Genomic DNA, 55,840 nt, shown 5'->3' with positions numbered 1-55,840 from the left:
ACCCTGATCGACGACACCGGCGACGACGTCTTCAAGAAGGTCAAGGACGGCGCGCGGGTGCGTCTGCACGAGGGCGGCGTCTACACCGGAGATCGCCGCCTCGTATTGGGTGTCGAGCGCACCGCTCACGAAATCCATGAGCTGATGCACGAGGCCAAGAGCGGGTTGGTGGCCCATCTCGAGGCGTTCGCGGGCAACACGATCGAGTTCATCCGCAGTGAGAGCCCGCTGCTGATCGACGGCATCGGCATCCCCGACATCGACGTCGACCTCGACCGCCGCCACGTCGTGATCGTCGCCGAGGACGTCGATGCCGCCATCGACCTCAAAGCACTCAAACCCTTCATCAAGGAGTACCAACCGGTGCTGGTGGGCGTCGGTACCGGTGCCGACGTGCTGCGCAAGGCGGGCTACCGGCCCCAACTCATCGTCGGTGACCCCGACAAGATGAGCGCTGAGGTGCTGCGGTCCGGGGCGCAGGTGGTGCTGCCCGCCGATGCCGACGGGCACGCCGCCGGTCTCGAACGAATCCAGGACCTCGGAGTCGGGGCGATGACGTTTCCAGCTGCGGGATCGGCCGCCGACCTGGCATTGCTGCTGTGCGACCATCACGGCGCGTCGCTGATCGTCACCGCCGGCCACACCGCCAGCATCGAGGAGTTCTTCGACCGCGCACGCCAGCAGAGCAATCCGTCGACGTTCCTGACCCGGCTCAAGGTGGGGGAGAAGCTCGTCGACGCCAAAGCCGTTGCCACGCTGTACCGCAGCCGGGTGTCGGGCGGAGCGATCGCGCTCTTGGTGCTCGCCGTGTTGATCGCGGTGATCGTCGCGCTGTGGGTGGCCCGTGTCGACGCCGCGCTGCTGGACTGGATCGTGGACTACTGGAACCGCTTCTCGCTGTGGGTCCAGGGCTGGGTCACCTAGGAGCGCCCGATGATATCGCTACGCACACACGCGATTTCGCTCGCGGCAGTGTTCCTGGCGCTGGCCATCGGTGTCGCACTCGGATCGGGGATGCTGTCCAACACCGTGCTCTCGGGGCTGCGCGATGACAAGAACGAGCTGCAAGAGCGGATCAACACCCTGACCGACGAGAGGAACGCGCTCAACGAAAAGCTCGGCGCGGCAGGAGAGTTCGATGCGCAGATGTCACCGCGCATTCTCCGCGAGACACTGCTCGACAAATCGGTGGTGCTGTTTCGCACCCCCGACGCCGCTGACGACGACGTCGACGCGATGACACGACTCGTCGGTCAGGCCGGCGGAACGGTCAGCGGAACCGTCGGGCTGACACCACAGTTCGTCGAGGCCAACGCCGCCGAGAAGCTGTTGTCGGTGGTCAACTCGCCGATCGTGCCGGCGGGCAAACAGCTCAGTACCACGTCGGTGGACCAAGGCTCCCAGGCCGGCGACCTGCTGGGCATCGCGCTGTTGATCGATCGCGATCCCAAGGTGCAGACCGTCGATGACACGCAACGCGAAACGGTGCTCGCCACGCTGCGCGACACCGGTTTCATCACCTACACCGACCGGGTGGGCGCGGCGAACACGGCGGTGATCGTGACCGGCGGACCGCTGGGCGATGACGCCGGCAACCGGGGCGCCACCGTGGCCCGATTCGCCGGCGGGCTGGCCCCGCACGGTTCGGGCACCGTCCTGGTCGGCCGCGACGGATCGGCATCGGGGACCGCGGCGATCGCCGTGACGCGCTCGGATCCCGCGCTGACCTCGGCGGTCAGCACGGTCGACGACGTCGGCACCGAATCCGGCCGCATCACCTCGGTGCTGGCGCTGGGCGATCTGGCCAATGGCGGCAAGCCCGGCCAGTACGGCATCGGCCAGGGTGCGACGTCGGTCACCGTGCCGCAGTAGCTCGTCGCACGCCAAGGCCCCCGACGCTCAGGTCCTCGGCGCGTCACCGACGCGGTGTCGCCCTCGGTGTTAAGGTGGGGTTCCGTGGGTCGGCAGGCCCCAAACTAGGAATCAGCCTAGAGACGTAAGCCCTGCCCGTCGTCACGGAGGTCGTTCTTGCCAGCGTTACGCAAACATCCGCAAACGGCCACCAAGCACCTCTTCGTCACCGGTGGCGTCGTCTCTTCACTCGGCAAGGGACTCACCGCTTCGAGCCTCGGGCAGCTGCTGACCGCGCGCGGCCTGCAGGTGACGATGCAGAAGCTCGACCCGTACCTCAACGTCGACCCCGGCACCATGAACCCGTTCCAGCACGGTGAGGTTTTCGTCACCGAGGACGGCGCCGAGACCGACCTCGATGTGGGCCACTACGAGCGCTTCCTCGACCGGAACCTGACGGGGTCGGCGAACGTGACCACCGGACAGGTGTATTCGACGGTCATCGCGAAGGAACGGCGCGGTGAGTACCTCGGCGACACCGTGCAGGTGATCCCGCACATCACCGACGAGATCAAGGCGCGAATCCTGGAGATGGCCGCACCGGACGTCGACGGCCGGCGTCCCGATGTGGTGATCACCGAAATCGGCGGCACGGTCGGCGACATCGAGTCGCTGCCGTTCCTGGAAGCAGCGCGCCAGGTACGCCACGAGGTGGGCCGGGAGAACTGCTTCTTCCTGCACTGCTCGCTGGTGCCCTACATGGCGCCGTCGGGGGAACTGAAGACCAAGCCGACTCAGCATTCGGTGGCCGCGTTGCGCAGCATCGGCATCACCCCGGACGCGTTGATCCTGCGCTGCGACAGGGATGTCCCGGAACCTCTGAAAAACAAGATCGCGTTGATGTGCGACGTCGACATCGACGGAGTCATCTCCACCCCGGACGCCCCGTCGATCTACGACATCCCGAAGGTGCTGCACCGCGAGGAGCTCGACGCCTACGTCGTGCGCAGGCTGAACCTGCCGTTCCGCGACGTCGACTGGACACAATGGAACGACCTGCTTCAGCGGGTGCACGAACCGCATGAGACGGTGCGAATCGCGTTGGTGGGCAAGTACATCGACTTGTCGGATGCGTACCTGTCGGTGGCCGAGGCGTTGCGAGCGGGCGGGTTCGCGCACCGGGCCAAGGTGGAGATGCGCTGGGTGGCCTCCGACGACTGCGAGGTCGACGGCGACGCGGCCGCGGCGCTGGCCGACGTGCACGCGGTGCTGATACCCGGTGGCTTCGGCATCCGCGGCATCGAGGGCAAGATCGGTGCGATCCAGTACGCCCGCAAGCGGGGTCTGCCCGTGTTGGGGCTGTGCCTGGGGCTGCAGTGCATCGTGATCGAGGCAGCCCGGTCGGTCGGCATCACCGAGGCCAACTCCGCGGAGTTCGACCCGACCACCCCGCACCCGGTGATCTCCACCATGGCCGATCAACGCGACGCCGTCGCAGGTGAGGCCGATCTCGGCGGCACCATGCGGCTGGGCGCGTATCCGGCTGTGTTGGAACCGGATTCGATCGTGGCGCGAGCCTACGACGCCACGGAGGTGTCGGAGCGGCACCGTCACCGCTACGAGGTCAACAACCAGTACCGCGACCGCATCGCCGAGAGCGGCCTGCGGTTCTCGGGAACCTCTCCGGACGGCCACCTCGTCGAGTTCGTCGAGTATCCGCGCGACACGCACCGCTTCATCGTCGGCACCCAGGCGCATCCCGAGCTCAAGAGCAGGCCCACCCGGCCGCACCCATTGTTCGTCGCGTTCGTGGGGGCGGCCCTGGACTACAAGGCCGAGGAGCGCTTGCCCGGTATGGACATCCCCGAGCAGCGGTCCAACGGCGTCGACCACGGCGACGAGGTCGGGGCCCTGCTGCAAGAGCCCGCGACTCGTGGCTGACCACGGCTTCGAGACGGTCTCTTCTAAAACTCTCTACGTCGGAAACATCTTCGCGTTGCGCGCCGACGAGGTGCGCATGCCCGGCGGCCATACCGCCCGCCGCGAGGTCGTCGAGCACTACGGTGCCGTCGCGGTGCTGGCGATGGACGAGGACCGCAACATCGCGATGGTCTACCAGTACCGGCATCCGCTGGGGCGTCGCCTGTGGGAGTTGCCCGCCGGGCTGCTCGACCTCGGAGGCGAACCGCCGCACGTCACCGCCGCGCGAGAACTCGAGGAGGAGGCCGGGCTATCGGCCACCGATTGGCGCGTGCTGGTCGACCTCGACTCCGCGCCGGGCTTCAGCGACGAGAGCGTGCGGGTCTATCTGGCCACCGGGCTCACCGACGTCGGACGCCCCGAAGCCCGCGACGAGGAAGCCGACCTGACGCTGCGGTGGTATCCGCTCGACGAGGCGGTGCGCATGGTGCTGGCCGGTGAGATCGTCAATTCCATTGCCGTCAGCGGCATTTTGGCGGCCAACACCGTCACCGACCCGGACGCGCTGAGAAGCGTCGACGCACCGTGGACCGATCGGCCCACCGCGTTCGGTCGCCGTCAGGGGCACCCGTGACGACATCGTCTCCTCTTCGCGCAAGCGACTCATCGGCCTTCACATCCGCGCTCGAAGGTCAGGTCCAGGACTATCTCGACCACCTGACCATCGAACGCGGTGCGGCCGCCAACACATTGAGCTCCTACCGCCGCGATCTGCGTCGCTACATCGACCACCTGACCGCGCGCGGTATCGACGACCTCACCAAGGTCACCCAGACCGATGTCAGCGAGTTCCTGGTCGCGTTGCGCCGCGGGGACGCCGAGGCCGGAACCGCCCCGCTGTCGGCGGTGTCGGCGGCGCGAGCGCTGATCGCGGTGCGAGGCCTACACCGCTTCGCGACGGCCGAGGGGTTGACCGAACTGGACGTCGCCTCGGACGTCAAGCCGCCGACCCCGAGCAGGCGGCTGCCCAAGAGTCTGTCGCTCGACGAGGTGTTGGCACTCCTCGAGGCAGCGGGCGGCGACAGCGACGCCGACAGCCCTCTTACGCTGCGTAACCGCGCTCTGCTGGAACTGCTGTACTCGACCGGGGCGCGCATCTCGGAGGCGGTGGGGCTCGACATCGACGACGTCGACACCCATGCTCGTTCGGTGCTGCTGCGCGGTAAGGGCGGCAAGCACCGGCTGGTGCCGATCGGCAGGCCGGCGGTGACCGCACTCGACGTCTATTTCGTACGAGGGCGTCCCGACTTGGCGCGCCGCGGCCGGGGCACACCCGCGATCTTCCTGAACGCCCGCGGCGGGCGGCTGTCGCGGCAGAGTGCGTGGCAGGTGTTGCAGGACTCCGCCGAGCGCGCTGGAATCACCTCCGCGGTGTCGCCGCACGTGCTGCGGCACTCGTTCGCCACGCATCTGCTCGACGGCGGCGCCGACGTCCGTGTCGTGCAGGAGTTGCTCGGCCACGCCTCGGTGACCACGACGCAGATCTACACCATGGTCACGGTCAACGCGCTGCGCGAGGTCTGGGCCGGCGCCCACCCGCGGGCACGGTAGCCGAAACCGCCCTAAACAGGTTGATCGCCCGCACCAGCTGCGTGGAAGCCACCCGTCAAGGCTGTTGTCCGCCCAGATACTCGGACTCGAGAACCAGGTCGGCGAACAGCGACTGGTACTCCGCGTGCGTCTTGTGTTCCACGGTGTCGAACAACGTGCCCTGCTGCCGGCGCATGTATTCGCGATACTTCGGCGCTCCCGGGAGTTTCACGTTGTCGGCGACGACGAGGGAGCCGCGGTGCAGCCAGCCGCGGTCGAGGATGCTCTGCAGATCGGCCAGGTAGGCGGCCTTGTCGTGGTCGATGAACACCAAGTCGAGCTGGCCCGGGCAGAACCCGTGCTCGGAGGCCAGCGCGTCGAGCGTGCGACCGCCGTCGCCGATCGTGCCGACCACGCACGTGATGCGGTCGGCGACGCCCGCGTGCGCCCAGACGTCCCGGGCGATTTCGGCGTTGGCCTCGGCGAGTTCCACCGAGTAGATCCGCGCCGACGGTGCCGCCCTGGCCGGCCGCAGGGCACCGTATCCGCAGTAGGTGCCGAGCTCGAGCATCAGGCGAGGGTCGGCGCGGCGCACCGCGGCGTCGAGGATCGCGCCTTTCTGGTCGCCGACATTGATCAGAAAGGACTTCTCGTAGGCGAACCGGTCGATCGTCGCGAGGACGTCGTCGATGTCACCCTGGCGCGCGTTGGCCACCACGTAGTCGCGAAGCGCGGCCTCGCGCCCGTCACCGACCTGACCGGTGGTGGAGATGTTGCGCACGCCGAGCGCCAACCGCAGGAATGACCACCTCAGCAGCGGGATCCGTTGCCTCAAGCCCATGGCGTCAGCCTAGGACGCGACGCGGCTCAATCGGCTCCCAACTTGCCTGCGGGTCTGGCTGACCTGGCACGTTCCTGCCGTTAAACTTGCCCGGATGTCCGCCATGCCCGTGAACTGCCTGACCAGCGACGGTCAGGTGTGAGCACCGAAGGCGCGCGCGAGTGAGGATCGCAGCGAGGTACGAGCGAGGACCGGAACGAGCGGAAGCCGAGGCATGAGCGACGACGCAGGAGGCGGCAGAACGCCGGAAACCCTGGGCCTGACCGGCCGTCCACCGCGGGACATCCCCGAACCTCAGCCGAAGACGACGCACGGTCCTGCCAAGGTCATCGCGATGTGTAACCAGAAGGGCGGGGTCGGCAAGACCACGTCGACGATCAACCTCGGCGCCAGCCTGGCCGAGTACGGCCGCCGGGTGCTGCTCGTCGATCTGGACCCGCAGGGCGCCCTGTCGGCGGGCCTGGGGGTGCCGCACTACGAACTCGAGCACACGGTGCACAACCTGCTGGTGGAACCGCGGGTGTCGATCGACGATGTGCTGATCCACACCCGGGTCAAGAACCTCGACCTCGTGCCCAGCAACATCGACTTGTCGGCGGCAGAGATCCAGCTGGTGAACGAGGTGGGCCGCGAGCAGTCGCTGGCGCGTGCGCTGTACCCGGTGCTGGACCGCTACGACTACGTCCTGATCGACTGTCAGCCGTCGCTCGGCTTGCTCACCGTGAACGGCTTGGCGTGCAGCGACGGTGTGATCATCCCCACCGAGTGTGAGTTCTTCTCGCTGCGCGGCCTGGCTCTGCTCACCGACACGGTCGACAAGGTCCACGACCGGCTGAACCCGAAGCTGTCGATCAGCGGCATCCTGATCACCCGTTATGACCCGCGCACCGTAAACTCACGCGAAGTCATGGCCCGGGTTGTGGAGCGTTTCGGTGACCTCGTGTTCGACACCGTCATCACCCGCACGGTGCGCTTCCCCGAAACCAGCGTCGCCGGCGAACCGATCACCACATGGGCGCCGAAATCCGGTGGGGCGCAATCGTATCGATCTTTGGCTCGCGAGGTCATCCACCGGTTCGGCGCGTGAATGACCCGGTGACGGAGACCGAAGCCGCGACGACCCCGGATTCGGATGACGCTCCCCAGTCGGGTTTCCAGGTTCGGCTCAGCAATTTCGAGGGCCCGTTCGATCTGCTCTTGCAGCTGATCTTCGCCCACCGCCTCGACGTCACGGAGGTGGCGTTGCACCAGGTGACCGACGAGTTCATCGCCTATACCAAGGCGATCGGCCCCCAGCTCGAACTCGACGAGACCACCGCGTTCCTGGTGATCGCCGCGACGCTGCTCGATCTGAAGGCAGCGCGGCTGCTGCCGGCCGGGGAGGTGCACGACGAAGAGGACCTCGCCCTGCTCGAGGTGCGTGACCTGCTGTTCGCCCGCCTCCTGCAGTACCGCGCGTTCAAGCACGTCGCCGAGATGTTCGCCGAACTGGAAGCCGCCGCGCTGCGCAGCTACCCCCGCGCGGTGGCGCTGGAGGAGCGCTACTCCGAGCTGCTGCCCGAAGTGATGATCGGTGTGGACGCCGAGGCCTTCGCCCAAATCGCCGCGGCGGCGTTCACGCCGCGGCCGGTTCCGACGGTGAGCACCGAGCATCTGCACCATGCGGCGGTGTCGGTGCCCGAGCAGATCGGTAACCTGATGGCACTGCTGGAGAGCCGCGGGATCGGGCAGTGGGCGTCTTTCCGGGACCTGGTCGCCGACTGTGAAGTGCCGATCGAGATCGTCGGGCGGTTCCTGGCGCTGCTCGAGCTGTACCGGGCTCGGGCGGTAGCATTCGAACAACCTGAAGCGCTTGGTGTGCTGCAGATTTCGTGGACCGGCGAGCGGCCGACACACCAACACCTGGCGGTGGAAGAAGATCAGTATGGATAGCGAAGACCACGACAGCCTCGACGAGGTCGCGACGGACCTCGACCACGAGGACGTCGCGGCCGACGCCACCGATCTCGGGATCGACGTCGCCGAACCGCCCGAACTGGAAGACGGTGAACTCGGCGCGGTGCTCGAAGCGCTGCTGCTGGTGGTCGACACCCCGGCCCCCGTGGAGCAACTCGCGCTGGCCATCGAACAGCCGCCGTACCGCGTCGCGGCCAAGCTGCAGGCGATGGCCCAGGAGTACACCGCCCGCGACAGCGGTATCGACCTGCGCGAGGCCGGCGGCGGCTGGCGGATGTACACGCGCTCTCGCTACGCCCCGTACGTGGAACGGCTGCTCCTCGACGGGGCGCGCTCCAAGCTGACGCGCGCGGCGCTGGAGACGCTCGCCGTGGTGGCCTACCGGCAGCCGGTGACTCGCGCCCGGGTCAGCGCGGTGCGCGGCGTCAACGTCGACGCGGTGATGCGCACGCTGGTCGCCCGCGGCCTGATCACCGAGGCGGGCACCGATCCCGACACCGGCGCGGTGACGTTCGCCACCACCGAACTGTTCTTGGAGCGGCTGGGGCTGACATCGCTGGCCGACCTGCCCGACATCGCGCCGCTGCTGCCCGACGTCGACGTGATCGACGACCTCAGCGAAACCCTCGACGAGGACCCGCGTTTCATGAAACTCAGCGGCGCTCCGGCGCCCGAGAAGCCGCTGCCCTTCGACGTGGACACTGATGCTCATGGCTGAGCCTGAAGGCGTGCGGCTACAGAAAGTGTTGTCGCAGGCCGGAATTGCGTCGCGCCGGGTCGCCGAGAAGATGATAAGGGACGGTCGCGTCGAGGTCGACGACCGTGTCGTCACCGAATTGGGCACCCGTGTCGACCCCGAGGCTTCGGTGATCAGGGTCGACGGGGCGCGGGTGACGCTCGACGACACCCTGGTACACCTGGCGATCAACAAACCAAGGGGCATGCATTCGACGATGTCCGACGACCGGGGACGCCCGTGCATCGGTGACCTCGTCGAGCACCGGGTTCGGGGTAACAAGAAGCTGTTTCACGTCGGCAGGCTCGACGCCGACACCGAGGGGCTGATGCTGCTGACCAACGACGGGGAACTGGCCCATCGGCTGATGCACCCCTCGTTCGAAGTGCCCAAGACCTACCTGGCCACCGTGCTGGGCGCCGTGCCACGCGGTGTGGGCCGCGAACTGCGCAACGGCGTCGAACTCGACGACGGACCGGCGCGGGTCGACGATTTCGCCGTCGTCGACAAGGTGCCCGGCAAGACACTGGTGCGGGTCACCCTGCACGAGGGCCGCAAGCGGATCGTGCGTCGGATGCTCGCGGCGGTCGGCCATCCGGTGCAGGAGCTGGTGCGAACCGACATCGGCACCGTCGCGCTCGGTGATCAGCGCCCTGGCAGCATCCGGGTCCTGACGCAGAAGGAGCTCGGCGAGTTGTACAAGGCGGTCGGCCTGTGACGTCGCTGGTCATCGCCGTCGATGGTCCTGCGGGAACTGGGAAGTCAACGGTATCAAAGGGTTTGGCGCGCGCACTGAACGCACGCTATCTGGATACCGGCGCGATGTACCGGATCGTCACGCTGGCCGTGCTGCGTGCCGGTGTCGACCTCACCAACACCGAAGCTGTTGCGGCGACGGCCGCGAACGCCGAACTGGCGGTCGGCTACGACCCCGACGAAGACCGTTCTTACCTTGACGGAGAAGATGTTTCGACCGAGATTCGCGGCGACGCGGTGACCAAGGCGGTGTCGGCGGTCTCGGCGGTGCCCGCCGTGCGCACCCGGCTCGTCGACCTGCAGCGCAAGCTGGCCTCCGGTCAGGACAGCGTCGTCGTGGAGGGCCGCGACATCGGCACAGTGGTGCTGCCCGACGCCCACCTCAAGATTTTCTTGACCGCGTCGGCCGAAGAGCGTGCCCGCCGCCGCAACGACCAGAACAAAACCAGCGGTCTGGACGACGACTACGAGGCCGTGCTGGCCGACGTCAAGCGGCGCGACCACCTCGACTCCACGCGGGCGGTGTCGCCGCTGCGGCCCGCCGATGACGCCGTCGTGGTCGACACCAGCGCGATGACGCAGCCCGAGGTGATCGAGCATCTGAGAAACCTCGTGCGGGAGCGAGCGGGAGCGCAGCGATGAGCGAGGACGGAACCTGGGTCGACGAAAGCGATTGGGAGATCGCAGAAGACTCGGCAAGAGATATAGCCGAAGCCATCGAGGAGGCCGCGACGGCACCGCCCGTCGTCGCCGTCGTCGGGCGACCGAACGTCGGTAAGTCGACGTTGGTGAACCGAATCCTGGGCCGGCGCGAAGCCGTCGTGCAGGACGTACCGGGGGTGACGCGCGACCGGGTGTCCTATGACGCGTTGTGGTTGGGCCGCAGGTTCATTCTGCAGGACACGGGCGGTTGGGAACCCGACGCCAAGGGTCTGCAACAGCTGGTTGCCGAGCAGGCGTCGGTGGCGATGCGGACAGCCGACGCGATCATCTTCGTCGTCGACGCGGTGGTCGGCGCCACCACTGCCGACGAGGCGGCAGCGAAACTGCTGCAACGCTCCGGTAAGCCGGTGTTCCTGGCGGCCAACAAGGTTGACAGCGAGCGCGGGGAAGCCGACGCCGCCATGCTGTGGTCGTTGGGTCTGGGGGAGCCGCACGCGATCAGCGCGATGCACGGCCGAGGCGTGGCCGACCTGCTCGACACCGTGATCGACGCCCTGCCCGCGGTTTCGGAGATGTCGGGCGGCGGGGGCGGGCCACGCCGGGTCGCATTGGTGGGCAAGCCGAACGTGGGCAAGAGCTCGCTGCTGAACCGGCTGGCCGGTGATCAGCGCTCCGTCGTCCACGACGTCGCGGGCACCACCGTCGATCCGGTCGACTCGCTGATCGAGATGGACGGCAAGCTGTGGCGGTTCGTCGACACCGCGGGTCTTCGCCGCAAGGTCGGGCAGGCGAGCGGGCACGAGTTCTACGCGTCGGTGCGCACGCACGGCGCCATCGACGCGGCCGAGGTGGCGATCGTGCTGATCGACGCCTCGCAACCGCTGACCGAGCAGGACCAACGCGTGCTGTCGATGGTGATCGAGGCGGGCCGGGCGCTGGTGCTGGCGTTCAACAAATGGGATCTGGTCGACGAGGACCGGCGCTACCTGCTGGACCGCGAGATCGACCGCGAGCTCGTGCAGTTGCAGTGGGCGCCGCGGGTGAACATCTCGGCCAAGACGGGCCGCGCGGTGCAGAAACTGGTACCGGCCCTGGAGAAGTCGCTCGAGTCGTGGGACACCCGCATCTCCACGGGGCGGTTGAACACGTTCCTCAAGGAAGTGGTGGCGGCCCATCCGCCGCCGGTGCGCGGCGGTAAGCAACCGCGGATCCTGTTCGCCACACAGGCGACGGCTCGCCCGCCGACGTTCGTGTTGTTCACCTCGGGGTTTCTGGAGGCGGGTTATCGGCGGTTCCTGGAGCGGCGACTGCGCGAGATGTTCGGCTTCGAGGGCAGCCCGATCCGGATCAACGTGCGGATGCGCGAGAAGCGGGGACCCGGCTCTCGGTGATTTGTGGACGTCCAGCGACGTTAGGCGCCGCTGCCCCTCCCCAAACAGACGATTAGCCTTTCCCAAGTGCCCGTCGTCGACATGGTCCTCATCGCGCTGGCGGGTCTGGGAGCGGGCGCGATCAACACGCTCGTCGGCTCCGGCACCCTGATCACGTTTCCCACCCTGGTGGCGTTGGGCTATCCGCCGGTGACGTCGACGATGTCGAACGCCATCGGTTTGGTGGCCGGCGGGGTGTCGGGCACCTGGGGATACCGCCGCGAACTGCGGGGCCAGTGGCACCGGCTGCGGTGGCAGATCCCGGCCTCGTTTGTGGGTGCGGCGCTGGGCGCGTGGCTGCTGCTCAATCTGCCGGAGACGGTGTTCGAGCAGGTCGTGCCCGTGTTGCTGATCGCGGCTCTGGTGCTCGTGGTCGTCGGCCCACGGATCCAGTCGTATGCGCGGGCGCGGGCCGAAGCGGCCGGGCAGTCCGCCGAGCACGTGTCGCGGTTGCAGTTGGCCAGCGTCGTCTTCGCGACGTTCGCGGTCGGGGTCTACGGGGGCTACTTCACCGCCGCTCAGGGGATTCTTCTCATCGCGGCGATGGGCGCGCTGCTCCCCGAGGACATGCAGCGCATGAACGCCGCCAAGAACCTGCTGTCTTTGGTGGTCAACATCGTTGCCGCGGTGGCGTACACCTTGGTGGCGTTCGACCGGATCAGCTGGGTAGCGGCGGGCCTGATCGCGGCCGGTTCGTTGGTCGGCGGCTTCCTCGGGGCCCGCTACGGTCGCCGACTTTCGCCCAACGCGCTGAGGGCGGTGATCGTGGTGGCGGGAATCATCGGGCTGTATCGATTGCTGACCCTCTAGAGCAGTTCTGTATGGTTAGTCGAAGTTGACTGACCAGGAAGGGGAGCCGGGTGGCCGAACGCCGATTCCGCACCGCGCCGTCTGCCCTCTGCGCTCTCGAGCCGTTCTGGCCGTCACGTCGGATCATCGCCTTCGACGAGTGGTGTCGCGCGCGCATCTGATTTCGCGCCCACTGTCCGTCTGGTCGGCCCGCCGCGCTGACCACTTCTGAAAGCAGTCGAACCTGTGCGTTCGCTTCTGATATTCACGCTCGTCGGTGTCGGAGCGCAGCTGGTGGACGGCGCGCTGGGCATGGCGTTCGGCGTGACCGCCTCGACACTGCTGGTGCTCAGTGGCCTCGGAGCTGCCCAGGCGAGCGCCGCGGTGCACCTGGCCGAGGTCGGCACGACGCTGGCCTCGGGTCTGTCGCACTGGCGGTTCAAGAACCTCGACTGGTCGATCGTGCTGAAGCTGGGCCTGCCCGGTGCGATCGGGGCATTCGTAGGTGCGACCGTGCTGTCGTCGCTGTCGACCGAGCATGCCGCCCCGCTGATGGCGGGGATCCTGGTCGCGATCGGAATCTACGTGCTGTTGCGGTTCTCGCTGCGCAACCCTCCGGTGATGCGGCACGGTGAGACACCGCATACGGCGAGGTTCCTCAGCCCGCTGGGGTTGTTCGGTGGGTTCATCGACGCGTCCGGTGGCGGCGGCTGGGGCCCGGTGACGACGAGCACGTTGCTGTCGCGCGGTAAGACGCCGCCGCGCACGGTGATTGGCTCAGTCAGTGCCTCGGAGTTCCTGGTGGCGGCGTCGGCCTCGGTCGGTTTCGGTATCGGGTTGCGCGAGGAGTTCGTCGAGAACCTGCCGGTGGTGCTCGGACTGGCCGTGGGCGGCGTGGTCGCCGCCCCGTTCGCCGCGTGGCTGGTGAGCCGGATCCGGCCCGCGCTGTTGGGCACGGCCGTGGGCGGCGTCATCGTGTTGACCAACAGCCAGAAGCTCGTGCACTACTTCGGAATCGAATGGCCGTGGTCCTCGGCGGTGTACACGCTGATCGTAATCGGCTGGGCTGCTGCGCTTTACGTGGCGTGGCGGTATCGGCGCATCGTGGAGCCGGCGGCCACCGCGGCGGAGGTCGATGCGGTGCCCAGCGCCACTCGTTAGGCGTTCGAGCCCCGAGGTTCACGCGCCAGGTGGCGGTTGGGATTGCAGGCGGGGCCTGCGGTAGCATTTCGACCTGCTGCCGGCGATCCCGGCGGCGTCGCGGGCTGTGGCGCAGCTTGGTAGCGCACTACACTGGGGGTGTAGGGGTCGCAGGTTCAAATCCTGTCAGCCCGACGCAGGTCAAAGGCACTTTCCGAGGTTTCGGGAGGTGTCTTTTTCGATTCGTGGGCAAACCCTGTACACGAACCAGGGCGTGGGCAAAAGGGGTAAGAACAACCTGGTGATCTCCGGCTGGACGCGTTGCCGATCGCCGGAAGCGAAGCGGTCCGCCACCTGATCGGCAGACAGATCACCAGCGAGCGGCCACCTCCTCGGCGATCTGTTTGGCGATGCGCTGGGCCGAGTCGCCCGGGTTGGCGCTGCACGTGTTCACGTCGATGATGACGTTGTTCTCCAGTGCGACGGCGTGCCCGCAGGCCCAACCCGGCGCAGCGGCGTTCTGCAGAGTCGCGACGGTGCTCAGCACGTCGTCGGCGTGGGTGATCGGCCCGACCGTCCATTTCGTCCCACTCTGCAGGTGGGTGTACTCGTGGCAGGCTGGCCATTCCTGTGCGGAAGCATCGAGAAAAGCACTGGCCTTCTTCACGAGCGGATACAACACGACGGCCTGCTTCACGTAGTGCGCGAACTTATCACCGTCGTTGAGGCTCTGATCCCGCGAGGCTTGGAACCCGCTGTCGGCGTACACCGGCGCCTCCGCCGCCCCGTCGATGCCCAGGCACTCCTGCGGCTCCATCGTGGCGCTGTTGTCCGACATCGAGCTCTGAGCGCTCGTGACCGCCATGTTCGTCGCGCCCATTGCGGCGTTCAGCTCATCCGCCGTCAACAGCAGCTCGTCCAGTTCACGCTCCACGAGTGGGCGCGGAATCAGCGTGCGCGTGGGCGTGGTCGTGACCGCATTGCCGACCGAGCTGGCACACCCGGCGACCAGAAGACAAACCATCGCAGCACCGAATGCTGTCACTGGTTGGCGCATGTGTTCCTCCCCATGGCAGCCGTCTCCAACCCATCAGCGCAGCAGTGTCCCCTGCATCGCGGCGCGTGGAGCAATCGTGCAACAGGGAAGCCGTCGACCGTACGAAGTACCGCGGTGTTTCTGATAACGATGGGCGCTGCTTCTGATAACGATTGATGCGTCGCGCAGCGCTGCGACCCAGCTGGAAACCGACAACGGGCGAGGCGGATGCGCCGGCAGCGTTGTGCGAGAGAGGGATTCAGTCGCCGCTGAGCAACCTCAGTCCGACTTCTTGTCGTCCTCGTCCTCGTCGTCGTCGTCCTCGTCCTCGTCGTCCTGGTCGTCGTCCTTGTCGTCCTCGTCGGAGTCGTCGTCGTCCTCGTCAGCGTCGTCCTCATCGCGGGACCGAGGGGAGTCGTCGAGCTTGTCTGCAAATTTCGTCAGCGCCCGTGCGAGCTGGCGCGCTTCATGCGGCTCAACTGAGTCCCCGAACAACAACTCGCCATCATCATTGGTGCGTTCGAGGTAAACCCTGTTCTCCTTAGCCGCGACGTTCCACTGGCCGGACTCGGGCTCTGCCATCGTTGTCGCCTTTCGCAGGTGGCTTTTGGCCTCGTATACCCACCCAGATTCGCTGTCACGCAACAAACGACGCGTCGTCACGCATTGCTTTCAAACGCAAGCTGTCGACCGTGGGCCCTTACCGCGCGGATAGAAAAACCTCCCCCCACGCGAACGGATTCTGGCTTCGCGGCGATTACGGAGCCCCTCGTCGACTCGCAATCATTTCTCCAACACCCCGCACCACCCCGAGAGGACAACGACATGACCACCACCCACGCTCGCCGGACCCGACTCCAGTACGCCGCCACGCTCATCGGCGCCCTGGCCGTCTTCGTCTTCGCCCCGGCGACCGCATATGCCGTCGACAACGAACCCACACCCGGCGGCGGTGGATGCACCTACACCGACGCGGACGGCTACGACATCCCGATCGACGACGGGCAGGACGTCTTCGTCGACGGCAAGCTCGTCTCCTGCCGCGGCGGCAAGATCGTCATCACCACTGCACCCCAGCGCAATCCGGCCAGCGTGCGCCCGGCGCTGCCGGCCGGCAAGCTCCCGGTGCTCACCCGGCTGCCCTGACCCCTCCCAACAATCGGCCCGTCACCTCACGGTGGCGGGCCGATTCAATGCGAGACGGGCGAGGACGCACCGTGTTCGACACGGCTGCGTCACGTAGTACTACTCAAGCGGCGCCGCGGCCCGCCGGGGCATGCTGAACTCGTGACGCTCACCAAGCCTCTGTCCGGCGCCGACGAACTGGCCGCCGACACCCCGCCGACCCGCGACCGCGCCGTCGACGTTGCCCGCCTAGCCGCGCTCATCGTGGTCATGTTCGGCCACTGCGCGCTGCTGCTGGCGACCATCGACTCCGGCGGCGTCCGCATCGGCAACATCCTCGGAGAGATTCCGGCACTCACCCCGGTGACGTGGATCGTGCAGGTCATGCCTCTGTTCTTCCTCGCCGGAGGCGCCGCGGGGGCATACGGCTGGCATGCAGGCAAGTGGTGGGGCACGTGGCTGGTCGCGCGTGCGCAGCGATTGTGCCGCCCTGTCTTCTGGTATCTCGCGGCCTGGACGGTCGGACTGCTCGCCGTGCGACTCACCCTCGGCCCGGATTCCGCCGCAGACCTCGGTCGCGAGTCCGTCGCGCTGCTGTGGTTCCTGGGCGTGTACCTGGTCGTGCTCGCCTTCGTCCCCGCTCTGACCCGACTGTCGACGGGCCGCCAGCTCGCGGTATTGCTGGCCGGTCTGCTGGCAGCGGCCACGGCCGTCGACAGCATCCGGCTCTCGGTCGGTGCTCCGATGGCCGGAGTCGCGAACTTCGTCATCGTCTGGCTCATCCCGGTCGCGCTGGGCGTCGGGTACGCGCGACGGTTGATCAACCCGCGCGTCGCGCTCGTCGTGGGCGCCGGTGCGCTCGTCGCGCAGACAGTGCTGGCGATGGTCGGGCCCTACGAGGTGTCGCTCGTCGTCACCGGAACCGAGCACCTGTCGAACGTCTCGCCGCCCACCCTGCTTCTCGCGTTGCACTGCACCTGGGTGTCCGCCGCGTTCATCGCCTGCGCAGGGGCGATCCAGCGGTGGGCTCAGCGCCCGCGGGTCTGGTACGTCGTCGCGGTCGGCAACGGGGGAGCGATGACGCTGTACCTGTGGCACATCGTGGCGATCGCCATCGCCGCATTCTCACTGCACGCAATCGGACTCGATGCCTATGACGTTGACGCACCGTACTTTTGGGCACTGCTCGCACTTCGCGCCGCCGTGTTCGCCGTCGTCATGTTCGCCCTGTTCCGACTGCTCTCGCCGCTCGAGCATCGCCGCCTGCCGTGGTGGGACGCACCAGTGGGCGCCACCGGGGCACGGTCAGTCGCGGCCGGTGTGCTGATCGTGCTCGCGGGCGTGGCGATGGTGCTGCTGGCCAAGAACGGGCTGACAGGAACCTTCGGCTGGACGATGCTGGGTTGCTTTACGGCGTCGGCTGTTTCGGCGCGGGCCATGGCACGGGCCTAGGCTTTGCCCTCACCCGCTGCGGCCACCAGAACCACCGGCCGAGCAGCGCAGCGATCGACGGCGTCATGAACGCGCGGATCACCAATGTGTCGAAGAGCAGACCCATGCCGATCGTGGTGCCCATCTGCGCCACCACTGTCAATTCGCTGACCACCATCGACATCATCGTGAACGCGAACACCAGGCCCGCCGCGGTCACCACCGATCCGCTGCCACCCATGGCCCGGATGATCGCGGTGTTGACCCCCGCCGGCAGTTCCTCCTTCAACCTGGCCACCAGAAGCAGGTTGTAGTCGGCGCCCACGGCCAACAGGATGATCACCGCCATCGCCATGACCATGAACTGCAGCTCGATGCCCAGAATGTGCTGCCACACCAGAATCGACAGACCGAAGGACGCCCCGAGCGACAACACGACCGTGCCCACGATCACCGCCGCGGCGATGACGCTGCGCGTGATGATCAACATGATGGTGAAGATCAGCGCCAGCGCAAGGATGCCCGCGATCATCAGGTCGTAGTTGTTGCCCTCCTGCATGTCCTTGAACGCTGCGGCAGTACCGCCGACGTAGATCTTGGCCCCTTCGAACGGCGTGCCCTTGATCGCCTCTTTCGCAGCCTGCTTGATCGCGTCGATGCGATCGATGCCGTCGGCGCTGAGCGGATCGCCCTCGTGCTGGACGATCATTCGCACGGCACGACCGTTGGGAGAGATGAAGTTCTCCATGCCGCGCCTGAATTCCTCGTTGTCGAAGATCTCGGGCGGCAGGTAGAACGTGTCGTCGTTCCACGAGTCGTTGAAGGCATCGCCCATCGCCGACTGGTTTTCGCTCATGGCGGCCTGCTGATCCTGCAGGCCTCCTTGAGAAGCGTGCATCGTCAGCATCATGGTCCGCATGGTGCGCATCGACTCGATCTGCTCGGGCATCAGCGCCAGCAGCTGCGGCATCAGCGCATCGAGTCGCTCCAGATCCGGAATCAGGTCCTGGACGTTGTCGGTCAGCTTGTTCGTGCCGTCGATGGTGTCGAAGATCGACCGTACCGTCCAGCAGACCGGGATGTTGAAACAGTGCGGTTCCCAGTAGAAGTAATTGCGGATCGGACGCATGAAGTCGTCGAGATTGGCGATGTGATCCCGCAATTCGGCGGTGTCGGCGACCATGGTCTTGGTCTTCTGCACCATGCTGTGCGTGGTCGCGTTCATCTCACCCATCAACGCCATCATCCGCGTCATGGTGTCGATGTTCTTCTGCATCTCGTCGGCCTGCACCAGCATGTCGGCCATCCGGTCCTGGGTGTACTTGCGGTTCAAGTCCTGGCCGACGCCGCCGAGGCTCATTTGCGCTGGGATGGTGCTGAATTCGATGGGTTTGCCGTTGGGGCGGGTGATGGTCTGGACCCGCGAGATGCCCGGCACCCGAAAGACCGCCTTGGCGATCTTGTCGATCACCAGGAAGTCCGCCGAGTTGCGTAGGTCATGATCGGTCTCGATCAGCAGCAACTCGGGGTTCATGGTGGCGGGGGAGAAGTGCCGTTCGGCAGCGGCGAAGCCCTGGTTTGCGGGCAGATCGGCGGGCAGATACAGACGGTCGTTGTAATTGGGCTGGTACCCGGGCAACGTCAACAAGCCGACCAACGACAACGCGACGGTCGCGAGCAACACCGGCCCGGGCCAGCGGACGATCGCGGCGCCGATCTTGCGCCAACCACGGATGCGCATGGCGCGCTTGGGTTCCAGCAGGCCGGAACGGGTCGCGATCGTGATTATCGCCGGGCCGAGCGTCAGCGCGACGAACACCGCCGTGGTCATACCCACCGCCAGCGGGACACCCAGCGACTGGAAGTACGGCAGCCGGGTGAACGACAGGCAGAAGGTGGCGCCGGCGATCGTCATACCCGAGCCCAACACCACATGGGCGGTGCCGCGGAACATGGTGTGGAACGCCGACTCTCGGTCCTGACCCAGCGTGCGAGCCTCCTGGTACCGCCCGATGAGGAAGATCGCGTAGTCGGTGGACGCCGCGATCGCGAGCGTCACAAGTAGGTTCGTCGCGAACGTCGACAGCCCGATCAGGTCGTGGTACCCGAGGAATGCCACCACTCCGCGCGTGGCCGCCAGCGCCAGGAAGACCATCACCAGTGTGATGAGCATGGTGCCGATCGACCGGTAGACCAGCAACAGCATCGTGATGATCACGGCGAACGTGGCGTACTCGATGATGCGAATGCTGCGGTCGCTGGCGATCTGCTGGTCGGCGACGAGGGCGGACCCGCCGGTGACGAAGACCTTCACCCCCGGTGGAGGCGGGATGCTGTCGACGATGCTCTTGACGGCTTCCACGGACTCGTTGGACAGCGCCTCGCCCATGTTGCCGGCCAGATAGGCCTGGACGTAGACGGCCTTGCCGTCGGCGCTCACGGCCGCGGCCTCTGTCAGCGGGTCGCCCCAGAAGTCCTGGATGTGCTCGACGTGCTTGTTGTCGGCTTCGAGCCTGTCGACGAGTTCGTCGTAGTAGCGCCGCGCGTCGTCGCCCAACGGCTGCTCGCCCTCGAGGACGATCATCGCCGAGCTGTCGGATTTGAATTCTTCGAAGACCTGGCCGACGCGCTGCATCGCGATCACCGACGGAGCCTCCGACGGGCTCATCGACACCGAGCGCATCTGGCCGACGACCTCGAGCTGCGGCACGGTCACGTTGAGCAATGCGATCAGCGCGATCCACCCGACGATGATGGGTAGGGCGAGCCGCCGGATCCACTTGGCCAGCGCAGACCGTTCGGAATGCGCGGCGTGTTCGGTTGAAGGCGCGGTGGGAGCGCTCACCAGGAATTCACCTCGGCGGAGCTCCTCCCTAGGGGTGTTAGGACCGCCTTAGTTCCTACCAGATGTGGGCCTTGAAACGGTAGTCAGATCCGCCCTGCAGCGAACTCTGCAGCTTGGTTAACCAATCCGGCCTGGACATAGGCGACGTGTGCGCCCATGTCGCGTCCGCCCTCGAAGCAGATCGGGTCGTTCGGGACACACAGGTCGATCGTCTTGGCCGCGTAGTCGGACCCCACCGACGGCAGCGGCCCGGGCGACAGCCGATCGGCAAAGCTGCTGCGCGGACCGCCGAACAGGGCGACCGCGGCGACGTGCGGAACGACCGTCGGCGCCATCTCGGCGGTGGCGACGTCCATCACCGCTGCACCCTGGGAGTAGCCACCGAGCACCATCCTGGTGGCGGGGCAGCCCGCGGCCATCGATTGCACGTGGGCACGGGTGTCCTCGGCGCCTGCACGGGTGCTCACCGCAAAGTCGCGACTGGCGGGATAGTCGACGGCGTAGACACCCACCGACCGGTCACCCAACCGCGACCGCACCGAGTCGACGAAGGCCTGTCCGATTCCGCCCACTCCCGGCGGCTCGGTGGTTCCGCGCGCGAAGACGATTTCGACCTCCGGGCACGGGGCCGCCTGGGCAGCGGGGACACCGATCAGTGCGGACAGTGTGATCGCGACGGGCAGGAGGACCGCGCGGCCGGCGAATGTGCTCATACGGGTATTTCGCCGCGCGGGACCAAGACGTGACATCACACCGCACGCCGTCAACGAGACGTCAACGGAGCGAACGACGAGCAAAACGGACCGATGACGGGTCGCTAGGCGCCCGCACAGCTTTCAAGATGCCGAGCACGGCGAAGCAAATTATGCTCGCTTCGCTGATCTTGACCGCGCAGTGCGTCGGCGGAATCCGGCCGGGAAGCGAGGCGACGTGGACACGGTGCTCGGCCTGTCGATGACATCGACCGGTATCGCGTGGGTGCTGCTCGAAGGCGAGGGCGCCGACGCGAAGACGGTGGATCACGACCACTTCACCGTCGTCGCCGACGTCTCCACCGACGGCGACATCTCCACCCACGAAGCAGCGGTGCGGGGCGCGCGGGCGATCGCGTCCGTGACCGGCCATCGGATCGACACGGTCTGCATGACGTGGAGCGCCGATGTCGACGCGAAGGCCGAACTGCTCCGGAACTCGCTGTCCGACATGGGGTTTGCGAAGGTGGCGACGGTACGGATGGCGGACGCCGCTCGAACGTGGGCCCGCATGCTCGAGTCCGGTGAATTCGACGACGTCCAGGTTGCGCTGGCCTGCGGCGCCGCACTGTCCAGACCGGTACTCAGTGCTGCCGCGCCGTCCACACCGGTAGGGAAGTCGACGCGGCTGCGCTCCCGGCGTCGGTTGAGTCCGCACGGCCGGGCCGCGCTGGTCCTCGCGGCGGGCGTGATCGGCCTGTTCGCCTTCGGTCCGGAACTCGCCCGCTGGGATTCGCCGGACGCCAGGGGCGACCGTTCGGCCGAGACCGCGCCGATGACTCCGGCGGCCGCGGTGTCGGGCGCCGGCCCGTCGATCAGCGTCCATGCCGTGCCGTCGGCGGCCGTCGTCCCGATCGTGGTGAAACAGGTGATTCCGCGACCGGTACCGGCACCGGCCACGGTCGCGTCACCTGAAGCGGTATCCGACGTCGCCACCGACACCGCCGTCGCTCCGGAGGCCGCCGCGCAACCGGCCACGGAAACGGCGGCGCCGGTGGCCGACCTACTTCAGGAATCGACCGCGATAGTCGTGGCGCAAACAGCTCCAGCGGCGACAAGCCCGGCGCCCACCGCGCAAACCGCTACGGCGCCGCCGGCGTTCGTGCCGCCGCCGGATCCGATTCAGGCGGCGTTGAGCCCGCTGTTCGGCGGGTTGCCCTGACCCGCGCTACGGCGCAGTGGTCCAGTTCCAGATCTCGGGCTGGCTCGGCGGGTAGTTCATGCACACGTCGGTCGCGTGCGCGACGACACCCTTGTTGTTGAAGAACAACTTGGCCCAGTTGCCCCACCGGGTGGCCATCTGCTCGTAGAACACGTTGGTGGCGGTGTTCTCCGCGTACTGCCGGCGACCCGCGTAGTCCAGCGAGAAGAACCAGTAGATCCGGTCGCGGGCGCCCTTCTGCACGTCCGCGGGCCGGTTCCGGTAGTCGATCATGTAGCGCTCGAAGTAGAACGGGTCCTCGTCGCGAACGGCGGCCATGTACTGGTCGACCGTGCAGGTGGTCCTCATGATCCGGTTCGGGATCGGGTAGTCGTCGGTGGCGTCGGCGGCTGCGGTGGCCGGGAAGATCATCGCCGCGCAGCCGAAGGATGCCAGCGCAATGGTGGCTTTACGAAACACTTTCGGACTCCTAGCTCTACCGGTTACGGGCTTGATCGAGGGTCGGAAGCAGGTCAGGGCAGTAGAAGCGCAGCGCTCCGGCGAGGAACTTCCACGACTGGTCGGTGCTGTTCTGCCCCCGCGCCAGCTGCTTTTGGACGAACTGTGCCGAGGCGAACGCATCGCGGTCGACACCTTTGCGTATCCGCTTGCAGGTGATCTTGCCGATCCAGGCGTTGTAGTCCTTCTGCCCGTAGATGCCGTACGTGTGCAGCTCGTTGCTGAAGTCGGTGTCGATGTCCTGCGCTTGGGCGGGTGCGGCCAGCACCAGCGCCGCCGCTGCGGCAGCAACCCCACTGATCAGTCGTTTCATGACTGTGCTCCTTCCCCCCCTGACGGCGTCAGTTCCCTCGGTTTCGGCCACGGTACAGGCACTGGACGTTCTCGCACCCGCTGTGGCCACCAGAACCACTTACCCATGAGCGCCGCGATGGACGGCGTCATGAATGCCCGGATGACAAGAGTATCGAACAACAGGCCGAGCCCGATGGTCGTTCCGACTTGTCCGATCACTGTCAATTCGCTGACGGCCATCGACATCATCGTGAACGCGAACACCAGACCTGCCGAGGTCACGACCGAACCACTGCCGCCCATCGCCCGGATGATCCCGGTCCTGATGCCGGCGTGCAGTTCTTCCTTGAGCCGCGACACCAAGAGCAGGTTGTAGTCCGCTCCGACGGCCAGCAGGATGATGATCGCCATCGCCATGACCATCCAGTGCAATTCGATGCCCAGGATGTGCTGCCAGATCAGGATCGACAAGCCGAACGACGCGCCGAGCGAGATCACCACGGTGCCAACGATTACCGCGGCGGCCACCACGGCGCGGGTCAGGATGAGCATGATCGTGAAGATCAGCGCCAGCGCGAGGATGGCCGCGATCATCAGGTCGTAGCTGTTGCCGTCCGACATGTCCTTGTAGACCGCGGCGGTGCCCGCCAGATAGATCGTGGAGCCCTCCAGCGGCGTGCCCTTGATGGCCTCCTTGGCGGCCTGCTTGATCGCATCGATGCGCGCGATGCCCTCGGGGGTCATCGGGTCACCGTCGTGGGCGATGATGAAGCGCACCGACTTACCGTCCGGAGAGATGAAGTTCTCCATGCCCTTCTTGAACTCTTCGTTGTCGAAGACCTCCGGCGGAAGGTAGAAGGAGTCGTCGTTCATCGACGCGTCGAAGGCATCACCCATGGCAGTCGAGTTCTCCTGCATGGCTGCCATCTGGTCCTGCAGACCCTTTTGCGACGAGTACATCGTCAGCATCATCGTCCGCATCGTCTTCATCGTTTCAATCATCGGCGGCATCAGCGTGACCATCTGCGGCATCAGCTGGTCCAGCCGCTCCATATCGGGCAGCAGGTCCTGGATGTCGTCGGTCATCGTGTTGATGCCGTCGAGGGTGTCGAAGACCGACCGGAACGCCCAACAGATCGGGATGTTGAAGCAGTGCGGTTCCCAGTAGAAGTAGTTGCGGATCGGCCGGAAGAAGTCGTCGAAGTTGGCGATGTTGTCGCGCAGCTCGGCCACGTCGACCGTCATGTCCTTCATCTTCGTGACCATGCTGTGCGTGGTCGCGGCCATCTCCTCGGTGAGCTTGGACATCCGCTCCATGTTCGCGATGGTCTTGGACATCTCGTCGGCCTGCACCAGCATGTCGGCCATCCGGTCCTGCAGGTACTTCTGGTTCATCTGCTGGGTGGTGCCCTGCATGCTGATCTGGAACGGAATCGACGTGTGCTCGATGGGTTTCCCGTCGGGCCGGGTGATGGCCTGCACGCGCGAGATTCCGGGCACGCGGAAGATCTGCTTGGCGATCTTGTCGATGACCAGGAAGTCGGCGGAGTTGCGGAGGTCGTGATCGCTCTCGATCATCAGCAGCTCGGGATTCATCCGCGCCGGCGAGAAGTGCCTGTCGGCCGCCGCGTATCCCTCGTTGGCCGGCAGATCGGCGGGCAGGTAGTTGCGGTCGTTGTAGTTGGTCCGGTACCCCGGCAGCGCGAGGAGGCCGACCAGCGACAGGGCCACCGTCGCGACCAGGATCGGTCCGGGCCACCGCACGACGGCGGCGCCGACCTTGCGCCAGCCGCGCACCCGCATCGCCCGTTTGGGTTCGAGCACCTTGCCGAACCGGCTGGCGACACTGATGATCGCCGGCCCCAACGTCAGCGACGCGATCACCGAGGTCACCATGCCGACAGCCAGCGGCACACCCATCGTCTGGAAGTACGGCAGCCGCGTGAAGCTGAGGCAGAACAGCGCGCCTGCGATCGTCAGACCGGACCCCAGCACCACGTGCGCCGTGCCGTGGAACATCGTGTAGTACGCGGTCTCTCGGTCTTCTCCGAGTCCGCGCGCCTCCTGATAGCGGCCGGTCAGGAAGATCGCGTAGTCGGTTCCCGCGGCGATCGCCAGCGTCACCAACAAGTTGGTCGCGAACGGAGAGAGCCCGATGATCTCGTGGTAACCGAGGAACGCCACCATGCCGCGGGCGGCGGCCAGCTGCAGGACGACCATCACCAACGTCAGGATCACGGTGATGATCGACCGGTACACCAGCAGCAGCATCGTGATGATGACCGTGAACGTGAGGGCCTCGATGACCCGCATGCTGCGGTCGCTGGCGATGTGTTGGTCGGCGGCCAGTGCGGCCGGACCGGTCACGAACACCTTCACGCCCGGCGGTGGCTGCATGCCGTCGACCAGGTCCTGGACCGCTTCGACCGATTCGTTGGCCAGCGCTTCGCCCTGGTTACCGGACAGGTACACCTGCACGTAGGCGGCTTTTCCGTCGCTGCTCTGCGCGCCGGAGGCGGTGAGCGGATCGCTCCAGAAGTCCTGGACGCTTTGGACGTGCTTCGTGTCGGCTTCGAGCTTGGCGACCATCTCGCCGTAGAAGGCGCGGGTGTCCTCACCGAGGGGTTGCTCGCCCTCGATGACGATCATCGCCGAGCTGTCGGAGTCGTACTCCTGGAAGACGTGGCCGACGCGCTTCATCGCGATCATCGACGGCGCGAAGTCCGGGCTCATCGAGACCGCGCGCTCCTGGCCGACCGTTTCCAGCTGCGGCACAGTCACATTGAGCACCGCGATGAGCGCGATCCAGCCCAGGATGATCGGGACCGCGAACGTGCGGATCGTCCGTGGGATGAAGGGCCGCTTCGCGCGGCGAACGGGAGGGAAGGCGTCCGTCGGGGCCTCGTTTGTCGGTGAGGTCATGCGGATTTCACAAAGCAGAAGGTTTGGGCGTTCACGCCAGTGGAGGTTCTTTCGTCCTTGATCTCGTCATCGACGGTGATTCGGCAGGTGATGGTCTGGCCGTCTCCCTGAGCGACGATGTTGGGCGCGGCCGACGGCGCCGTGGTCTGAAGGGTCAACGACCAGGGCAACGACGCGCCGTCGATGCGCTGCGGTCTGGCGTCGAGGTCCAGATAGTTGATGTCGGCATACGAGCCGGTACCGAAGATCTCGTATTTGATGACCTTCGGGTCGAAAGGTTCGGGGTCGTCAGCGAACACCCGAGGGGTGACGATGACGCCTTCGGCGCCGAAGAAGGTCCGGATGCGACTGACCGTGAAACCCGCGATGGTCACCACGACGATGATGACGATGGGCAGCCAGACCTTTCTCGCCTTCCGGAGCATTACTGCGTCCGCCCGATGCAACCCATATCCGCCCTCAAGTCGTATTCGTCGTTGTGCATGCGTCTGTACGTAACTTAGCCCGTATAAGTTCTCATTGAGCCCTAGGTTAACTCAAGTCAGAGTGCTGCTGGTCACCCGCGCGTCGACGGTGTGGGCCAGGTCACGACGACTTGATTTCGAAGCGGTTCAGGTAGCGCTCGATGAACGCTACCGCCTCGGCATGACCTCGGGTTATGCCGAGCCCCCGTTCGAGAAGGACGATGCGGGCCAAGCTGGTGACGATCATAGACATGACCACGGGCGGGAATGCCTCGACGTCGGCGCCGTGGGCCTTCATCGCCGCGGCGACCACGCTTTCTTCGACGCCTCCGAACCGCTCGGCGTACGCCGCGATCTCACTGCGGATGTCCTTGCGGTGATTGGCCAGTGCCATGAACTCCATGAAGAGCCGCGCACCGTGGGTGCTGTTGAGGCGCCACAGCGCGTGCAGGGGTTCGTCGGCATCGGCGGCTTCACGCTGACGGGACAGGTTGGCCTCGGCGCCTTCGCGCAGCACGGCAAGGAACAAATCGTCCATGCTCGGGAAGTAGTAGTGCACCAGCGCGGGCTTCACCCCGGCCCGGGCCGCCACCCTCCGAGACGTGGCTGCGGCGTAGCCCTCTTCGAGCATGACCTGGGCGGTCGCCTCGATCAGGGCCGAGCGAGCGGTCGACTCGCGTCCACCCCTTGACCGCTCGCCGACGGGGCTGCTAGACATGGCGCCAGCCTAGATGTTGGGCGATCGCCCAACAAGCGAGGGGAGCTGCGGCGATGGCGGGTCGGGTAGCAGGCAAGGTCGCGTTCGTCACCGGCGCGGCACGCGGTCAGGGCCGCAGCCACGCGGTGCGGCTGGCGCAGGAGGGCGCCGACGTCATCGCGGTCGACATCTGCCGAGGTTTCGAGGACTCGACCGCACCGGCGGCCACTCCCGAGGACCTCGCCGAGACCGCCGACATGGTCAAGAATTTCGACCGACGCATCGTCACGGCCGAAGTCGACGTCCGCGACTTCGACGCGCTGAAGTCCGCCGTGGATAGCGGCGTGGAACAACTCGGTGGCCTCGACATCGTCGTGGCCAACGCCGGCATCGGCACCACCGGCGTGAAGCTGCACAAGATGGCCGAGGACCGCTTCGACGAGACGATCGACGTCAACCTCAGCGGCGTGTGGAAGACCGTCAAAGCGGCGGTGCCACATCTTCTGGCCGGCGGCCGGGGCGGATCGATCATCCTCACCAGCTCGGTCGGCGGCACCAAGGCCTACCCGCAGGTGGGCCACTACATCGCCGCGAAGCATGGTGTCGTCGGGCTGATGCGCACCTTCGCCGTCGAACTCGGAGCGCACTCGATCCGGGTCAACAGCGTGCACCCGACTCATGTGTGCACCCCGCTGTTGATGAACGAGCCGACCTACCGGCTGTTTCGTCCGGACCTGGAGAACCCGGGACCTGACGATCTCGCGCCGATCTGCCAGTCGTTCCATTTCCTTCCGATCCCGTGGGTGGAGCCGGTCGACATCAGCAACGCGGTGCTGTTCCTCGCCTCCGACGAAGCCCGCTACATCACCGGCGTGACTCTGCCCGTCGACGCCGGCAGCCTCCTGAAGTAGGGGAGAACCGATGACAGCTGTTGACGAGAAGGCCCACGGCAGCGCCGTTTACTACGACCCGTACCGGGTGGACATCGTCGCCGACCCGTATCCGACGTATGTCCGCCTGCGGGAGGAAGCGCCGCTCTATTACAACGAGTCCTACGACTTCTGGGCGTTGTCGCGCCACGACGACGTCGAGCGGGCGCTGCTCGACTGGCAGACATTCTCCAACAGCCGCGGCGACATCCTCGAACTCATCCAGTCGGAGTTCGAGATGCCCAAAGGCGTGATGATGATGGAGGATCCGCCGGTACACACGAGGCTGCGCGGCCTGATGTCGCGGGTGTTCACCCCACGTCGGATGGCCGAGCTCGAGGACCAGATCCGCCAGTACTGCGTCAACTGCCTCAATCCGTTGGTCGGCGCCGAGCGGTTCGACATCATCGCCGAGCTCGCGTCGATGATGCCCATGCGCGTCATCGGGATGCTGCTCGGCATCCCCGAATCGGAGCAGGTGACGGTGCGCGACGCCAACGACGCGAGCCTGCGCACCAAACCCGGCTCACCCATGAAGGTGGTACGGGCGGACAAGATCGCCGACGGCAGCATCTACGCCGAATACGTCGACTGGCGCGCAAAGAACCCCTCGGACGACTTGATGACCGCCCTTCTCAACGTCGAGTTCGAGGACGAGAACGGCGTGACGCGCAAGCTCACCCGCAAAGAGGTCCTGCACTACACGCAGGTGGTCGCGGGCGCAGGCAACGAGACCACCGGCCGGCTCATCGGCTGGCTGGCCAAAGTGCTCGCCGAGCATCCTGATCAACGCCGCGAGGTCGTCGCGGACCGGTCGTTGTTGCAGCGCGTGGTCGACGAGACGTTGCGGTACGAGCCGACCGGTCACAACGTGGCGCGCTTGGTCACAAGGGATTTCGAGGCGCACGGGCGGACCGTGCCGGCCGGCAGCGCGATACTCCTGATGTTCGGGGCGGCCAACCGGGACCCGCGCCGCTACGACAATCCGGACACGTTCGACATCCACCGGGACAACATCAGCCACATCACGTTCGGCAAAGGGGTGCACTACTGTCTGGGCGCTAACCTCGCCCGGTTGGAGGGCCGCGTCGCCCTCGACGAGCTGCTCAACCGGTGGCCGGAGTGGGACATCGACACCGAGACCGCGCGGCTGGCGCCGACGTCGACGGTCCGCGGCTGGGAGCGGCTCGACGTCGTATTGCCCTGAGGCGAGCAGCTTTGGGGACTTAACGGGTTGATCGCACGTACCTGATGCGTGCGATCAACCCCTTAGGAGGGTTTCTCTGGAGCCGGCGGTTTGCGACGGCGTCGTTTGGGGCAAGCTCGTCGCATGAGCAAGATCATTTCTCGTGCAATGGTCCTCGCCGCAGCTGCCGGCCCGATCGCGGCATTCTCGATCGCAACCTCGGCAACCGGTGCGGCGCAACCCCTCGACTGCCCGAACGGGTGGTGGGATCCGGTCGCGAACGTGTGTCGCGGTCCGGTGGCGACCGCCCCGTTGGCATGCGCACCGGGCGAGTACTGGAATCCGATCTCCAACGTGTGTCGCCCACTGGGCCAGTACTAGTCGCGATCCGGCCAGACTGCCTGCGGTCTAGTCGAGCGCGAAATCGATGACACCTCGGATGATCTCGCCCTCTAACAGGTCTTCGTACGCGCTGTTGATGTCGTCGAGCCGATACCGGCGGGTGATCATCTCGTCGAGTTGGAGCAGGCCCGACTGGTAGAGGGTGGCCAGCCGGCCGATGTCGGATCGCGGGTTGCAGGAACCGAAGACGGTGCCGACGAGGTTCTTGTTCCACAGGATGAAGTCCTGCAGCGCGATCTTCGCCGATCGTGTCGTCTGGGCCGTCATCCCGGTCAGCACGCAGGTGCCGCCCTTGCGCGTCAGCTTCAGGTAGGCGTCGACGTCCTCGCCTGCGATCAGCGACGGCGCGGCAATCACGCTGTCCGCCATGACGCCGCTGGTGAGGTCGCGGACCAGATCGAGTGCTTCTGCAACGGTCGAGACACTGTGTGTGGCACCGAACTGCAGCGCTGCCTTCTGTTTGAACTCGACGGGATCGACAGCCACGATCTGCGCGGCGCCGTTGATTCGCGCGCCTTGGATCGCCGCGGTGCCGATGCCACCGGCCCCGATCACCACGACGGTGTCACCGCCGCGCACGTTCGCGCGGTTGGCCGCCGAGCCGTAGCCGGTCGGGACGGCACAGGACAGCAGCGCACTTGCGATGAGCGGCAGGTGCGGGTCGACCTTGACCAGCGAGTGCACCGAGACCACGGTATGTCTGGCGAAAGCACCTACCTTCGACAGATGCCCGAGCGGGCGACCGTCGAGCGTGTGATGGCGGAAGGTCTGGTCGGTCGGCATCCCCGGAGCCATGGTCCCGGCGCCCTCGTCACACAGGTACTCCATCCCCGACGCGCACCAGCGGCATCGCCCGCACACCGCGACGAACGACATCACGACGTGGTCGCCGACCTCGAATTCCGCTACGCCCTCGCCGATCTCGACCACCGTGCCGGAGCCCTCATGGCCGCCGATCATCGGGAACATCGGCGTCAGACCGTACTGGCGGGCGATCTCGTTCGAGACCGACATGTCGCCCTTGAGGATGTGATCGTCGGAGTGACACAATCCGGCCGCGGCCATCTCGACGAGCACCTCGCCGGCCCGCGGGGGGTCCAGTTCGAAGTCTTCCACCGACCACGGACCGCCGACGTCGTGCAGAATCGCCGCCCGGCTCCTCATCGTGTCGGGCGGAAGGTGACCGGCAGATGGATGGGCGAGCGGAACGGCAAACCGGCGAGCCGCGTGTCCTCATCGACCTGCAGTTCGAAATCCGTTGCGCGGTCGAACAAGCTGGTCAACATCACGCGGGTCTCCACTCGGGCCAGATGCATTCCCAGACAGCTGTGCAGCCCACCGGCGAACGAGGTGTGAGCACGCCGCGGGCGGTGGATGTCGAATACATTCGCGTTTTCCCAACGCTTTTCGTCGCGGTTTGCCGATCCGATACAGAGGTTGACCTGTGCGCCCTTCGGTATGGGGACGCCGTGGATTTCCACGTCGCACGTCGTGGACCTCGGAACCGTCACCAACGGCGTCTCGAAACGCAACCCCTCCTCGAACGCGGCTCCGATCAGCTCACGGTTACGTTGGACCGCCTCGAGTTGGTCAGGGTGCGTCAACAGCAGATACAGCAGGTTGCCCGACGACCGGTAGGTGGTCTCCAGCCCGGCGGGCAGCAACAGCCGCAGAAACGAGATGATCGCCTCGTCGGTCAGCCGCTCACCGTCGATCTCAGCACCGACCAAGTCGCCGATGACGTCGTCGGTCATCCGGCGGCGCCGCTGGTCCACCTGCTCCTGGAAGTACGCGCCGAGTTCGACCGAAGCGGTCAATCCTGCCTCGATGTCTTCGGTGATCGAGATCAGTTCGAGTGAGAGGCGGCGGAACATCTCCAGATCGTCTTGCGGGAGCCCCAACAGCTCTGCGGTGACGCGGGTCGGGAACTCGAAGGTCACCGCCTTGACCAGATCGACCTCGCCGTCGTCAATGAACTCGTCGACCAGCTTCTCGCAGATCGGGACAATCACCTCGGGTTCCCACTGAGCCAGCGCGGTCTGCCGGAACGCCTTGGCCACCAGGCTGCGGTGGTCGTGATGCTGCTTGCCGTGCATCCCGAGGATCGTCGGGCCGAACACCAACTCGATGGTGCGGTGGTACACCTCCGAGCCGTAGACGTCGCTGTCGCGGAAGGCGTTGTACACGCTGTCGTAGTCAAACAGCGTCCATTCCTCCGGTGGCAGCAACTCCGGCGGGATGTCGGTGGTGTCCATGATCGTGCCGCGCCACACCGGCTCCGTCGTGCGCATGCGCTCGAAGAAACCGTAGGGATCGCCGGCCACATCGGGAGCGGTCTGGTCATCCGAACGGGTGCTGATCGTCACCTTGCCTCCCGGCAGCGGGGTGGGCGCTCTACCCGCCCATCTTTACTATTTTAGGTAATCCAGGTCAAGGTAAGCGAAGGAACGGCGGAGTCATCGAAATCACGTGTTGGCGCGGCGTTGTGCCTCGAGGGGGACGACGGGCGGACGGGCCGACGGTCCGCGCGTGATCGCATGCAACCTGATCTCCGGCACGTCCACCGCCGGGTCGACGGTGTCGAGCCAGGCGACGGCGTCGGCCACATCCGCTGCCCGGATCGCGTACATCTCGAACGGCACGTCCTGAAGCATCTCGGTCTCGACAGGCCCGGGAGTGACGACGTGCACGTTGATCCCATCGCGGTCGACCTCCTGCGCCAGCGCGCCGGCGAACGCGTTCATGCCCGCCTTCGCCGCCGAGTAGGCGGTGCGGGCGCGCATCGGCTCATGCGCCGCCGACGACGAGATGAACACGAACCGCGAGCCGGCCCGCATCCGTGGCAGCGCGGCCGATGTCACCACGAAGCAGGAGTCCAGGTTCGCCGACATGGTCGCGCGCCACTGCTCGAAAGTCTGTTTGCGGGCGTAGGTTCCACCGAGGATCCCCGAGGCGTGCACAAGCAGGTCGATGGTGCCTGTCGCCTCGACGGCGGGGGCGAACCCCGACGGCAGGCTCGCGTCGGCGACGACGTAGCGTGCGCCCATCTCCTCGGCGGCGGTCCGCAGCGGCGCCTCCCGCCGTGCCGTCAACACCACGTCGTAACCGAGTTCGGCGAGCTTGCGGCCGCACGCCTTGCCAATACCACCGCTACCGCCGGTGATCAAAGCCGTTCGCACGCATTGCCTTTCAAGCCGTCTAACGCTTCCGCTGCGCGAGCGCCTGCGGTGACAGTGCGACGATCCGTTGCTCGGGATTTCCTGCCAACAGGTAGGTCTGAGTGTCGGCCACGTGCTTGGCGGCCAGCTTTCGGGCGCGTTCGCCGTCACCCGCCTCGATCGCGTCGGCGATCTTGGTGTGGACGGTCAACGCGATGCGGCGCTTGTTCATCGCCGGGTACTCGCCTTTGGCGGTGCTGTCTTCGGCCCACCAGTTCAGGTGCCCGGTCCACAGTGTCTCCAGGCTGCCGACGACCGCGATCATCGTGTGGTTACCGCAGCCGCGGACGATCTCGTCGTGGAACTGCCCGCCGATCTCGGTGAATCGCGCTCCGTCGTCGATGTGTTCGGCCATCGCCGCATTGAGGTCCCGGAGTTTGGGGATGAGCGTCTTACCGCGGTCGGGTCTGCGCGCGGCGAGCGCCGCACACATCGGATCGAGTTCCTGTAGCGCCGTGCCGAGGTCGGCGAGCGGCACGTAGTCACTCTGCAACAGCAGGCCAAGCATGTAGGCGGCGCTGGCTTTGGCGGGCGCGTGCACGACCGCTCCGCCACGGTTGCCTCGACGCACCGATACGAGGCCTTCAGTCTCCAGAATTCGCAAGGCTTCTCGTAACGACACCAGGCTGACGCTGAACTGCTCGACGAGCACTTCCTGACGCGGCAGCAGGTCACCGTCGTTGAGCTCACCCTCGATGATCTGGCGGCGCAGCTCGTCGGCGACGATCTCCGCTGTGCGGCGCGCCCCGAGGCGGCGACGTGCCTCGGGCCCGATTCCCAGTGTTGTCATATCTTAGCAATATTAACAGTGATAGCCCGACCACCTGCAGCGTTGCCGTGCCATGCGCCGATGGTCACTAAGATGACGGCGGACCGGGAGGTATGCGTGGGCGACGGTGTGAGTGGCACGGTAGCCACCCCGCTGCACGATGTGCGTGTCCTCGAGATCAGCGACCGCATCGCCGGGGCGTACTGCGGCAAGCTTCTTGCCGACGCGGGCGCCGATGTGGTCAAGGTCGAACCACCCGAAGGAGATCCGCTGCGCCGGGTCACGGTCAGCGACAGCACGCTACATGACGACGCCGACTCACCGCTGTTCTGCTATCTCAACGCCGGAAAGCGGAGCGTCACAGCCATTTCGAGTCATCTTCTGTCATGCGCCGACATCATCGTGGTGACCGCCGGACAGGCCACGGCCCGACGGTACGGTGTCGACCCCGACGCGCTGCTGGCGGCCTCGCCCGGATGCATAGTCGTCTCGATCTCGGACTTCGGCTGGACAGGGCCGTGGTCTGGGCGGCCCGCCACCGAATTCACGCTGCAGGCCGCGTCGGGGCTCACCGGGTTTCGTGGCGATCCGGCGGGTCCGCCGATCTCGATCGGCGGAGACCTGGGGGAGTACATGGGTGGAACGTGGGCCGCCTACGGTGCGCTGGCTCTGCGGCGGCGCGTACGTGACGGCGGAGCGGGTGGCCACCTCGACATGTCGATGCTCGAGGCCATCACGCTGATGCAGAGTGGGGAATGGCTGCATTCGGCGCTCCTGCAAGTCCCGCCCGTGCGGCGGTCGGTGGAGGTGCCGTCCATCGAACCCGCCAAGGACGGCTACGTCGGTATCAGCATGGTGACCGGCCAGCAGTGGCTGGACTTTGCCGCGATGGTCGACTGCCCGGAGTTTACGGAGATCGCCCAGTTGCAGTTCCAGATCGGCCGGTGGGACTACCGCGACTGGATCCGCGAACGCATCGACCCGTGGATGAGGGAACGCACGGTCGCCGAGATCGTCGAACTGGGACAGCTGTTCCGGTTGCCGTTGGCGCCGTTGGGCAACGGCGCGACCATTCCGTCTATGGATCACCTTCGCGAACGCGGGGTCTACATCGACAACCCGGCCGGGTTCCGCCAGCCGAGGCCCCCGTGGCTGATGTCGAGCGCGCGTCCCGCACCGGTGGCCACCTCACCCGCGGTCGGGGACGGTGACGATGAAAGGCTCTGGGAACCACGGGATCTGCGTGCCGAATCGGCGCCGACCGAGCGCATGCCGCTCGCGGGGGTGCGGGTCGTCGACTTCACCGCGTTCTGGGCCGGTCCGGCTGCCACCCATTCGTTGGCTGCGTTCGGCGCGGACGTCATCAAAGTCGAATCCATCCAGCGCCCGGACGGTATCCGCTATTCGGGCGGGATGCGCAAGGACGTCGACGACTGGTGGGAGTACGGCTGGGTCTTCCACGCGATGAACACCAACAAGCGGTCGGTCACCCTCGATCTGCAGTCCGAGGAGGGGCTTCGGCTGGTTCGGCGCCTGATCGGCGGGGCGGACGTCGTGGTGGAGAACTTCTCGCCGCGCGTGATGGAGCAATTCGGCCTCGACGCAGCGGAACTGCTCGCCCTCAATCCGCGCCTGGTCGTGGTGCGGATGCCCGCGTTCGGATTGACCGGACCCTGGCGCGACCGCGTCGGTTTCGCTCCGACGATGGAGCAGATCGCCGGCCTTGCCTGGGTCACTGGGATGCCCGACGGCCCACCGATCGCCCCGCGCGGAGCCTGTGATCCGCTCGCCGGTGCGCACGCCGCCTTCGCGACGCTCGCTGCGCTCGAGTTCGCCGACCGTACCGGTGAGGGTCAGCTCGTCGAGGTGCCGATGATCGAAGCGGTGCTCAACGTAACAGCCGTTCAGACGATCGAATACGAGGTGTTCGGGCGGGTGATGGAACGACGAGGCAACCGGGGGTACGGGGCGGCCATACAGGATGTCTATCGGTGCGCAGGCGACGACAGCTGGATCGCACTTGCCGCGCGCACCGAAGGCGAATGCGCCGCGCTGGCCGACCTCACCGGGGCAGCGGAGCTCGAAACCTGGCTTGGCGCACGCGACGCCGAAGCCGCCGCGGAGGAGTTGGTACGTGCGGGCGTGCCCGCCGCGGTCGTGGTGTCGCCATCACTCGTCACCGAGAACCCTCAACTGCGGCACCGCGGGTTCTTCGAACGCCTCGACCATTCCCGTACCGGGGAAAACCTCTACCCGTGCCCACCGTTCACGCCGCTGGCCGACAGCGAAAACTGGCTGCAGCGCCCACCGCCGACACTCGGTGAGCACAACGCCGAGGTCCTCACCACACTGTGCGGTCTGACCGCAAGCGACCTGGAGCGGCTCGAGGCCCAGGGTGTCATCGGTTCGCGCCCGAAGGGGTTGTGAATCAGCGTCGCCGCAACGAGATCGGCATCGAGTGGTAGATCGTCATGTTGTTGGTGAGGCTCGGATAGGTGACGTCGACCCGCCCGAGCGTGATGTCCTCGGCCCTGCACAACACCTCGTCGAGCACAGCGCGAATCTCCGCCCGGGCCAGCACCGCACCGAGGCAGTGGTGCGGTCCGCCGCCGCCGAAAGCCACGTGCGGGTTGTCCGCACGACCGATGTCGAATGCGAACGGATCGGCGAAGACGTCCACGTCGCGGTTGGCCGACCGCAACATCGACACCACGCGCTCGCCTCGGGGGATGGTGACGCCGTCGATCTCGACATCGACCTTGGTGACCCTGCTCCAGAACGTCACCGGCGTGGACCATCGCAGCACTTCTTCGACCGCCGACTGGCGCACCGATGGATCCGCGCGATAGCGCTCGATCTGGTCGGGATTGTCGAGAAATGCCCGGAGCCCGTAGGCCAATGCGTTCTTCGTGGTGTCACTGCCCGCGAACGCGATCACGAAGAAGAAGATGTCGAGCTCGGTAGCGGGAATCGACAGTTGCTCGCCGTTCTCGTCGGTCACCACCGCCGTGGCCAGGGTGCTCCAGATGTCGTCGGTGGGCCGCAGGCGCTTTGCGGCGGTCAGTTCCGAGGCGTAGGTGAAGATCTTGCCGAACAGTTCGAGATGCTGTTGTTCGGCCTCTCGTCCCGACGGAGCCGAATTGGCCTGCAGAATGAGGTCGAAAGTGTCGAAGATCTCCGGTCGATCCTCCTCGGGTATCCCGACGATGTCCCCGATCACCGACATCGGCAGGGCGTCGGCGACATCGGCGATCCAGTCGCCGCCGCCGCGCTCCAGTAAGTGGTCGATCAGGCCGGCGGCCCGCGTACGGATGTCCTGCTCGAGCTTCCCGATCGCCTTCGGGGTGAATGCGTGTGACATCACCCGGCGCCGCTTGAGCAGCTCGGGTGGATCCATGTTGATGATCGTCGGAAACGCGCCCACGGCGCCTACGCCCTGAATCAACGGCCCCTCGGCGGCAGTGAACGATTCGGTGTCGCGGTGAATGCGGTGCGCGTGGTGCACCTTGGTGGTCATCCAGAAGTCGCGTTTCAGCGTCGCCGCCACCCGGTCGGTGAGCTCGTGCCGGAAGATCGGTCGCTCGCGCCGCAGCTCTGTGAACAGCGCGTCGGGAAAACCGTTCTGCCACAACGCCGGATCGGACAGATCGACCGGAGTGGTCGTGACCATGCGTCGTTCCCTTCGCCGTCCTTGACCTAGAATGCCTAAAATAGTAAAAATAGGCAACGGACAGCGCCGCTGACCTCGGCTGGTGCGTGCGCGGACGGAGTTGCGATGACGGACACGGTCGACGATCCCACCCTCGACCCGTCGGAGCGCGAATTCGGGCCCAGCGGTATCAGCCTGTCGACCTATCGGTTCCCGACCGGGTGGTTCATCGTCGGATTCTCCTCGGACCTGCCCGAGGGTCAGGTCAAACGCGCCCATTACTTCGGCGAGGAGCTGGTGATCTTCCGGACGCAGTCCGGTCGGGTCCACGTGCTCGACGCCTACTGTCAGCACCTGGGCGCGAACATGGGCGTCGGCGGCACCGTCGAGGGCGAGAACATCGTCTGCCCGTGGCACGGCTGGCAGTGGACCGGCGAGGGCACCAACGCGCTGATCCCGTACAGCAAGATCGGCTGCAAACAGAACGTGCGGATCAAGCGCTACCCGTGCACCGAGTGGTACGGCTTCATCCTCGTCTGGCACGAACGCCACGGCCGCGCGCCGTACTGGCAGCCACCGGTGTTACCCGAACTCGAGACCGACGAGTACTACCCGCTGCACCCCCACACCCGGATGGTCAACCGGGTCAAGGTGCACGCGCAGATGATCATCGAGAACGCGGCCGACCCCTACCACGTCCAGTACGTGCACAAGGCGGCCAATCCCGCCAACACCGCGTCGTTCGAAGTGTCCGGCTACCACCTGCACGCGACGGTGAACGCGAATTTCGGTGGGGGACGGGCCAAGACGTGGCTCACCCCGAACGGGCCCGTGGACGCGAAGATCATCTACGACAACTATTCGCTGGGTCTCGGCGTCGTGCGCTTCCCGTCGGAGCTGGTCGCCACCGTCCAGGTGACCGGCCAGACGCCGGTCGACGAGGACTACACCGACTACTTCTACACCCAGGCATCCATCCGGGAAGCCGGCGATCGCGGCGACAAGCCCACCGGCCGGGCGGCGAAATTCTTGCAGCTGCAGCAGGAAGTCATCAAACAGGACTTCTTCACCTGGGAGAACATGAAGTACCTGGAGAAACCGAACCTTGCGCCCGAGGAGGCCCGCGACTACGCCGCGCTGCGCCGCTGGGCGCACCGGTTCTACCCGGGAACCCAACCGTCGGCGACCGACTTCGGGTACACGGCGACCGGCGAACCCGACCCGTCTGCGGCGCAGGTTTGATGGCCGCGGACCGGACGTGGCGCGTGGAGCCCGCGGCTTTCGGCGTCGAACGGTTCACGGTCGCTTCGGTTCTCGACCGCCGTGCCGACCAGTTCGGCGACCAGGTGATGATGTCGATCGACGGCACGCCCATCACGTTCGCCCAGATGCGCGACCGGTCCCGCGCCGCCGCGGCGATGCTGGCCGACCGCGGCCTGCGCCGCGGTGACACCGTCGCGCTGTTCGCCGGCACCTGTCCGGAGTGGGTGTACTTCTGGCTCGGCGCCGCCCGGTTGGGTGCGGTGAGTGCGGCGGTCAACGCCGCGAACAAGGGTGATTTCCTGTCGAACGCGCTGAACGTGTCGCAGGCCAGGCTGGTGGTGACCGACGAGGCCCGTCGCCCTCGACTCGCCGAGGTGGCCGATCAGCTCGACGCTCCGGCGGCGACCATGTCGATCGACGATTCGGTCGTCGCGCAGTTCAGCACATCGCACGGCGCCACCTGCCCGGCGGTGCACACCGACGCCGATGACGTGGGAACGCTGTTCTTCACCTCGGGAACCACCGGTCCGTCGAAGGCGGTTGCGACCACGTGGCACTACCTGTTCGTCGCGGCCGCCACTGTCGCCTCGGCGTGGGAGTACGGCCGGGGCGACGTGATCTGGACGGCGATGCCGCTGTTCCACCTCAGCGCCGCCCCGACGGTCCTGGCGCCGATGCTCATCGGTGCCACCAGCGTGTTGGCGAGCGCGTACCACCCCGCCGAGGTGTGCGACGAGCTGCGGGCCTGTGGCGCAGCGGGGTTCGCCGGGGCCGGTGCGATGGTGTCGATGCTGTGGGGTCTGCCACCCGACCCGCGCGACGCGCAGCTCGGAATCCGCTTCATCTCGGCCGCACCCATTTCGGCCGAGCTGTACCGTGCCATCGAGGACCGGTACCGGTGCCGCGTGGTGACGATGTACGGACTGACCGAGGCGTTTCCGATCGCGTACAAGGCGGTTTCGGACGACGGTGTCCCGGGTACGTCAGGACAAGTCAACCCGGCCTTCGAGGTACGCATCGTCGACGGGGACGGTCGTCCCGTCGCCGTCGGCGTGACGGGTGAGATCGCGTGCCGGCCGCGGACAGCGCATGTGATGAGCGAGGGGTATGTGTCGTCCGCGCCCGGGCACCGCGGCCTGCGGATCGAACCCCACCCGGAGTGGTTTCGGACCGGCGATCTGGGTTTCCTCGACGACAACCACAACCTGACGTTCGTCGACCGCGCCAAGGACTCGCTGCGCCGACGCGGGGAGAACGTGTCCTCGGTCGAACTCGAGCAGGTGGTGATGCGGCACTCGGCGGTCGCCGATGCCGCCGCGGTCGCCGTCCCGAGCGATTTGGGTGAGGACGACATCCTCGTCGTCGTGGCGGTTCGTCCCGGCGTGACGGTCGACCTTCCCGAGCTACTGGACTTCTGCGCGGCGCGCATGCCGTACTTCTGCGTGCCCCGGTATCTCGAAGTGCTGGACGAGATTCCGAAGAACGTCATTGGCCGGGTGCGAAAGGATCTTCTGCGGCAACGCGGCCTGAGCTCGACGGTGTGGGACCGAGAAGCGCACGGCTACCTGGTGAGTCGGTGAAGGAGTCAGACGATGGCATTGAGCTACCAACAGCAGTACGTGCTCGACGGGCTGGCGGGGCGGGCAGGAATCCTCAACCTCGACGCCAGGCACAATCGGTTGTTCTCCAGCGGTGACCTGGCCGGCTGGCTTGCCACCTTCCGGCATTCCGGTGCGACCTACACCAGGGGCGAGCAGTCGTTCGCCACCCTTGCCGACGCTTTCGACGGCGGAAACGGACGGCGGCTGGTCACCGTCGACCACGACATCACCGTCGACGGCGTCGAAGCGACTCAACAGTGCGTCGCAGTGCTGTTCTGCGACAACGAACTCCAGGCCACCGGCAGTTACACCGACCGTCTCGTCTACGAGCGCGGCGGGTGGTACTTCGCCTCGCGCCGACTGGCCTGGGATGCGATTCCGCGTGAGAGCGCGCTGCCGGGGTGACCGAGACTGTCCGCTACGAGCTGGCGTTCGGCACGTATGACGACGCGTTGCAGATGGTCGGCACGCGCACGGAGCCGCGGTACGCAGGGACCGCGGTGAGCGCGGCCCGCATCCAGCACTTCGCGGCCATGGTCCGCGACTCCAATCCGGGGTACTGGGACGAGGATTTCGCCCGCCGCCAGTGGGGCGGGTTGCTGGCCCCACCCGGGCTGCTGATGGGATGGCTGATCCCGCCGCCGTGGCTGCCGAACGGCCGACCGCCGGTCGCCGCGATTGCGATTCGCGTGCCGCTGCCCGGGACCACGTTCATCAACGCCGCCAACGACGCCGAGTTCCCCTGCGCCATCGTGGAAGGGGATCGCTTGCACCTGATCGAGGAGGTCGTGTCGGTCTCGCCTTCAAAGCGCACCCGCCTCGGGATCGGCCACTTCGTGCAGACGTGCGACGAGTTCCGCCGCGACGACGGCACCTTGGTCGCCGTCAATCGCAACACCTTGTTCCGGTTCACACCCGAGGCGCAAGCGTGATGGGAGAGGACGGCGTGCAATGGGAGCGGGTCACGGTCCCCACGGACCTGCCGGAACTCGTGGACCACATCGACTACCAGCGCGTCGTGATGAACCCCGGTGCGACGTGGGATTACTTTCCGGGACACTACGATCCGCGCTACGCCCAACAACAGGGGTATCCGACGATCTTCGTCAACACGATGCACGTCGCCGGATTCGTCGACCGCATCGCCACCGACTGGGCCGGCCCCTACAGCCGGGTGCTGCGCCGCAAGATCACCCTGCTGGGCTCCATCTACGCCGGCGACTCGATGGTGGGTCGCGGGCGCGTCGTGGCCAAGCGGGACAGCGGCCTTCTCGATCTGCAGATCACCGTGACCAACCAACGCGGAGAGCTGTGCTGCCCGGCGGAGCTGACGCTCGAGCTGTCACGTTAGGTCGGGCATCTTGTCCGCGCTGATGGTCGTCTGCAACTCGACGTACTCCGACAGTCCCTCCGCGCCGAACTCGCGTCCGATTCCGGACTGCTTGAACCCGCCGAACGGCATGGTCGTATCGAGCGTGTACATGTTGATCCCGTAGGTACCGGTCCGAATCTGCGCGGCGATCTCCAGCCCGTGCGCGATGTCGGCCGTCCAGACCGAGCCTGCCAGTCCGTAGTCGCTGTCGTTGGCGATCCGGATCGCGTCGCGTTCGTCGGAGTACGTCAGCACGGTCAGCACCGGCCCGAAGATCTCCTCGCGGGCGATACGCATCTCGTTGGTCGCGTCGGTGAACAGCGTGGGCTGGACGTACCATCCGCGCTCACGCGGTGAGTCGGTGCCGCCCAACACCATTCGCGCCCCCTCGGTGAGCCCCGCGTCGATGTAACCCTGCACCCTCTGCTGTTGACGTTGCGCCACCAGCGGGCCGATGTCGGTGGCATCGTCGGCGGGATCACCCACCTGAAGCCCCGACATCATCGCGCTCAGCGCGTCCACCACATCGTCGTGTCGGCGTTCGCTCACCAGGATCCGCGTCTGCGCGACGCACGCCTGCCCGTTGTTCATCAGGCTGGCCGTCTTCAAATGCTCGACCGTGCGGTCGATGTCGGCGTCGTCGAGGATGATCGCCGCCGACTTGCCGCCCAACTCGAGGCTGACGCGTTTGAGTTGCTCCCCGCATACGGCGGCGATATGGCGTCCGGTGGCCGACGAACCGGTGAATGAGACCTTGTCCACCCCGGGGTGACGCACCAGGTGCTCACCGGTGTCGCGTCCGCCGGGAAGGACCGAGACGACGCCTTCGGGGAGGTCGACTTCCTCGAGCATCTCGGCCAGCCACAGCGCGTCGATGGGCGTCTCGGGAGCCGGTTTGACCACGACCGCGCAGCCCGCGATGAGCGCCGGAATCATCTTCGGCATGATGAGGAACTGCGGCACGTTCCACGGCACGATTGCACCGACCACGCCGACGGGTGCGCGCCGAATCTGGACGTCGCCGAACAACCCTCGGCGCCGCTCGATCCACGGGAACTCCTTCGCGGTGGCCAGGGTCAGATGCATCTGGGCCAGCGCACCGGTGGCCTGCCCCAGCCGGCTGAAGCTGCGCGGCGAGCCCATCTCCGCGGTGATGAGGTCGGCCATCTCGTCGGTGTGAGCCGCGTAGACCGTGGCGAGCTTCTCGACCTTCTCCATGCGTTCGTCGACGGTCATCCGCGGCCACGGGCCCGCGTCGAACGCCTTGCGCGCGGCCTGCACCGCGCGGTCGACATCGCCGGCGGTGGCCTCCGGTGTCTCGCCGATCCGCTCCTCGGTGTGCGGTGAGATGACCGCGATACGTTGCCCGGTGGCCGGCGCTTCCCATCGGCCGCCGATGAAAAGCCGTTCGTATGTCAGCGATCTCATGACGCGCCTCCTCGTCGACCCACGGGCGACTACCGCATCGAGCGCACCCTACGCCCGCCAAAGTCACTATTTATGCAAACTTAGCAAAATGGCGCGCCGAGACCGTGCGCCCACTCGGGCGCGAAACGGCATTCCGGCAGGCGTCCACTCGAACTTTCCCTGCCGGAATGCCATTTCGTGAAATAGGGGCGAGTGTTGCGAAAACCGCGGGTGATGGCTCTCGCGGGCGTATCGTCCGCTCAGGGTCGGCGATGATAGGGAGGTCATCGATGGCGCTCGTGAAGTGGCTGTCATTGCGCCGGGCTACCTGGGCTGCAGCGACGGTGGCCGCCGCGATGCTGCCGGCCCTCGCTGCCGGCGGTGCGAGCCCAACCGCACAGGCCTTTTCGAATCCGAACCTTCCGATCGAACACCTGGAAGTGCCGTCGGCGGCGATGAACCGCACCGTCCGCGTCGAGTTCCTCGGTGCCGGCGACGACTCACCGGCGTTGTATCTGCTCGACAGCATGGAGGCGGGCGACGACCTCAACGGCTGGGACATCAACACCCAGGCCTTCGACTGGTATGACGGCTCCGGCATCTCGGTGGTGATGCCCGTCGGCGGCAAGTCGAGCTTCTACTCCGACTGGTATGCGCCCGCGGTCGGCAACGGCACGACCTACACCTACAAGTGGGAGACCTTCCTCACCCAGGAACTTCCGGCGTGGCTGGCCTCCAACAAAGGGATCCGGCCGACCCGCAACGCCGTGGTCGGGTTCTCGATGGGCGGTTCGGCGGCGCTGATCCTGGCGGCCTACCACCCGCAACTGTTCAGTTACGCCGGATCGCTGTCGGGCTTTCTGAACCTGTCCGCGCCCAACGGCCCAGGTCAGGTCAGGGTCGCCCAGATGTGGAACGGCGGCTTCGATCCCGCCGCGATGTGGGGCCCACCCGGCGATCCGGCATGGGCCCGCAACGATCCCACGGTGCAGGCCGGTCGGCTCGCCGCCAACGGAACGCGCGTCTGGATCTACTGCGGCGACGGCACACTCACCGATCCCGCGCTGACCAACCCCGACGCACCGATCGCCGGACTCGGCTTCCTCGAGGGCTTCGCGATCGAGTCGAACCGGGCGTTCGTCGACGCATACATCGCCGCCGGCGGGAACAACGGCGTCTTCAACTTCCCCGCGGGCATCCACAGCTGGGGCTATGCAGGCCAGCAGTTACAGCAGATGAAACCCGATATCCAGCGAGTGCTCGAAGTCCAGCCGACATACCAACAGTGAAGCGGCGCACACGGTTTCGCGCTAGGCGTCGTCGTCGGGAGTGGAGTCGGGATCGGATGCGTCCAAGACGCTGACCGCGATGCCGTACGGCAGGAAGCGCACCTTGCGGGTGGGATCGGTGTTGTTCTTGTTGGCCCGCAGCGCATCCAACTCGGTGGGGTAGACCTGCTCGATGTGCGCACCGCCGTCGTCGTCCACGGTGTAGATCGCCCACACCCCGTCACCGGTCTCCCCGGTGGTCTCCGGCTCGCGTCGCGGCCGTGACGAGCGGGTGAACTCGTCGACCAGGTTGGCCCAGCCCGCGCGTTCTCCCGACGTGCTGAAGAACCTGCCGAAGCCGTCGAGCGCGTCACGCAGACCCTCACCGGCTTCGCGCACGACGCGGTCGAATTCCTCGGGGTCGAACCCGAACGGGCCGTTGCTGCTCATGGTGCCTCCTCCTGGGGCGCCCGCACCTGTGCGCGGTATCGCTTCCAGTGTGCCCGCATGCGGGGAAGTAGTCGACTGAAGCGATCCCGAAGTGGTAGGCAACCTCTATGGCCATCTCCCGGGCCGACGCCCTGGCCGCCGTCGAGCGATCCCCGGCCGCGGTCGCCGTTCACGACCGCGAGGCGTGGGTGGCCGCCTTCACCTTCGACGGGATCATCGAAGACCCGGTGGGTTCGCAACCGCACCGCGGGATGACGGCCATCGCCCGCTTCTATGACACCTTCGTCGGTCCGCGCGACATCACGTTCCATCGCGACGTCGACATCGTCGTCGGCTCGACCGTGATCCGCGATCTGGAGCTGGAGGTGCAGATGGCGGCCGGTTTGACGATGCGGATTCCCGCCTACCTGCGCTACCACGTCGAAGTCGACGCGGACGAGCTGAAAATCGCTGAGCTGTCAGCCTATTGGGAACTTCCGGCGATGGTCGGTCAGTTCCTCAGAGGTGGGATCCGATCGGTGCCCGCCGGGCTGCAACTGTCGCGGGGGCTACTGACGAACCAGGGCATCGTCGGGGCGCTCGGCTTTCTCGGCGGCTTCCGTGGGATCGGCCCCCAGGGCAAGCGACGGTTCGACGAGTTCCTGGCGGCCGCCCATGCCGGTGACGAGGTCGGACTGCGGCGCTGGTTGGGCGGCGGCGCACAGATCACCGCAGGTGAGCACACGCCGATGGGCAGCACCGAGCTGCTGTCCCGGCTGACCGGCGCCCGCTCGCGCAAACTGATCGGTTCGGGTCACAGCCTGGTGTGCGGCATCGAGGGGGCCGGGTCGCGCGATGTGCTCATTGCCGACGTGGCGGCGAAACCGTTCTCGATCAGGCGAATCCGCTACTACGCCGCACCGGTGGGCTGAACCACCCGACGTTTCGGCTCCTCGGGCCGGGGCAACCCGGCAACCATGCGACACACTGATTCACGCGAGATCGCCGTTGTGGGCGTTGTCCTGGCCGCGGTGCTGGCGTCGTGCCTGATCCTTCCGACAATCGGACGGCTCGCGACGCTCGACCAGATATGGGCGGCCGCCGCGATCCTGGGCATCCCGACCGTCGCGGTGCTCACTGTCACCGGTTACCGGTACTACGGGCCTGCCCGCAGCATGGCCGTCGCAGTGGTCGTGATGAGCGTCGCCCTGATCGCGAGCTGGGTGTTCTCGGTCTACGTGGTGGCCGCCGCGATGAGCGGTTCGACGACGACGCTGGCGATGGGGGTCCTGCTGTACGGGACACCGGCCCTCATCGTGGCGGTGCTGGGGCTTTTGGCGCTCAAGTTGGTGCCTCCCCGGTCTCCGTCGAGGGACCGTTTGACGACCTCCACGGCGGGTAATCCGGCCGCATGACTCCGCGCGAAGACGACGACACCAGCGAAGAGGGCGTCACCGAGGACGACCACGTGGCAACCTCGCGCGCCGGCAAGGACAGCGGCGACGACGACGGCACCTACGTCGGCCAGACGTTCTCCGACGACGCTATCGACGCGGAGGAGAGCGGGGCCGAGGCACGCAGCAACGACGGTCGTTGACGGCGGGCACACGGGTCGCAGAACGGTCGCGGGAACGTCGCGAGAGGCGTGTACGAGGTGTCTCGATTCGGTCGCGGCGGTCGCGTCGCGTGCAGCGCGAACTGGGCGCGTGAGACTGTATGAGCACCATGCCTGTCGACGATGAGCCCACCGAGATCACCTACGAGGAATTCGGCCGTAGATTCTTCGAGGTCGCCGTGACCGAGCAGCGCGTCGGCAGCGCCATCGCCGACATCGCCGGCGACGAGTTCGAGATGGGCCCGATCGCTCAGGGTCCGGGCAAGATCGCGAAGGTCACCGCCAAGGTGCGGATCCAGGAACCGCGACTCACCCGCCACGTGGGCCCGATGATCACGTTCGCCATCCGCATCCCTCTGGAGATCGACATGATGGTCGATCTGCGCATCGACAAGCCGAAGTTCATGGTTTTCGGCGAGATCGCGCTGAATGCGACCGCACGCGCCGCGGAACCGTTGCTGTTGATCCTCGACGTCGAGAAACCGCGGGCCTCCGACATCTCCATCCACGTCACGTCCAAGTCGCTGCGGGGCGAGCTGGTCCGCATTCTCGGTGGCATCGACGCCGAGATCCGGCGGTTCATCGCCGCCCACGTCGCCGGCGAGATCGACAGCCCGGCCTCCCAGAAGGCCAAGGTGATCGACGTGGGCTCAACCATCGACACCGCCTGGACGGGCGTCTGAGGGTTCCACAGCGTAGGCTTCCCGGGTGTTTAGCAAACCCGTGTCGGCGCTCGCGCTGACCTCCGGACTTCTCGCCGCAGCGGCCGTGGTGGCCGCGCCCGCGCAGGCCGACCCCGTCGACGACGCGTTCCTCAACGCGGTGTCCGAGGCAGGCGTCGTCATGAGCGATCCGAGCAGTGCCGTCGCCGTCGGCCAGCAGGTGTGTCCCATGCTGGCCGATCCGGGCCAGAACGCCGCCAACGTCGCGGCCAAGGTCGCCGAAATGGGCGGCATGTCGCTCGGTCCGGCGACCATGTTCACCGGCATCGCCATCTCGATGTTCTGCCCCGCAATGGTGTCGTCGATCGGCAGCGGTAACTCGCCGATTCCGCTGCCGTTCCTCGGGATCTAGACCCCGCCAAATCTGCTACGGACGCAGGGCCGCCGTCACCCGCTCGACGCCGGCACCGGCCGCGAGGTCACGGTGTCGTGCGGTCACCTCGGCGCCGCCAGTGCGCAGCACATCGACGACGTCGGCCACGACACCGGCCTTCTCGGCGCTTACCTCCGCCCCGAGAGCCCACCACGACATCAGCGCGTCGAGCCCGCGCCCGGGGTCGGCGCCGTGGTCCACGAGCGCCGCGACGGTCGCGGGCAGCGCGAGCCGCGCGGCCCTGTCGATGGGGTGAGTGCCGTCGGGCAGTGCTGCCTGAACCGGCGCGCCGGCATGCACCAGGGCGCGCACCACGTGCGGGTTGACGTTGTCGGCGTCGCTGCTGAGCACGTGCAGCGGTGTCGCGCCCTCGGAGTCGAGCACCGCCGGGCAGACGCCGTTGGCCAGGGCGTGGTTCAGCGCCACCGTACGACCGTTGCGCACGATCTCGTGCAGGATCGTGGTGTAGCGCTCACCGTGAGCCGACAACTCGATGCGGCGTCCCGCGTCGGCGCCGGCATCGATCAACGCCACCGCGATGCCCAACCCGGGGGAGCGCACCGCATACCAGAGCGGTGATGCACCACACGCATCCACCGGATCGGGATCGGCACCCATCGCGAGCAACTCGATCACCGCCGAGTCGCCGCGCTGCGCCCGGCGAAACAGGTCAAGGACATCCGGTGGTAGCGGCTGGGTCCAATCCGGTGGGTCGACGCCGAGCGCGGTCAGCGCCCTCAACGAAGCCTCGCGTTTGGGACCGAGGTCGTACCAGGGCCACGGACCTTCGCCTCGGGCGACGAAATCGGAGACCGGCATGCGGGTTTCGGTGGTATTCGGCCGTTCGCCGTCGGTGTAGTGGGTCTGGAAGACCACATCGGCGCCGTCTGACAGGATCACGACCCGTGCGGGCCCGTCCTGATACCGGGCGAGTTCGGCCACAGCCAGGATTGTGCCCAAACGCGAAGAGGGGCACCCTTGCGGGTGCCCCTCTCGTGCCCTCTTGCACGAACCGGCTACTTCACGTCTACGTAGACGAGACGGTCCTGATGCGTGATGAAGTTATGGCTGCTCCCGATCACGGGGCTGCCCGCATCGATCCGGGTGAAGGTGGGGCCCTCGCGGACCGCGACCACCTCGGCCTCGCTCAGCGGGGCGGTGCCCACCTGAGTGACGACGACCCGGTACCCCTCAGACTTGAGCTGGTTGATGGTGTCCTGTGCGTTCTGCGCCCCCGAAGGTGCGGCGGCCACCGGTGCGGCCAGCCCGATCAGGGCGGTTGCCAGTCCGCTAGCTACAGCTGCGATTCCAATCTTCTTCATATGCTGCCTCTTTTCATGTCTGCGAGCCACCGAAGCGGTCTTCCGCCAATTGATTTCGGGGTTGCACGCGTTCGATCGGCTCATAGGGGGCAACGAAGAAGGAGCCGGTTTAATTCCCTGGCAGGAAATGGTCGAAAGAATGGCAGATTTTAAGCGGCGCAACGTTGTTCGGTGTGCGCAATAACCTCAGAGCAGGCGGCCCAACCGGCTCAGTTGCAGCGGACGGCCGACGACGCTCAACTGTCCGAGAATGTCCTCGAGTCTGGTCAGCGGCAGGTCCATCCGCCACTCCGCCACCGACGCCGACAGCCGTACCACGCCCGGTGCGAAGCTGATTCCGGTCAGTCGGACACCGTGCGGCAGTTCGGGCAGCCGCACGGGATAGGCCGGGGTCCGCGCCGGCAGCGGACAGCGGGTCCGGCGAAAGGCGATGCAACGTGGTTTGAGCCACAGCGTCGAGCCGTCCAGATGGGCGTCGACCTCGAGGTGGCCGGCCCCCGGCCGTCGCGCAAGGCGCAGCCGGGCCACACCGTCGGCGCCGATCGCGCCCGCGAGCCTCGGCGCGGCCCAACGGAACACGTCGTCGAGAACCGGCGCCGGAATCTCCAGCGTCAGCTCGACGGGCGCCGCGACCAGGACCGGTGGTGCCGTCGGTCGTATGTGGACGTTGTGCAACACCGCGGTGGCATGGTCGAACCGGGCCTCGTTGCACCGGATGTCGCGCGCGGCCAGCCGGACGTCGTTGAGCTGGCCGACCGAGAGGCCGCGGGAGTCGAGGTGCGAGTCGAACTCGGTGACCGTCAGCGTCAGGTCCGCATCGTCGAGTTTGACGCTGAGCCGCCTGCCCACCACCAGCCGGCGCACGGTCATGAACAGCGTGCGGTACGCCGCGGCGGCGCCTGTGGTGACCGGCGTCACCGCGGCCGACGACCACAACGCGGTCAACATGTCGATGGGACGGAACGGATCGAATCGGCGCAGAGGTTCCGGGCGCGTCATGCCTCCAGCATTCCCCGACGGGACCGGTTCCGTACAGTCGGGCCCATGACCTCCGTGGTAATCGTCGGCAGCGGCTTCACCGGTTTCGAATGTGCGCGCACACTGGCCAAGAAATTGCGTAAAGAGCGCCCCGACGTCGAGATCTCACTCATCTCACCGGTCGACTACATGCTGTACACGCCACTGTTGCCGGACGTCGCGGGCGGGTTGGTCGATGCCCGCTTCGTCGCGATCCCGCTGGCCAACGCCTTACGCGGCGTGCAGGCGATCCGCGGCCGGGTCGACGAGGTCGACTTCAAAGGACGCACCGTCACGTTCACCGATCCCGAGGAACGGTCGCGCGCGCTGTCATGGGATCGGCTGGTGCTGACCCCCGGTTCGGTCACCAAGCTGTTCGACGTGCCCGGCCTCGCCGAGCACGCGCGTGGTCTCAAGTCGACCGCCGAGGCGCTGTATCTGCGCGATCACGTGATCCAGCAGCTCGAACTGGCCGACGTCGACGACGATCCGGGCCGCCGTCAGGCGCGGCGCACGATCGTCGTCGTCGGCGCGTCGTACTCGGGGACGGAACTCGCGGTGCAACTGCGGGCGCTGGCCGATTCGGCGGCAAACCAGATGGGCTTCGACCCGAGCGAGGTCAAGTTCCTGCTGCTCGACCTCGCCGAGCAGGTGATGCCGGAAGTCGGGGAGAAGTTGGGCGCTGCGGCGCAGCGTGTGCTCAAAGAGCGTGGCATCGATGTCCGGCTGGGCGTCACGCTCAAGGAAGTGCACGCCGAACACGTTGTGCTCAGCGATGATTCGCTGATCCGCACCCATACCGTGGCGTGGGTCACCGGTGTGACGGGTGCGCCGCTGATCGAAAAGCTCGGGCTGCCGACCGAGCGCGGTCGGCTGAAAGTGACCACGGAGCTCCAGGTTCCCAGCCATTCCGGGGTATTCGCCGCGGGCGATGCCGCCGCGGTGCCCGACGTCACCCAGCCGGGCAAGATCACGCCGCCGACCGCCCAGCACGCCACGCGGCAGGGAAAGGTGTTGGCGCGCAACGTCGCAGCCAGCCTCGGTGTGGGCAAGCCGAAGCGTTACAAGCACCGCAACATGGGGCTGGTCGTCGACCTGGGCCCGCGCTACGCCGTGGCCAATCCGCTCAACATCCAGTTGTCCGGCTTTCCCGCCAAGGTCGTGACCCGGGCCTACCACGTGTACGCCATTCCGCGGTTCGTCAACCGCTGGGCGGTCACACTGGCGTATCTGACCGATGCGTTCTTCGACCGGCCCGTCGTCTCGTTCGGGCTGTCCACGCAGGAGGACGCGGAGTTCTCGGCCAGCGAGGGTATTCCGACGCCCAAAGCCGGCTGATTCAAACCCGTTGAACCGGGGAACTGTGTCGGCATGGCTACTTATCGCGTGCTGAATCCCAAGGGCGAGGTTGTCGACACCAAGGACATCGAGAGCGCCGACGACGCCCACGCCTGGTTCGTCGACCAGAAGGCCGACCCCGAGCTCGGCTGGCGCATGGAGGTCAAGAACGACGATGGCGACTGGGACTTCTTCGACAGCAGCGAAGGCGACCGCAAGTACTAGCGCTGACAGGCTCGTGCCACTCGCCGTCCGCCACCGACCGCTTTTGTACGCCTGGGCGCGGTGTGTCGCGGTGCAGACACGGTCTCTCGCGGAGGGAAAAATGAGGGCGTGCCGAAGCTGAGTGCGGGACTGCTGCTCTACCGGGTGCGAGACGGCACAGTCGAGGTGCTCATCGGCCACCCGGGCGGACCGTTCTGGGCGCGCAAGGACGAAGGGGCCTGGTCGATCCCCAAGGGCGAATACGACGAGGGCGAGGACCCGTGGGCCGTCGCGCGCCGGGAATTCGAAGAGGAACTGGGCAAGCGCCCACCGGAAGGCCAGCGCATCGAGTTCGCACCCGTCAAACAGCCGAGCGGCAAGATTGTCACCGCATTCGCGGTGCGCGGCGACCTCGACCTAAAAGACACTTTCTCCAACACGTTCACCATAGAGTGGCCGAAAGGGTCGGGCACGATCAGGGAGTTTCCCGAAATCGACCGGGTGGGTTGGTTTTCCGTGGCGCAGGCTCGGTCCAAGCTGTTGAAGGGTCAGCGGGTCCTGCTGGACCATCTGCTGGCGGCAATCGCAGACGACGCACCGGTCGAGTCTCGATCGCATTGATCGTCAACGCGCGGCCGTGGATCCGCCATCCGGCCCGTGTGCGCAGATACTCGTCGTCATAGCGCAGATGCCACACCAGATCCGACGCCTGACCGTCGCTGACCGTCCAGTGGTGGGCGATGCAGGTGATGCGGCCGAGTGCGTAGTCGGGTTCGTCGGCCGCGGCGTACACCTCACCGACGATCGCGTGTTCGGTCCTGGGCACCGCGGCCAATGAGGCCATCGCCGCCCGCACCCCGTCGCGGCCTTGGAGGCGGCGCACCGGCTCCAGCGCCCGCGGCGGGTCCGGCAGCCGCAGCTCGGCGTTCTCGGTGAACAGCTCGGCGACATCGTCGAAGCGGCGGTCGTCGACGGCGGAGGCGTAGACGTGCACCAGGTCGGCCAGCGCCAGTCGGTCGGCGGTGCGCAGCCTCATGCGCCAAGCCCCAGCCGCTGCGCGCATGCGGACAATGCGTCGCGCGCTTCGTCGATATCGGCCGTCGGCGGCATGGCCAGGATCAAGCGGTCCGCACCGCGCGCCTCCAGTTTGGCCGCCCGCTCACTGTCGATCTTGGTGACGAGATGCCCGAGCGAAAGTTCCAGCGCATCGGGGTCACGCCCGCACCGTTCGGCCTCCTCGCGCATCAACGAGACGAGTTCGGCCAGTTCTGCGCCGCCGACACCGAGCGGTTGAAACCCGTCGCCGAGCCTACCCGCTCGCCTTGCCGCCGCCCTGCTGTGCCCTCCGATGTGAATCGGTATGTGCGACACGGGCTTCGGATAACTCATGGCGTTGTCGAAATCGAAGAACTCGCCGTGGAAGTCGGCTCCTTCGGGGCGGTCCTGCCAGAGCAGCCGCAGCACGGCGAGTTGCTCGTCGGCGCGCCGGCCCCGGCTGCCGAAGTCGGCCCCGCACGCCTCGATCTCCTCTTTGAGCCAACCCGTTCCCACGCACAACCGCAGTCGTCCGCCCGAGAGAACGTCGACGGTCGCCACCCGCTTGGCCAACACGACGGGGTGATGGTTGGGCAGCACGAGCACGCCGGTGGCGAGGCCCAGTCGCCGGGTGTGACCGGCCAGGAAGGCGAGCAGGTCGAGCGGATCGGGCACGTCGCAGTCGGCGGGTAGTTCGACCCGGCCGGACTCGTCGTAGGGATAGACGCTGGTGTACTCCGACATCAGCACGGTGTGCTCAACCACGACCAGTGATTCGAACCCGCAGGCCTCCATGTGCGCGGCGAACGCGGCCATGAAGGCGGGGTCTGCGGTGACGCCCGCCGCAACGGGCGCGACGACGGCGTATTTCATGGCAGCGGCGGCAAACCGTTGCTTTCGCGGATGTCCCTGCGACACTCGCGGCGGGTCTGGCCGGTCTGCTCCATGCACACTCGGACGGGCGATTCCTCGGCGACCGGCAGCGGTGGCTCGGTCACCTCGGTGGTGACCGTCGGGCTCGGGACGTCGCCCTCGGTCAGTGACCAGATCGTGGCGCCAGTGCTCTGCAGTGTCGAGCAGTAGGCGGTCGAACCGTCGGCGGTCTGGGCGGTCGCGCCCTCGGGGGAGCAGTTGGCCCCGATCACCGCGGCGGAGTCGTCGGCGGGCGTGGACGGCGCCGTTGTGGTGGCGGCGTCGTCCTCGGTTGCGGTGGTCGTGGGAGTGTCGCTGGTCGTCGGCGTCGCCGGCGGTGGCGGTGGCGGTGGCGGAGGAGGTGCGGCCGGCGGTGTCGACGACGCAGCCGTCGCCGACCTGCCCGGGGCGTTCGCGCGTTCCTCGCCGAACAGGAAGGCTGCCACCACGACCGCCGCGACCAGCAGCACCGCGAGTACCGCGGGCACCATGATCCCAGGCCGCAGCCACGACTTCTTCGGTTGAGCGGCGGCCACGGCGAGGCGGGTGCTGTCGGGGTCCGCCGAGTCGACACCGAGGTGGTGGCTGAGCGCCCTGGCGAAGTCCGCGCAACGCTCGAACCGTTCTTTGGGGTTCTTCGACAGCGCCTTGGCCAGCACGGGGTCCAGGTTCGCGAGGTCCGGTCGGTGGGAGCCGATCGCGGGCGGCGCCGCCGACAGGTGCTGGCTGATGACCACGGCCGGGTTCGAGTTACGGAACGGCGGCGACCCGGTCAGCAGATGAAATGCGGTGGCGGCCAACGCATATTGATCGGCGCGGCCGTCGAGCGTCTCGCCCATCAACTGCTCGGGTGCGGCGTAGGACACCGTGCCCACCGTCATGTTGGTCGCGGTCAGACCGCTGACATCGTCGGCCCAGCGGGCGATGCCGAAGTCGGCCAACAGGATTCGCCGATCGTCTGCCTCGGGCCTGGTGAGCAGGATGTTGGCGGGTTTGACATCGCGGTGCAGCAGGCCGCCCTGGTGGGCGTAGTCCAGGGCGTCGGCGATGGCGGCGACGATCGCGGCGACCTCCCTCGGAGGCATGCCGTTGGGATGGTGCTCCTTCAAAAGTTGCGCCGCGTCGGTGCCGTCGACATAGTCCATCGAGATCCAGATCTGGCCGTCGGCCTCGCCGCGATCGTGGATCCCGACGATGTGCGGGTGCCACAGCGTGGCCGCGATGTCGGCCTCACGCTGGAACCGTCTGCGGTACTCGTCGTCGGCCGACACCGACGCGGGAAGCACCTTGAGCGCGTCGCGTCGGGGCAGGCGCGGATGGTCGGCCAGATAGACCTCGCCCATTCCGCCGGAGCCGAGTAGTCGCACGATGGTGTATCCGGCGAAAGTCTCCCCCTCGGCCAACGGCATGGGCGAATAGTACGAGACGACTACAGCTCGAGTGTCAGATGGGAACCTTCGGCGGCGCGGGAGATGCAGATCAGCATCAGCCCGCCGTCGCGTTCGGTGTCGGTGAGCAGCGTGTCGCGGTGGTCGACGGCGCCGGCCAGCACGCGGGTGCGACACGTACCGCAGAAGCCCTGCTGACACGAATACGGCGCCTGAACGCCGGATCTGCGCAGCGCTGCGAGCAGCGTCTCCTCGGCGCCGACGTCGATGGTCTGGCCGTGTGCGGCCACCGTCACCGAGAAGTTCGTGCCGTCCTCGACGGGCGGGGCGGCGAACCGTTCGAAATGCAGTTCCACGTTGTCGCGCCCGACCAGCCGCTCGCGGATGACGGTCAGCATCGCCGCCGGACCGCACGCGTAGACCGCGGTGCCGTCGGGGCAGTCGCCGAGCAGGTCGTCGGCGGCAGGCAGTCCGTCGACGTCGTCAGTGCGAATCTGCACGCGAGAGCCGAACCGTGCGACTTCCTCGATGAACGGGAGGCTGTCGTGGCTGCGGCCGGTGTACACCATCGACCACTCCACACCGAGCGCTTGCGCCAACCGCAGCATCGGCAGGATCGGGGTGATGCCGATGCCGCCTGCGACGAACCGCAGGCGCCGGGTAGGGGAGCCGTAGCCGGGAACGGTCAACGGGAACGCGTTACGGGGCCCGTGTGAGGTCACGGTCGCGCCGGCGTGCAGCCCCTCGTGCACTTCGATCGAACCGCCGCCGCCGTCGGGGATGCGCCGCACGGCGATGCGGTAGCTGTCGGCGCGGGCGGGATCGCCGCACAGCGAGTACTGCCGCACCAGCCCGCTGGGCAGCGTGATGTCGATGTGCGAACCGGGATGCCACCGGGGCAGCGGTCCGCCGTCGGCGGCGACCAGCGTCAGCGCCACGACGTTCTCGTCGCGGGCCACCACCTCGCGCTCGGCGACCCGCAGGATCAGGGTGCGGTCGAGCTCGCGGGGAGGTGTGACCTTGCGGACGGCGCCGGCCAACGCTTCCATTGAGTTGATCACGACGTCGGCGATGCCGATCATCGCGTAGCGCCGTCCCGGCCGCAGCGGATGGGCAGGCAGTTGCCGGTAGCGCTCGCGCAGACCCATCAACGGTGCGCGGCGCGCGCGGCGGGTGAGGTGGCCAGGTAGGCCACGGCCTGGGCGGTCGACCCCATGTCCTCTGGCGAGTAGCCGGGGCGGAAGTAGGACAGCGTGTTCGCCCCGAACAGGGTCCGGAACTTCGGCAGCAGGCCAAGTTCGGAGTCGCGCATCCGCATGCGCTGCATCTGGAACCAGCCGATGTCGCTGCTGGGATCGGACTTCAGCAGGTACCAGGTGCCGCGTTGGAAGAAGGTGAATATCGCCGTCGCAGCGACCGTCATCGCCCGGATCCGGTCGGGATAGCTGTCGTGGAAGTAGACCGCCACGTCGTGGGCGACGCAACGGTGCTCGACCTCTTCGCTGCCGTGCCAGCGGAACAGG

General features: G+C 66.8%; 58 protein-coding genes, 1 tRNA gene and 1 pseudogene (2 of these 60 cut by a window edge). 35 read left to right on the top strand and 25 right to left on the bottom strand.

Features of this window, described 5'->3' with window-relative positions; translation table 11 throughout:
* From steA to xerD, 5 genes are all read left to right on the top strand, one after another.
* On the top strand, positions 1–924 hold the 3' portion of the coding sequence (steA, locus tag CEX87_RS19250; RefSeq protein ID WP_094288688.1) for a putative cytokinetic ring protein SteA. The gene continues 261 nt to the left of window position 1, outside the view; the window shows 924 of its 1,185 coding nt (coding positions 262–1,185); its start codon lies off the left edge, out of view; its stop codon occupies positions 922–924.
* A gap of 9 nt (positions 925–933) precedes the next feature.
* Entirely contained in the window at positions 934–1,872 is a 939-nt protein-coding gene (locus tag CEX87_RS19245) for a copper transporter (RefSeq protein WP_064396515.1), read from the top strand.
* Between the two features lie 156 nt (positions 1,873–2,028).
* The gene (locus CEX87_RS19240; RefSeq protein WP_064419188.1) at positions 2,029–3,792 is read left to right on the top strand and encodes a CTP synthase; all 1,764 of its coding nucleotides are present in this window, start codon (positions 2,029–2,031) and stop codon (positions 3,790–3,792) included.
* Entirely contained in the window at positions 3,785–4,405 is a 621-nt protein-coding gene (locus CEX87_RS19235) for an NUDIX domain-containing protein (protein ID WP_094288686.1), read from the top strand. The genes CEX87_RS19240 and CEX87_RS19235 overlap by 8 nt, the downstream gene beginning before the upstream one ends.
* Positions 4,402–5,382 (top strand): site-specific tyrosine recombinase XerD, encoded by a 981-nt coding sequence (gene xerD, locus CEX87_RS19230; RefSeq protein ID WP_094288684.1) that lies wholly within the window; start codon positions 4,402–4,404, stop codon positions 5,380–5,382. Before CEX87_RS19235 ends, xerD begins: the two co-directional genes overlap by 4 nt.
* 55 nt (positions 5,383–5,437) lie before the next feature.
* On the opposite strand, the gene CEX87_RS19225 is transcribed toward xerD, so the two are convergent.
* Positions 5,438–6,202 (bottom strand): O-methyltransferase, encoded by a 765-nt coding sequence (locus CEX87_RS19225; RefSeq protein WP_094288682.1) that lies wholly within the window; start codon positions 6,200–6,202, stop codon positions 5,438–5,440.
* 214 nt (positions 6,203–6,416) lie between these two features.
* Here CEX87_RS19225 and CEX87_RS19220 point away from each other — a divergent pair, with 214 nt between their 5' ends.
* The 9 genes from CEX87_RS19220 to CEX87_RS19175 all read left to right on the top strand — a co-directional run bounded on the left by CEX87_RS19220 (position 6,417) and on the right by CEX87_RS19175 (position 13,867).
* Positions 6,417–7,289: a ParA family protein gene (locus CEX87_RS19220; RefSeq protein WP_064396504.1), complete on the top strand. Its 873-nt coding sequence runs from the start codon at positions 6,417–6,419 to the stop codon at positions 7,287–7,289.
* Positions 7,286–8,134, top strand: a complete 849-nt coding sequence (locus CEX87_RS19215; RefSeq protein ID WP_416171920.1) for a segregation/condensation protein A — start codon at positions 7,286–7,288, stop codon at positions 8,132–8,134. The genes CEX87_RS19220 and CEX87_RS19215 overlap by 4 nt, the downstream gene beginning before the upstream one ends.
* Positions 8,127–8,876: an SMC-Scp complex subunit ScpB gene (scpB, locus tag CEX87_RS19210; protein ID WP_094288680.1), complete on the top strand. Its 750-nt coding sequence runs from the start codon at positions 8,127–8,129 to the stop codon at positions 8,874–8,876. The genes CEX87_RS19215 and scpB overlap by 8 nt, the downstream gene beginning before the upstream one ends.
* Positions 8,869–9,612 (top strand): pseudouridine synthase, encoded by a 744-nt coding sequence (locus CEX87_RS19205; RefSeq protein ID WP_064427453.1) that lies wholly within the window; start codon positions 8,869–8,871, stop codon positions 9,610–9,612. The genes scpB and CEX87_RS19205 overlap by 8 nt, the downstream gene beginning before the upstream one ends.
* A complete protein-coding gene (cmk, locus tag CEX87_RS19200) occupies positions 9,609–10,292 on the top strand; it encodes a (d)CMP kinase (protein WP_094288678.1) in 684 nt (227 codons plus the stop codon). Before CEX87_RS19205 ends, cmk begins: the two co-directional genes overlap by 4 nt.
* Complete coding sequence (gene der / locus CEX87_RS19195; RefSeq protein ID WP_094288676.1) at positions 10,289–11,704, top strand: ribosome biogenesis GTPase Der; 1,416 nt, start codon at positions 10,289–10,291, stop codon at positions 11,702–11,704. The genes cmk and der overlap by 4 nt, the downstream gene beginning before the upstream one ends.
* An 81-nt stretch (positions 11,705–11,785) precedes the next feature.
* Entirely contained in the window at positions 11,786–12,553 is a 768-nt protein-coding gene (locus CEX87_RS19190; protein WP_094288710.1) for a sulfite exporter TauE/SafE family protein, read from the top strand.
* Positions 12,554–12,778: 225 nt separating this feature from the next.
* Positions 12,779–13,693 carry a sulfite exporter TauE/SafE family protein gene (locus CEX87_RS19180; protein WP_064419180.1) on the top strand — a complete coding sequence of 305 codons (915 nt, stop codon included), beginning with the start codon at positions 12,779–12,781 and terminating at the stop codon, positions 13,691–13,693.
* A gap of 100 nt (positions 13,694–13,793) precedes the next feature.
* Positions 13,794–13,867, top strand: a tRNA-Pro gene (locus CEX87_RS19175).
* Between the two features lie 175 nt (positions 13,868–14,042).
* On the opposite strand, the gene CEX87_RS19170 is transcribed toward CEX87_RS19175, so the two are convergent.
* Positions 14,043–14,729: a sensor domain-containing protein gene (locus tag CEX87_RS19170; RefSeq protein WP_064419179.1), complete on the bottom strand. Its 687-nt coding sequence runs from the start codon at positions 14,727–14,729 to the stop codon at positions 14,043–14,045.
* Positions 14,730–14,987: 258 nt separating this feature from the next.
* On the bottom strand, positions 14,988–15,290 hold the full coding sequence (locus tag CEX87_RS19165; RefSeq protein WP_094288708.1) for a hypothetical protein: 303 nt from the start codon (positions 15,288–15,290) through the stop codon (positions 14,988–14,990).
* A gap of 243 nt (positions 15,291–15,533) precedes the next feature.
* Between CEX87_RS19165 and CEX87_RS19160 the strand changes: the two genes are divergently transcribed.
* Both CEX87_RS19160 and CEX87_RS19155 read left to right on the top strand, forming a co-directional pair.
* A complete protein-coding gene (locus tag CEX87_RS19160; protein WP_064396488.1) occupies positions 15,534–15,854 on the top strand; it encodes a hypothetical protein in 321 nt (106 codons plus the stop codon).
* A gap of 141 nt (positions 15,855–15,995) precedes the next feature.
* Entirely contained in the window at positions 15,996–17,285 is a 1,290-nt protein-coding gene (locus CEX87_RS19155; protein ID WP_094288674.1) for an acyltransferase family protein, read from the top strand.
* Here the strand turns inward: CEX87_RS19155 and CEX87_RS19150 are convergent.
* Both CEX87_RS19150 and CEX87_RS19145 read right to left on the bottom strand, forming a co-directional pair.
* Complete coding sequence (locus CEX87_RS19150) at positions 17,242–20,109, bottom strand: MMPL/RND family transporter (protein WP_094288672.1); 2,868 nt, start codon at positions 20,107–20,109, stop codon at positions 17,242–17,244. The two genes, CEX87_RS19155 and CEX87_RS19150, sit on opposite strands and share 44 nt — an antisense overlap.
* Positions 20,110–20,192: 83 nt before the next feature.
* On the bottom strand, positions 20,193–20,822 hold the full coding sequence (locus CEX87_RS19145; RefSeq protein WP_064396482.1) for a cutinase family protein: 630 nt from the start codon (positions 20,820–20,822) through the stop codon (positions 20,193–20,195).
* 217 nt (positions 20,823–21,039) lie between these two features.
* Here CEX87_RS19145 and CEX87_RS19140 point away from each other — a divergent pair, with 217 nt between their 5' ends.
* Positions 21,040–22,023 carry a hypothetical protein gene (locus CEX87_RS19140; RefSeq protein WP_094288670.1) on the top strand — a complete coding sequence of 328 codons (984 nt, stop codon included), beginning with the start codon at positions 21,040–21,042 and terminating at the stop codon, positions 22,021–22,023.
* 6 nt (positions 22,024–22,029) lie between these two features.
* Here CEX87_RS19140 and CEX87_RS19135 read toward each other — a convergent pair whose 3' ends face one another.
* The 5 genes from CEX87_RS19135 to CEX87_RS19115 all read right to left on the bottom strand — a co-directional run bounded on the left by CEX87_RS19135 (position 22,030) and on the right by CEX87_RS19115 (position 26,832).
* Complete coding sequence (locus CEX87_RS19135; RefSeq protein ID WP_416171919.1) at positions 22,030–22,482, bottom strand: DUF5078 domain-containing protein; 453 nt, start codon at positions 22,480–22,482, stop codon at positions 22,030–22,032.
* Positions 22,483–22,498: 16 nt separating this feature from the next.
* Positions 22,499–22,834 carry a DUF732 domain-containing protein gene (locus tag CEX87_RS19130; protein ID WP_064396478.1) on the bottom strand — a complete coding sequence of 112 codons (336 nt, stop codon included), beginning with the start codon at positions 22,832–22,834 and terminating at the stop codon, positions 22,499–22,501.
* Entirely contained in the window at positions 22,831–25,737 is a 2,907-nt protein-coding gene (locus CEX87_RS19125; RefSeq protein ID WP_094288668.1) for an MMPL/RND family transporter, read from the bottom strand. Before CEX87_RS19125 ends, CEX87_RS19130 begins: the two co-directional genes overlap by 4 nt.
* Complete coding sequence (locus CEX87_RS19120) at positions 25,734–26,162, bottom strand: MmpS family transport accessory protein (protein WP_064396475.1); 429 nt, start codon at positions 26,160–26,162, stop codon at positions 25,734–25,736. The genes CEX87_RS19125 and CEX87_RS19120 overlap by 4 nt, the downstream gene beginning before the upstream one ends.
* Positions 26,163–26,322: 160 nt before the next feature.
* Positions 26,323–26,832 carry a TetR/AcrR family transcriptional regulator gene (locus CEX87_RS19115; protein ID WP_233151445.1) on the bottom strand — a complete coding sequence of 170 codons (510 nt, stop codon included), beginning with the start codon at positions 26,830–26,832 and terminating at the stop codon, positions 26,323–26,325.
* 140 nt (positions 26,833–26,972) lie between these two features.
* On the opposite strand from CEX87_RS19115, the gene CEX87_RS19110 reads away from it, so the two are divergent.
* The 3 genes from CEX87_RS19110 (at position 26,973) to CEX87_RS19100 (ending at position 29,394) form a co-directional block, all read left to right on the top strand.
* Positions 26,973–27,809 carry a mycofactocin-coupled SDR family oxidoreductase gene (locus CEX87_RS19110; RefSeq protein WP_064418542.1) on the top strand — a complete coding sequence of 279 codons (837 nt, stop codon included), beginning with the start codon at positions 26,973–26,975 and terminating at the stop codon, positions 27,807–27,809.
* A gap of 10 nt (positions 27,810–27,819) precedes the next feature.
* A complete protein-coding gene (locus CEX87_RS19105; protein WP_064396471.1) occupies positions 27,820–29,034 on the top strand; it encodes a cytochrome P450 in 1,215 nt (404 codons plus the stop codon).
* Positions 29,035–29,157: 123 nt separating this feature from the next.
* On the top strand, positions 29,158–29,394 hold the full coding sequence (locus CEX87_RS19100) for a hypothetical protein (protein ID WP_064396469.1): 237 nt from the start codon (positions 29,158–29,160) through the stop codon (positions 29,392–29,394).
* A 27-nt stretch (positions 29,395–29,421) separates the two neighbouring features.
* Here CEX87_RS19100 and CEX87_RS19095 read toward each other — a convergent pair whose 3' ends face one another.
* The 4 genes from CEX87_RS19095 to CEX87_RS19080 form a co-directional block, all read right to left on the bottom strand.
* Complete coding sequence (locus CEX87_RS19095; protein WP_094288664.1) at positions 29,422–30,579, bottom strand: Zn-dependent alcohol dehydrogenase; 1,158 nt, start codon at positions 30,577–30,579, stop codon at positions 29,422–29,424.
* Positions 30,576–31,781: a cytochrome P450 gene (locus tag CEX87_RS19090; RefSeq protein ID WP_064396465.1), complete on the bottom strand. Its 1,206-nt coding sequence runs from the start codon at positions 31,779–31,781 to the stop codon at positions 30,576–30,578. The genes CEX87_RS19095 and CEX87_RS19090 overlap by 4 nt, the downstream gene beginning before the upstream one ends.
* 99 nt (positions 31,782–31,880) lie before the next feature.
* Positions 31,881–32,594, bottom strand: a complete 714-nt coding sequence (locus CEX87_RS19085) for an SDR family NAD(P)-dependent oxidoreductase (RefSeq protein ID WP_064418541.1) — start codon at positions 32,592–32,594, stop codon at positions 31,881–31,883.
* A 19-nt stretch (positions 32,595–32,613) separates the two neighbouring features.
* On the bottom strand, positions 32,614–33,423 hold the full coding sequence (locus CEX87_RS19080) for a FadR/GntR family transcriptional regulator (RefSeq protein WP_064418540.1): 810 nt from the start codon (positions 33,421–33,423) through the stop codon (positions 32,614–32,616).
* A gap of 72 nt (positions 33,424–33,495) precedes the next feature.
* Here CEX87_RS19080 and CEX87_RS19075 point away from each other — a divergent pair, with 72 nt between their 5' ends.
* Positions 33,496–35,829 carry a CaiB/BaiF CoA transferase family protein gene (locus CEX87_RS19075; RefSeq protein WP_094288662.1) on the top strand — a complete coding sequence of 778 codons (2,334 nt, stop codon included), beginning with the start codon at positions 33,496–33,498 and terminating at the stop codon, positions 35,827–35,829.
* A gap of 1 nt (position 35,830) precedes the next feature.
* Here CEX87_RS19075 and CEX87_RS19070 read toward each other — a convergent pair whose 3' ends face one another.
* Positions 35,831–37,072: a cytochrome P450 gene (locus CEX87_RS19070; RefSeq protein WP_094288660.1), complete on the bottom strand. Its 1,242-nt coding sequence runs from the start codon at positions 37,070–37,072 to the stop codon at positions 35,831–35,833.
* A gap of 105 nt (positions 37,073–37,177) precedes the next feature.
* Between CEX87_RS19070 and CEX87_RS19065 the strand changes: the two genes are divergently transcribed.
* Genes CEX87_RS19065 through CEX87_RS19045 form a run of 5 tightly spaced genes read left to right on the top strand, consistent with a single transcriptional unit; the run spans position 37,178 to position 41,266 of the window.
* Entirely contained in the window at positions 37,178–38,293 is a 1,116-nt protein-coding gene (locus tag CEX87_RS19065; protein WP_094288658.1) for an aromatic ring-hydroxylating oxygenase subunit alpha, read from the top strand.
* The gene (locus CEX87_RS19060; protein WP_094288656.1) at positions 38,293–39,894 is read left to right on the top strand and encodes an AMP-binding protein; all 1,602 of its coding nucleotides are present in this window, start codon (positions 38,293–38,295) and stop codon (positions 39,892–39,894) included. Before CEX87_RS19065 ends, CEX87_RS19060 begins: the two co-directional genes overlap by 1 nt.
* Before the next feature lie 12 nt (positions 39,895–39,906).
* Entirely contained in the window at positions 39,907–40,320 is a 414-nt protein-coding gene (locus tag CEX87_RS19055) for a nuclear transport factor 2 family protein (protein ID WP_094288655.1), read from the top strand.
* Positions 40,321–40,373: 53 nt separating this feature from the next.
* Positions 40,374–40,847 carry a MaoC family dehydratase gene (locus CEX87_RS19050; protein WP_094288706.1) on the top strand — a complete coding sequence of 158 codons (474 nt, stop codon included), beginning with the start codon at positions 40,374–40,376 and terminating at the stop codon, positions 40,845–40,847.
* Complete coding sequence (locus tag CEX87_RS19045) at positions 40,847–41,266, top strand: MaoC family dehydratase (RefSeq protein WP_064427442.1); 420 nt, start codon at positions 40,847–40,849, stop codon at positions 41,264–41,266. Before CEX87_RS19050 ends, CEX87_RS19045 begins: the two co-directional genes overlap by 1 nt.
* On the opposite strand, the gene CEX87_RS19040 is transcribed toward CEX87_RS19045, so the two are convergent.
* Entirely contained in the window at positions 41,258–42,715 is a 1,458-nt protein-coding gene (locus CEX87_RS19040; protein ID WP_064396446.1) for an aldehyde dehydrogenase, read from the bottom strand. The genes CEX87_RS19045 and CEX87_RS19040 overlap by 9 nt on opposite strands.
* A gap of 269 nt (positions 42,716–42,984) precedes the next feature.
* Between CEX87_RS19040 and CEX87_RS19035 the strand changes: the two genes are divergently transcribed.
* On the top strand, positions 42,985–43,983 hold the full coding sequence (locus CEX87_RS19035) for an esterase family protein (RefSeq protein WP_094288653.1): 999 nt from the start codon (positions 42,985–42,987) through the stop codon (positions 43,981–43,983).
* A 21-nt stretch (positions 43,984–44,004) separates the two neighbouring features.
* Here CEX87_RS19035 and CEX87_RS19030 read toward each other — a convergent pair whose 3' ends face one another.
* On the bottom strand, positions 44,005–44,412 hold the full coding sequence (locus tag CEX87_RS19030) for a hypothetical protein (protein WP_064396443.1): 408 nt from the start codon (positions 44,410–44,412) through the stop codon (positions 44,005–44,007).
* Positions 44,413–44,519: 107 nt separating this feature from the next.
* Between CEX87_RS19030 and CEX87_RS19025 the strand changes: the two genes are divergently transcribed.
* From CEX87_RS19025 to CEX87_RS19005, 5 genes are all read left to right on the top strand, one after another.
* Positions 44,520–45,323 carry a nuclear transport factor 2 family protein gene (locus CEX87_RS19025; protein WP_094288651.1) on the top strand — a complete coding sequence of 268 codons (804 nt, stop codon included), beginning with the start codon at positions 44,520–44,522 and terminating at the stop codon, positions 45,321–45,323.
* A gap of 45 nt (positions 45,324–45,368) precedes the next feature.
* Entirely contained in the window at positions 45,369–45,806 is a 438-nt protein-coding gene (locus tag CEX87_RS19020) for a hypothetical protein (protein WP_094288649.1), read from the top strand.
* Positions 45,803–45,988 carry a hypothetical protein gene (locus CEX87_RS19015; RefSeq protein WP_064396437.1) on the top strand — a complete coding sequence of 62 codons (186 nt, stop codon included), beginning with the start codon at positions 45,803–45,805 and terminating at the stop codon, positions 45,986–45,988. The genes CEX87_RS19020 and CEX87_RS19015 overlap by 4 nt, the downstream gene beginning before the upstream one ends.
* Positions 45,989–46,107: 119 nt before the next feature.
* Positions 46,108–46,689: a hypothetical protein gene (locus tag CEX87_RS19010; RefSeq protein WP_174522722.1), complete on the top strand. Its 582-nt coding sequence runs from the start codon at positions 46,108–46,110 to the stop codon at positions 46,687–46,689.
* Positions 46,690–46,714: 25 nt separating this feature from the next.
* Positions 46,715–47,080: a DUF732 domain-containing protein gene (locus tag CEX87_RS19005; protein ID WP_064396435.1), complete on the top strand. Its 366-nt coding sequence runs from the start codon at positions 46,715–46,717 to the stop codon at positions 47,078–47,080.
* A 15-nt stretch (positions 47,081–47,095) separates the two neighbouring features.
* Here the strand turns inward: CEX87_RS19005 and CEX87_RS19000 are convergent, their stop codons facing one another.
* The 3 genes from CEX87_RS19000 to CEX87_RS18990 all read right to left on the bottom strand — a co-directional run bounded on the left by CEX87_RS19000 (position 47,096) and on the right by CEX87_RS18990 (position 49,422).
* The gene (locus CEX87_RS19000) at positions 47,096–48,043 is read right to left on the bottom strand and encodes an ankyrin repeat domain-containing protein (protein ID WP_094288648.1); all 948 of its coding nucleotides are present in this window, start codon (positions 48,041–48,043) and stop codon (positions 47,096–47,098) included.
* 74 nt (positions 48,044–48,117) lie between these two features.
* A complete protein-coding gene (locus tag CEX87_RS18995) occupies positions 48,118–48,423 on the bottom strand; it encodes a hypothetical protein (RefSeq protein WP_064396432.1) in 306 nt (101 codons plus the stop codon).
* Between the two features lie 186 nt (positions 48,424–48,609).
* Positions 48,610–49,422, bottom strand: coding sequence for a hypothetical protein (locus tag CEX87_RS18990; RefSeq protein ID WP_094288646.1), 813 nt, complete (start codon positions 49,420–49,422; stop codon positions 48,610–48,612).
* 45 nt (positions 49,423–49,467) lie between these two features.
* Between CEX87_RS18990 and CEX87_RS18985 the strand changes: the two genes are divergently transcribed.
* The 3 genes from CEX87_RS18985 (at position 49,468) to CEX87_RS18975 (ending at position 51,603) form a co-directional block, all read left to right on the top strand.
* On the top strand, positions 49,468–50,778 hold the full coding sequence (locus tag CEX87_RS18985) for an NAD(P)/FAD-dependent oxidoreductase (RefSeq protein ID WP_064418529.1): 1,311 nt from the start codon (positions 49,468–49,470) through the stop codon (positions 50,776–50,778).
* 33 nt (positions 50,779–50,811) lie between these two features.
* Positions 50,812–51,003 carry a hypothetical protein gene (locus CEX87_RS18980; protein ID WP_064348755.1) on the top strand — a complete coding sequence of 64 codons (192 nt, stop codon included), beginning with the start codon at positions 50,812–50,814 and terminating at the stop codon, positions 51,001–51,003.
* 108 nt (positions 51,004–51,111) lie between these two features.
* A complete protein-coding gene (locus CEX87_RS18975; protein WP_094288644.1) occupies positions 51,112–51,603 on the top strand; it encodes an NUDIX hydrolase in 492 nt (163 codons plus the stop codon).
* Positions 51,604–51,625: 22 nt separating this feature from the next.
* Here CEX87_RS18975 and CEX87_RS27680 read toward each other — a convergent pair.
* The 5 genes and pseudogenes from CEX87_RS27680 to CEX87_RS18950 all read right to left on the bottom strand — a co-directional run.
* Positions 51,626–52,018: pseudogene (locus CEX87_RS27680) on the bottom strand (nuclear transport factor 2 family protein); the annotation flags it as partial.
* A complete protein-coding gene (locus CEX87_RS18965) occupies positions 52,015–52,890 on the bottom strand; it encodes an LLM class F420-dependent oxidoreductase (protein WP_064418526.1) in 876 nt (291 codons plus the stop codon). The gene CEX87_RS18965 and the pseudogene CEX87_RS27680, both read right to left, overlap by 4 nt.
* A complete protein-coding gene (locus CEX87_RS18960) occupies positions 52,887–54,338 on the bottom strand; it encodes a serine/threonine-protein kinase (protein WP_064393677.1) in 1,452 nt (483 codons plus the stop codon). The genes CEX87_RS18965 and CEX87_RS18960 overlap by 4 nt, the downstream gene beginning before the upstream one ends.
* 20 nt (positions 54,339–54,358) lie before the next feature.
* A complete protein-coding gene (locus tag CEX87_RS18955) occupies positions 54,359–55,465 on the bottom strand; it encodes a PDR/VanB family oxidoreductase (protein ID WP_094288642.1) in 1,107 nt (368 codons plus the stop codon).
* Positions 55,465–55,840 carry the 3' portion of a metal-dependent hydrolase gene (locus CEX87_RS18950; RefSeq protein WP_064427457.1) on the bottom strand. Its footprint extends 578 nt past the window's final position, so the window shows 376 of its 954 coding nt (coding positions 579–954); its start codon lies beyond the right edge, outside the window — the gene reads right to left on this strand; the stop codon is at positions 55,465–55,467. Before CEX87_RS18950 ends, CEX87_RS18955 begins: the two co-directional genes overlap by 1 nt.

Origin of the sequence: Mycobacterium lehmannii, from assembly GCF_002245535.1 — a bacterium.
Lineage (GTDB): Bacteria > Actinomycetota > Actinomycetes > Mycobacteriales > Mycobacteriaceae > Mycobacterium > Mycobacterium lehmannii.
Note: the sequence above shows the minus strand (reverse complement) of the source record. Positions and strands in the feature narration are given on the sequence as shown.

Bases quoted from the DNA above. Each gene is read 5' to 3' on its own strand.
- CEX87_RS18980 (WP_064348755.1), top strand. From the start codon at position 50,812: ATGGCTACTTATCGCGTGCTGAATCCCAAGGGCGAGGTTGTCGACACC.
- CEX87_RS19050 (WP_094288706.1), top strand. From the start codon at position 40,374: ATGGTCGGCACGCGCACGGAGCCGCGGTACGCAGGGACCGCGGTGAGC.
- CEX87_RS18985 (WP_064418529.1), top strand. From the start codon at position 49,468: ATGACCTCCGTGGTAATCGTCGGCAGCGGCTTCACCGGTTTCGAATGT.
- CEX87_RS19095 (WP_094288664.1), bottom strand. From the start codon at position 30,579: ATGAGGAGCCGGGCGGCGATTCTGCACGACGTCGGCGGTCCGTGGTCG.
- CEX87_RS18990 (WP_094288646.1), bottom strand. From the start codon at position 49,422: ATGACGCGCCCGGAACCTCTGCGCCGATTCGATCCGTTCCGTCCCATC.
- CEX87_RS19165 (WP_094288708.1), bottom strand. From the start codon at position 15,290: ATGGCAGAGCCCGAGTCCGGCCAGTGGAACGTCGCGGCTAAGGAGAAC.
- CEX87_RS19105 (WP_064396471.1), top strand. From the start codon at position 27,820: ATGACAGCTGTTGACGAGAAGGCCCACGGCAGCGCCGTTTACTACGAC.
- CEX87_RS19120 (WP_064396475.1), bottom strand. From the start codon at position 26,162: ATGCTCCGGAAGGCGAGAAAGGTCTGGCTGCCCATCGTCATCATCGTC.
- CEX87_RS18995 (WP_064396432.1), bottom strand. From the start codon at position 48,423: ATGAAGAAGATTGGAATCGCAGCTGTAGCTAGCGGACTGGCAACCGCC.
- CEX87_RS19030 (WP_064396443.1), bottom strand. From the start codon at position 44,412: ATGAGCAGCAACGGCCCGTTCGGGTTCGACCCCGAGGAATTCGACCGC.
- CEX87_RS19025 (WP_094288651.1), top strand. From the start codon at position 44,520: ATGGCCATCTCCCGGGCCGACGCCCTGGCCGCCGTCGAGCGATCCCCG.
- CEX87_RS19220 (WP_064396504.1), top strand. From the start codon at position 6,417: ATGAGCGACGACGCAGGAGGCGGCAGAACGCCGGAAACCCTGGGCCTG.
- CEX87_RS19040 (WP_064396446.1), bottom strand. From the start codon at position 42,715: ATGAGATCGCTGACATACGAACGGCTTTTCATCGGCGGCCGATGGGAA.
- CEX87_RS19075 (WP_094288662.1), top strand. From the start codon at position 33,496: ATGACGGCGGACCGGGAGGTATGCGTGGGCGACGGTGTGAGTGGCACG.
- CEX87_RS19100 (WP_064396469.1), top strand. From the start codon at position 29,158: ATGAGCAAGATCATTTCTCGTGCAATGGTCCTCGCCGCAGCTGCCGGC.
- CEX87_RS18960 (WP_064393677.1), bottom strand. From the start codon at position 54,338: ATGCCGTTGGCCGAGGGGGAGACTTTCGCCGGATACACCATCGTGCGA.
- CEX87_RS18965 (WP_064418526.1), bottom strand. From the start codon at position 52,890: ATGAAATACGCCGTCGTCGCGCCCGTTGCGGCGGGCGTCACCGCAGAC.
- CEX87_RS19080 (WP_064418540.1), bottom strand. From the start codon at position 33,423: ATGACAACACTGGGAATCGGGCCCGAGGCACGTCGCCGCCTCGGGGCG.
- CEX87_RS19225 (WP_094288682.1), bottom strand. From the start codon at position 6,202: ATGGGCTTGAGGCAACGGATCCCGCTGCTGAGGTGGTCATTCCTGCGG.
- CEX87_RS19245 (WP_064396515.1), top strand. From the start codon at position 934: ATGATATCGCTACGCACACACGCGATTTCGCTCGCGGCAGTGTTCCTG.
- CEX87_RS19045 (WP_064427442.1), top strand. From the start codon at position 40,847: ATGGGAGAGGACGGCGTGCAATGGGAGCGGGTCACGGTCCCCACGGAC.
- CEX87_RS19130 (WP_064396478.1), bottom strand. From the start codon at position 22,834: ATGAAACGACTGATCAGTGGGGTTGCTGCCGCAGCGGCGGCGCTGGTG.
- CEX87_RS19160 (WP_064396488.1), top strand. From the start codon at position 15,534: ATGACCACCACCCACGCTCGCCGGACCCGACTCCAGTACGCCGCCACG.
- CEX87_RS19065 (WP_094288658.1), top strand. From the start codon at position 37,178: ATGACGGACACGGTCGACGATCCCACCCTCGACCCGTCGGAGCGCGAA.
- CEX87_RS19010 (WP_174522722.1), top strand. From the start codon at position 46,108: ATGAGCACCATGCCTGTCGACGATGAGCCCACCGAGATCACCTACGAG.
- CEX87_RS19020 (WP_094288649.1), top strand. From the start codon at position 45,369: ATGCGACACACTGATTCACGCGAGATCGCCGTTGTGGGCGTTGTCCTG.
- CEX87_RS19145 (WP_064396482.1), bottom strand. From the start codon at position 20,822: ATGAGCACATTCGCCGGCCGCGCGGTCCTCCTGCCCGTCGCGATCACA.
- CEX87_RS19205 (WP_064427453.1), top strand. From the start codon at position 8,869: ATGGCTGAGCCTGAAGGCGTGCGGCTACAGAAAGTGTTGTCGCAGGCC.
- CEX87_RS19035 (WP_094288653.1), top strand. From the start codon at position 42,985: ATGGCGCTCGTGAAGTGGCTGTCATTGCGCCGGGCTACCTGGGCTGCA.
- CEX87_RS19060 (WP_094288656.1), top strand. From the start codon at position 38,293: ATGGCCGCGGACCGGACGTGGCGCGTGGAGCCCGCGGCTTTCGGCGTC.
- CEX87_RS18955 (WP_094288642.1), bottom strand. From the start codon at position 55,465: ATGGGTCTGCGCGAGCGCTACCGGCAACTGCCTGCCCATCCGCTGCGG.
- CEX87_RS19110 (WP_064418542.1), top strand. From the start codon at position 26,973: ATGGCGGGTCGGGTAGCAGGCAAGGTCGCGTTCGTCACCGGCGCGGCA.
- CEX87_RS19115 (WP_233151445.1), bottom strand. From the start codon at position 26,832: ATGCTCGAAGAGGGCTACGCCGCAGCCACGTCTCGGAGGGTGGCGGCC.
- CEX87_RS19125 (WP_094288668.1), bottom strand. From the start codon at position 25,737: ATGACCTCACCGACAAACGAGGCCCCGACGGACGCCTTCCCTCCCGTT.
- CEX87_RS19170 (WP_064419179.1), bottom strand. From the start codon at position 14,729: ATGCGCCAACCAGTGACAGCATTCGGTGCTGCGATGGTTTGTCTTCTG.
- CEX87_RS19055 (WP_094288655.1), top strand. From the start codon at position 39,907: ATGGCATTGAGCTACCAACAGCAGTACGTGCTCGACGGGCTGGCGGGG.
- scpB (WP_094288680.1), top strand. From the start codon at position 8,127: ATGGATAGCGAAGACCACGACAGCCTCGACGAGGTCGCGACGGACCTC.
- CEX87_RS19190 (WP_094288710.1), top strand. From the start codon at position 11,786: ATGGTCCTCATCGCGCTGGCGGGTCTGGGAGCGGGCGCGATCAACACG.
- CEX87_RS19070 (WP_094288660.1), bottom strand. From the start codon at position 37,072: ATGGTCACGACCACTCCGGTCGATCTGTCCGATCCGGCGTTGTGGCAG.
- der (WP_094288676.1), top strand. From the start codon at position 10,289: ATGAGCGAGGACGGAACCTGGGTCGACGAAAGCGATTGGGAGATCGCA.
- CEX87_RS19015 (WP_064396437.1), top strand. From the start codon at position 45,803: ATGACTCCGCGCGAAGACGACGACACCAGCGAAGAGGGCGTCACCGAG.